The sequence below is a fragment of the Streptomyces sp. NPDC044571 genome, assembly GCF_040647115.1.
Taxonomy (GTDB): domain Bacteria; phylum Actinomycetota; class Actinomycetes; order Streptomycetales; family Streptomycetaceae; genus Streptomyces.
In genome coordinates this window covers 1-54458 of record NZ_JBEZBN010000007.1, presented here as the reverse complement: position 1 = coordinate 54458, position 54458 = coordinate 1, and the positions used below count along the sequence as shown (strand labels likewise).

The following is a 54458-nucleotide window of genomic DNA, read 5'->3' as shown; positions in this document are numbered from 1 at the left end:
CGACGACCCGCTGGGCACCCTGGGCGCGGCGGCCTGACCCAGGCTGGTGCGCGGGGGCGCCCGGCGTCGATGCGGGCCGCGGCGGCCGCGGTGGTACGCGGTGCGAGCGGTGGCCGTGGCGGCTGCCGGCTCGTGGCGGCTGCGGCGGCGGAACCGCTACCCGGGCACGGCGCCGACCGACGCCGCCACCGACAGGCCGGTCGGGACGGCTTCCGGGTCCACGGCGACGATCGCGGTCGTCGCGGGCTCTCGTACGGGCTTGGAACCGATGCGCACCGGACGCTGTGGCGCCGCCGGTGCGGGGGCGGCGCGCAGGGAGAACCACACCACCTTGCCCGGGCCGTCGTCCTGGTGGCGCGCGCCCCAGGCCTCGCTGACCGCCGCGACGAGCGCGAGTCCGCGCCCGCAGGTCTCCAGTGCGTCGGCGGCCGCCTCGCGCAGGACCGGAAGCCGCGGATCGCTGTCGATCACCGAGACCGTCAGGCGCCCGAGGCGGAGTTCGATCTCGACCGTGCAGGTCTTGTCCGGCTGCGCATGACGGTGGACGTTGCTGAGCAACTCCGTCACGCCGAGCGCAGCCCGGTCTATGAGCGGGTCGAGCTGCCAGTGGCGCAATTGCGCGGATACGATCCGGCGGATCTGTCCGATCCGGGACGGCAGGGCCTGCAGTTCGACGACGCAGTGCCTGCGGGAATGACTGATCACGGCTGCGACTCCCCGACATGAGTGTTACGGGTGCTGCACCCTCGGTAATACCCCAGGGTCACCCACGGTGCCCGTGTATGCAACCGAACGCGATCGAAAGCGATCCGCATGGATACCCAAAGTGACCGTTTGTGCAGGTGAGGGAGGTACATTGCGAAAGCAGGGGGCGAAGAAACGCACGAAGGAGCACGGCGCATGAGCACCACAGCTACCACCGGTACCTCCGGTACCGCGGTCACGACGATCGACGTCGACCGCAGCGACGCGGATTACCGCGCCTGGCTGAAAGAGGCCGTCCGCAAGGTCCAGGCCGACGCCAACCGCTCCGCCGACACGCACCTGCTGCGCTTCCCGCTCCCCGAGGCGTGGGGTATCGACCTCTACCTCAAGGACGAGTCCACGCACCCGACGGGCTCCCTCAAGCACCGCCTCGCGCGCTCGCTGTTCCTCTACGCGCTGTGCAACGGGTGGGTCCGCCCCGGCCGCCCGGTCATCGAGGCCTCCTCCGGCTCGACCGCGGTCTCCGAGGCGTACTTCGCCAAGCTCATCGGCGTCCCGTTCATCGCCGTCATGCCGCGCACCACCAGCCCCGAGAAGTGCCGCCTGATCGAATTCCACGGCGGGGAATGCCACTTCGTGGACGACCCGATGAAGATGTACCAGGAGTCGGCGGACCTCGCGGCGCGCACCGGCGGTCACTACATGGACCAGTTCACGTACGCCGAGCGGGCCACGGACTGGCGCGGCAACAACAACATCGCCGAATCGATGTACCAGCAGCTCCGCTTGGAGCGGTACCCCGAGCCCGCCTGGATCGTGGCGACCGCCGGGACCGGCGGCACGTCCGCGACCATAGCGCGCTACGTGCACTACATGCAGCACGACACCCGGGTCTGCGTCCCCGACCCGGAGAACTCCTGCTTCTTCGACGGCTGGACCGGCAACGACCCGGACGCGAGCAGCGATTGCGGCTCGCGTATCGAAGGCATCGGCCGACCGCGGATGGAGCCGAGCTTCGTGCCGGGGGCCATCGACCGGATGATGAAGGTCCCGGACGCGGCGAGCGTCGCCGCGTGCCGCGCGCTGGAACAGGCCATCGGTCGCAAGGCGGGCGGCTCGACCGGCACGGGCGTGTGGAGCGCACTGAAGATCATCTCGGAGATGGTCGCGGAGGGCCGCACCGGCAGCGTGGTCACCCTGCTGTGCGACGGGGGCGAGCGGTACCTCGACAAGTACTACTCGGACAAGTGGCTGGCCGCGCAGGGTCTGGACATCGCCCCGTACGCGAAGACGATCGAGACCCTGCTGACCACGGGCGTCTGGCGCGAACCCGCGGCCTGACCGCAGGCCCGGCTCCCGCCCCCCTGTGGCGCGGTGCCCGGCCGGCGGTGGGGGCCGTCCGGGCCCCGCGTGTCTCATCGCCCGTGTCTCATCGCCCGTCCCTCACTGCTCGCGGCCCGCCGAACGCTGGGCCGGCAGGCGGGCCTCCAGCGCGCGGACGGCCGCGCGGAAGGAGTGCCCGAGGCCCGGTCGGGCGGCGCTCAGGGCGAGGCGGAACGCCGCCGAGCCGTCCGCGGCGAACGTCCAGCGGACGTGGGTGCCGGAGCCCGGGTCGGCGGGGGTGAGCCGCCACTCCTCCAACAGGGCCCGGACGCCGGGCACATTGGTCTCGTCGACGCGGTACGCGTAGCGCTGCTCGGGATCCGCGGCCATGATCGTCTCCTGGAAGCGGACACCACCCAGGAGCCTGATCTCCCGGCCCGCCCCGCCGTGCGTCGGCCGGGCCAGGGTCACCGCCCGGAACCAGCGCGGCCAGCCCTCGACCTCCTCGGCCAGTGCCTGGTAGACGGCCTCCGGTGCGGCGGCCGTCCGGGTGGCGAAGGTCAGGCGTACCGGGGCGTCCTCGGTGAAGTCCAGCCCCACCGGGCGGAGTCGGCGAGCCATGTCGGTCCCTCCTGGGGTTTGCGAGGTGCGGAACGCGCGTACGGAACGCGTGTGTGCCCGTGCGGACGTGCGGGCGTGCGGGCGTGCGGGCGCACCTTATCCGGCGTGTCGTCAGATGTCTGCGGCCCGGCCCCTCTTACGGGGGACACCCCCTAGGCACGCGCCCGCCCGCGCGGGATGCTGGGCCTGCGCTGATCCCGCCACCGCGAGCGGAGGCCGCCGTGCCGGACATTCCCCCAGCCCCACGCCCCCTGGCCCTCGAACTCCGCGTCCACGGAGTCCACGGCTCGTCCCCCGACGAGCTGCTCGGCGATCCGCGCACCGTGAGGGTCACCGGCGACTCCACCGCCGCCGTCTTCCGCCGTGCCGAGGACGCCGATGCCGAGGCCCACCCCGAGAGGTACACCGGCCGGCCCGTGATCGAGGCCTACTGCTGGTCCCGGCTCACCTCCGGCAACGGAGCCCGCGCCCTGTGGCTGCTGCTCCTGCCCTTCATGGTGGTCAACCTCGCCCACTGGGCCCGGCCCGCCCCGCCCGCCGGGAACGCCCCGCAGCGTGCGGTGCGGACGTACGGGGTCCTCGTCCGCATCCTCGCGCTGAGCCTCACCGTGCTGCTCATCGCCGCTGCCTGCGAGGTCGCGCTCGACCTGTTCGCCTGGCAGTGCGCGGGCTCCGCGCAGTGCACCGGCCGTCGCTCCTGGCTCGGCTTCCTGGAACCCGGCGGGTGGTGGGGGCAGCCCGGGCGGCGGCTCGCGCTCGGTGCGCTGGTGCCCGCCGCGCTGACCTGGCTGCTGTGGTTCCTTTCGAACCGCACGTGGAGCGCGTACGAGTCCCAGTCGCCCCCGGCGGAAGCCACGGCCGAAGCCGCCGCCGGCAGCACGGCCGAGGCGGCTGCCGGTTCCCCGGCCGAAGCCGAAGCCGAAGCCGCCGCAGGCACGGGCGCAGCCCCGGCTCCCGCCGCTCCGGCTCCTGCGGCCCCCGGTCCGCCCCCGGCCCCCGCCGCCCCCGGGGTCCCGCCCGCGCTCGGCCGCCCCGGATTCTGGTACGGGCGGCGGTTCGTGGCCCGGCTGCGCGCCGCGCACACCGCCGCCGGGCTGCTGACCGTCGCGGTCGCCGTCGCCGTACCCACCGCCCGGTACGACCGCCGCGCCGGAACCCCTGCCCTCGAAGCCGTCGGCTGGGTGCTGGAACTGCTCCTCGCCGCGGGAGCGCTCGCGGTCGCCTGGGTGGTCTGCCGGCGCGGCCGTACCGAGGCACGCGCCGACCACCGCCTCGACCGCGCCGCCGTCACCGCCCTGCCCGGCGCGGCCCTTGCCCTCCTGGCCGCCGTCGTCCTCCACGCCGGCTGGTCGCGCCCCGGGTGGAGCTCCGCCGGGCGGCTCCCCGGCGACCTCGCCTTCGGCGTGCTCATGCTCGGCCAGGGCTGCTGCGTGCTCGTCCTCGCCGTCGTCGCCGTCCGCCTGTACCGGCTCGCGCCCGACCCCTCGGCCGCCCTCCACGGCCTCGGCGGGCCCGCCGTCGCCGTCCTCGGCTGCGCCCTCGGCGGGGTGATGTCCGGGGGCGTCGCCCAGCGCGTCGCCGACTGGCTCGACGGCGGCGCCACGCCCGGCCTCGCCGGGCCCCCGCTGGCCGGGCCGCCCGTACTGCTCTCCTGGCAGGCCTCCGTCCTGCCGCCGCTCCTGCTCGTGCTGGCGCTGCTCGCCGCCTGGTTCGCGGTGCGCGCGGCCCGCGTCCGGCGGCGGCTCGCCGCCACCGTGGCCGCCGAGTACCCGGGGGAGCAGCCCGACGCCGACCGCAGCCGCCGGATCGCCGGGGTCCGTGCCGCCGCCGCGCTCACCGACGAGGCGCCCTGGCTCGTGGCGGCCGTCGCCGGTACCACCGTGATCCTCGGCGCGGGCGCCCTCGCCGGAGCCTGGCTCAGCGGGCAGGTCCCGGGCGAGGCGACCCGCGGAGCGCACCCCCTGCTGGCCACCGCGGCCCGCGCCGCCCAGGACGCCGGTTCCTGGCTGGTGGGGCTCGGCTTCGTCCTCTTCGTCACCTGGGGCCGGCGCGCCTACCGCGACCCGGCCGCCCGCCGCACCATCGGCGTGCTGTGGGACGTGGGCACCTTCTGGCCCCGCGCCGCCCACCCCTTCGCACCGCCCTGCTACGCCGAGCGGGCCGTGCCCGACCTCACCTGGCGGATGGCCGGCTGGACCGGCCGCACCGGTGGCCGCCTGGTGATCTCCGGCCACTCCCAGGGCAGCGTCCTCGCGGCCGCCGCCGTGTGGCAGCTGCCTCCGCACGTCCGCCGCCGGGTCGGCCTCCTCACGTACGGATCGCCGCTCGGCCGGCTCTACGGGCGCTGGTTCCCGGCCTACTTCGGGCCCGGGCCGCTCACCGCCCTGCACGGGGAGGTCGACTGCTGGCGCAACCTGTGGCGGGCCACCGACCCCATCGGAGGCCCGGTGCTCACCGGCGCCGCCGAGTCCGTGGACCGGGGGCCGCTCGCCGACCCCGTCGCCTACGGGCGCAGCGCCCGCCACCCCCTGCCCGCGCCGATCCTCGGCCACTTCGACTACCAGGCCGACCCTGCCTTCGCCGTCGAACGCGACGCCCTGCTCGCCCGGTTGGGCAAGCCCCCGCGGACCGCCGTACCGGGCCCCCGGATCAGCAAGGAGCCGGCAGTACCGGCAGATCCTCCGGAAACAGCAGAGTGAGCTCGTCCGTCCCCGGATCCGCCAGCTGTGCCACCCGGCCCGCGTGCCGCTCGACCATCGACTCGAAGGTCTGGCGCGCCGTGCGGCCGTTGCCGAAGGCCGGACCCTTGGGCAGCTCCGTGAAATACGTCAGCAGTGCCCCGGCCGTGCCCTCGCCGAGCCGGTACTCGTGCTCCTCCGCCTGCTGCTCCACGATCCGCAGCAGCTCCTGCGGCCCGTAGTCGCCGAAGGTGATGGTCCGAGAGAAGCGGGAGGCGACGCCCGGATTGACCGTCAGGAAGCGCTCCATCTCCGCCGTGTACCCGGCGACGATCACCACCACCGCGTCCCGGTGGTCCTCCATCAGCTTCACCAGGGTGTCGATCGCCTCGCGTCCGAAGTCCCGGCCCGAGTCCTCCGGCGCCAGCGCGTACGCCTCGTCGATGAACAGCACCCCGCCGCGCGCCCGCTCGAAGGCCTCCTGGGTCCGGATCGCCGTCGAGCCGATGTGCTCCCCGACCAGGTCCACCCGGGACACCTCGACCAGATGCCCGCGCTCCAGCACTCCGAGGGAGGCGAGGATCTCCCCGTAGAGCCGGGCCACCGTGGTCTTGCCGGTGCCGGGAGAGCCCGTGAACACCAGGTGCCGGCGCACCGAGGCCGCCTTGAGGCCGGCCTGCTGCCGCCGCCGCCCCACCTCGATCATGTCCGTGAGCGCGCGCACCTCGCGTTTGACGCTCTCCAGGCCCACCAGCGCATCGAGCTGGCCCAGCACTTCGCCGGAGGCCCGCGCCGCCGACTCCCGCCCCGCCTCCTCCGCGGGGCGCGCCGCAGGCACCTGCGCCGCATGTACCGCCTGCGGTACGGCGCCTTGCGCGGCGGTGACCGTACGGACGCCCGCCCGCTCCCCGGCCGCGGCACCGCCCGCTCCCGCGTGGCCGGCCGGCCGGGAACCGGAGGCGTCGCTGGTGCAGTCCTCGGCGACCGGGCCGTCCTCCGCGAACTCGTACCCCCCGCGGGCGCAGCGCTCCGTGTGACAGCGGGTCAGCATGGTGCGGCAGCCGTCGAGGACGTGGAAGCCGAAGCCGGAGCTGTCGGTCACCCGGCAGGAGTGGAAGCTCCCGCGGCCGCCGGCCGACACGTAGAACCCGGCCTCGGCGGGGGAGCTGACGGTGCACCGCTCCAGCGTGGGATCGGCGCCCTTGGTGACGATCACCCCGGTCTGCACGCCGTCGATGGTGCAGTTGGCCAAGGTGCCGCCGCTGCCGTGGTCGCGGAACCACGCACCCGTCGCCGCCTCCCGGATCCGGCAGTCGTCCAGCTGTGCGGTCGCCCCGTCGCTCACCGACACGGCCGTGTTGCGCACCTGCGACAGATCGCTGTCGACCACGTCCGCGCGCGAACCCCGGTCCAGTACGAAGACGGCGTCCGGCACGTCGTGGACCCGGCAGGACTCCAGGGAGACGGACGCCCCGTCACTGATCCACACCGCCGGATAGTCGCCCGTACTGTCGTGGATCTCGCAGGACTCCGCATCGACCCGGGTGCCCGGATCCCACACCGACAGACCGTTGCGGCCGAAGCGCCGGACCGTGGTGCGGCTGAGGGTGAGCACCGAACGCGAGCGGAGATCCACCGCGTTCTCCGGGATGTCGTGGATGTCGCAGCCGGACAGGGACAGCACCGCGTCCGTGTCGAGGGTGACCCCGTCGGCCGAGGTGCGGTGCACCGCACAGTCGGTGAGGCGGGCCGCCGCGCGGGCGGCGATCTGCACACCGGCACCCTGGACCTCGTACACCTCGCAGCCCAGGGCCTCCAGGCCCGAACCCTCGCCGGTGACGGCGATGCCCGCGCCTGAGGTGTGGTGGATACGGCACCGCTCCAGCCGCGGATGGCCGCCGCCGCGCACGACGACGCCGCTCTGCCCGGCAGCCACCACCTCGCACTCCTCGAACACCCCGCCGCCCCCGTCCACCACGGCGATCCCGACGCCGGCCGGGTTCTCGACGGTGCACCGCCGCACCAGGGGCCGGGCCCCGCCGCGCACCTCGATACCGGCCGCCGACCGGGTGCTCACCCGCACCTCGACGAGCTCCGGGGACCCCTCCTCGACGAGCACTGCGGGCGCCGCCCGGTCCTGCCCCTCCACATGGAGGTCCTGGATCACTGCCGACGCGCGCACGGTCAGCGCCACCCCGTCGGGCGGGGCGATCCGCACCGAACCCGCCGCGCCCTCGGGCCCGCGCAGGGTGACGGCATGGTGCAGCACCAGGTTCTCCCGGTAGGTGCCGGGAGCGATGGACAGCACGTCCCCGTCGCCCGCGACGGCGAGCGCGGCGGCCAACGTCGGATATTCGCCGGAGCGGCGCCGCCACCGCGAAGACCCGCTGTGCGTCACCTGGACCGTGCCCTGTGCCATCGTGCTGCCGTGCCCCCGCCCTCGTCCTCGCGCTGTCGAACCGACCGAAACCACCGAACCCGCCGAGCCGCTCACAGCGGTTGAACGGGCCGCTCCGGCCGGTCCACCGTAGCGCGCGCGGAGCGTCCCGGCGGCCAGGTCAGCTGCCCGCGCCCGCCCGGCCCCAGTCCGGTCCCACCGCGGCCCACGCGCGGTCCAGGTACAGGTACCTCCGATGCACCAGCCGCCGTACGACCAGCCGGCGGACCGTCTCCGCCAGCGCCGCCACACCGACGCCCGCGGCCAGCCCCACGACCGCCGCATTGCTGCTGGCGGACGTCGGGTCGAGCGGACGCCCCACCAGCCGGCCCTCGGTATCGGTCCATATCCGGAACCGGTCCCCGGCCTGCGGCGGCTCCTCCGCGGCCGGCACCGTGCCCTCGTGACTGCTGCCGTCCGGAGCCGTCCACGCCGCCACGATCTGCGTGCGCTGCGGGGTCTGCCGCTGCGCCGACGGGTCGGCGCCCGCTTGCGCGATCGGATCCTGGGCGGGCCGGAGCACCACCGCCGGAACCAGATACCGCTCCTGCCGCTGCTCGCGCGCCGCCCGCTGTAGCGTCCCGTCCACCTCCAGGCCCGCGATCCAGCCGACGACCGGGGCCACCACCAGGACGCACACCAGCGCGGTGAGCGCCACCCATGCCTCGAAGAGATCGGTCGGGCGGCGCAGCGGATTGCGCCGCCAACGCCACACACCCATTGCTGTCCACACGGTCCGGCTCCCCCTACTTGTGCCAGCCTCCGCCTGCCTGCCGTCCAAGACTCCCGCAGACCCCGGCTGCGCGCATTCCGGGACGTACGGGATCACGCCATGCGATCCGGTGCCCGGTCCCGGCACCTTCTCGTCGTACGTGTCGTCTGATCCAACGGCCAGGCAGCACCGCCCGGTTCCAGAGTTTCCCCAGAGCCCCTCGAAGGTGTCATTCCGCGGGGCGGCCTCCGCGTCGGCTCACTCCAGGACGCGGACCTCGTCGCCGACCCGCACCGTGCCCACCCGGACCGGCACCAGCTGCCGGCCGAAGGCCAGCGACCTGCCGATCCTCCGGTGCCTGGCCAGCGTCTTGAGGGGCTCCTTGCCCCGCTCGGCCGTCCGCTGGTCCGTCGTCGTCACGATGCACCGCCCGCACTCCCGCACCCCGCGGAAGACGGCGTCGCCGATCGCGATGCGCCGCCAGCCGTCCTCCGCCCACGGCTGCGCCCCGGCGACCACCACATTGGGACGGAACCGGTTCATCGGCAGCGGACCCTCCTCGGGATGGTCCCCCTGCGCTATGAGGGAGTTGAGCGCGTCCAGCGACGCGAGCGTGGTGAGGAGCACGGGATAGGCGTCGGCGAGGCTCACCGTCTCGCCCGGCCGTGCATAATCCGGGTCCACGGGCCGCCGTACGGCGGGGTCGTCCATGTGCACGAGGCGCACCCCGGTCCCGAGGTACGCGCTGAACCAGTCGGCCGCGGCTCCCGCCGCGACCACGGCCTCGATCTTCTTGCCGAACAGCACGACCGGCTCCAGCGGCCCCGGATCGGGAACCTCCACCACCAGATCGGCCATACCGGGCGCCTTCAGCGCCACCCCGCCGCCCCCCAGCGGCCGGGCCTGCGCCAGAGCCAGACGCGGCTGCTGGCGCTGGGTGAGGACCGTGCCCTCGGCATCCACCAGGGCCCACCGCCGGTCACCGGACAGGCCCCAGGGCTCCACGGCCACCTCGTCGGGAGCTGTCCCCGCTACCGACTTGACGGGATGTACGTGGAGTGCCTGGACATACAAGTTCGCCATGGGAGCATCCTGCCAGGCGCTCCCACCGCTGCCCCAGCGGGCGTCAGCGCCCGCTCAGTAGCCCCGCCCCTGGTACGGGCGGCCGTACGGATCCTCGTACGAGGCGGCCGGCGCCGGAGCCGGAACCTGCATCGGACGCGGCGCCGCCGGGCGCATGGCCTCGTAGCCGGTGGCCGTGGCCACCGGACGGGGCTGCTGCGGCTGGGGCTGCGGTACGTAGCCCGCCCGCGCCCCTACCGGCTGCTGCTGTGGGATGAACGGCGCGGGCGCGTTCTGCAGGGGCATCGGCTGCGCCGCCTGCTGCTGGTACGGGTACCCGTACGCGGGCTGCTGCTGCGACGGGGCAGCGGGCAGCGCGGGCAAAGCGGAAGGCAGGGCCGGGAGGTACCCACCGCTCGAATAGCCCGCGCTCGGGGAGTCGTAGGCGGCCGGAACGCGGATCGGGGCGATCTGCGGAGTGCCGCGTTCAGCGACGAGGGAGTCGTAGATGGGGGTGTCCGGGAAGGAGGGCGCGGAGTAGTAACCGCCGCCATAAGTGGAGCGGGGGGAGGTCATGGGACCTAAGTTAAGCCCACGACTTCACCGGGTCCATAGCGAGGTGTGACGAACCCCTCGCTGACCTGCATATTCGCAGGTCAGGGCGACAGCTTTCACTTCAGGTTCACGTGCACGATTCGCCGCTTCCACCCCGGCTTGTCCCACTCGTACTCAACGGTTGGCTGTTGCACCGACTTGGTGTTGACGCACCGTCACAATGCGGTGACCTCGGATGACGTTGGCCGGGACGGCAGTTTGCCGTTTCAGGCGTCGCTCGGACGGGCATAGGTTCGGCCCTTCCACGCCGCCCCCCGGCCCCGGTAGTGCTGCACGGCCGAGTCGACCGTCATCAGCAGGTAGAGCAGCGCCGTGAGCGGAAGCAGCGGCGCGAGCAGCGCCGACTGCCGGTAGTACCGCAGCATCGGCAGGTACGTGCCCGCCATCAGCAGCCAGGCGAGACCGCCGGCCCAGGCGGTGCCCGGGCGGCCGGCGGCCAGCCCTGCGAACAGGGCGACCGGGGGGACCAGATAGACGAGCACCAGCCCGGCCACCGTCCCGGCCAGCAGCAGCGGCTGGTGGCGCAGTTGCGCGTAGGCGCTGCGCGAGACCATCCGCCACAGGTCGGCGAGCGCGGGATAGGGGCGCACGCTGTCCACCCGCTCCGCCAGTCCCAGCCAGATCCGGCCGCCGGAGCGCTGCACGGCGCGGGCCAGGGAGACGTCGTCGATGACGGCCTGCCGGATCGAGTCGGGCACGCCCGCCCGCACGGCGGCCCCGGTCCGCAGCAGGACGCAACCGCCGGCCGCGGCGGCGGTCCGGCCGGTGGGGCGGTTGACCCGGCGGAAGGGGTAGAGCTGGGCGAAGAAGTAGACGAAGGCCGGTACGACGAGCCGTTCCCAGAAGGAGGCGACACGGAGCCGGGCCATCTGCGATACGAGGTCCAGCCCGGCGGAGGTCGCGGCGCCGACCAGCTCGCGCAGGCTGTCGGGCTCGTGGGCGATGTCCGCGTCGGTCAGGAGCAGGTAGTCGGGCTCGGTCGGGTGGCAGGTGCGGGCGACCGCGATGCCGTGGCGCAGCGCCCAGAGCTTGCCGGTCCAGCCCGGGTCGGGATCGCCGGGCGAGACGACGGACAGGGGCAGCCCCGGGTACTCCCGGGCGAGCCGCAGCGCGAGGGCGGCGGTGCCGTCGGTGCTCCCGTCGTCGACCAGGATGACCTCGGCCTCGCCCGGATAGTCCTGGGCCAGGAGCGAGGGCAGGCTGCACGGCAGCACCTCGGCCTCGTCCCTGGCCGGGACCACGATGGCGACGGACGGCCAGCGGGCGGGCGCGCTGCGCGGGGGCAGTCGCACATCGGTCCGCCAGAACATCCCCTGGGCGAGCGTGAGCCAGAGCCATACGGCGAGGGAGAGGCAGGCGGCGCTGAGAAGGCCCATGCGGGCAGTGTGCCGAACCCTGCGGGGCCTGTCGCGGATTTCGGCGGGGTGGCGGGGGAGTGCGCCGCCGTCCTGCGCCCGCCCACCCCCCGGACGGCCCGCCGGGCCCGCCGGGAGCCGCCGTCCGAGGGGCGTCGACTAAAGTGGCCGGGTGAAGATCGCGCTCATGGACTCGGGAATCGGCCTCCTCGCGGCCGCCGCCGCGATGCGGCGGCTGCGGCCGGACGCGGACCTCGTCCTGTCCTCCGACCCCGACGGAATGCCCTGGGGTCCCCGGACCCCCGCCGACCTCACCGAGCGGGCCCTCGGTGTTGCGCGGGCCGCCGCAGGGCAGCGCCCGGAGGCGCTGATCGTGGCCTGCAACACCGCCTCCGTGCACGCCCTGCCCACCCTCCGGGCGGCGCTGGAACCGGTGATCCCCGTCATCGGGACCGTGCCGGCGATCAAGCCCGCCGCTGCCGCCGGGGGGCGCGTGGCGATCTGGGCCACGCCCGCCACCACCGGCAGCCCCTACCAGCGCGGGCTGATCCGCGACTTCGCCGCCGGTGTCCCCGTCACCGAGGTGCCGTGCCCGGGACTCGCCGACGCCGTCGAGGCCGCCGACGAGACGGCCGTCGCCGCGGCGGTCGCGGCCGCCGCCGCGCTGACCCCCGCCGACGTCACCGACGTGGTGCTCGGCTGCACGCACTACGAGCTGGTCGAGGAGCCCATCCGGGCCGCCCTCGCCGAGCGGACCGGGGGAGGGACGTTCACCTTCCACGGCTCCGCCGAACCCGTCGCCCTCCAGGCGCTGCGCCGCATCGGCGCCGCGCCCGAGCCGGACCTGCCCGCGACCGGCACGCTGACCGTCCTGCTCAGCGGCAGGGAAGGGGCGCTCCTGCCCCCCGCGTTCGGGTACGCCGAAGGGCGGCTGCTGGCGGGCGCGGAACTGCCCGCCGAGGACTACCTCCCGTCAGCGAGCCGCTGAGCGAGCTCCCGCAGCCCCTCCGCGTCGAGGACCCGCCCGCCGAACCCCGGCAGCGGCACGTGCAGCGGTGCCGTCCACTCCGCCGGGATCGCCGCCTGGCCGTAGCGGGCGCCGGCCAGGGTGCCGGTGACCGCCGCCACCGTGTCGGTGTCCCCGCCCAGGTCCACGGCGGCCCGTACGGCCTCGGCGAACCCGGTGGTCGTCCGCAGCGCCCAGACCGCCGAGCCCAGGCAGGGCCACACCGCCCCGTTGAACTCGGTGGCCCGGCCGGGGTCCCAGTCGGGGGCGAGGACGCGGGCGTACCGCTCGCGGTGGCCCGGATGCACCGCCCCGAGGACCTCGGGCAGGGCGGTGAGCGGGTCGGCACCCTCCCACGCCACCCGTACGAGCTCGTGCAGGATCGCGGTTCCCTCCCAGGTGGCCGGATCGCCGTGCGTCAGCGCCGCGATCCGCCGGGCGGCGTCCATCGTCGCCTCCCGTCCGGCCGGGGCGAAGTACACCGCCGAGGTCGAGGCCCGCATCAGGGAACCGTTACCCGCCGCCCGCGCGTTGAGCTGGAAGTGCAGGGCCGCGGCCAGGTCCCAGGGCTGGCCGTTCGTCAGGACGTCCTCGGTCTGGAGCCCGATGTCCTTGGGGCCGGCCGCCGCCCAGCGCCGGAAGCGGTCGAAGATGTCCGGCAGGACGTCGAGGAGTTCGAGGCCGTCGTGTTCCAGCAGTGCCTCGCCGACCAGGACCGCCATCTGTGTGTCATCGGTGGGCTCGCCCGGATCCCAGCCCCCGCCCCCGAGCATTTCGCGGCCGCGCGCGCTCAACTCCCCGGCAGGGCCGAACTCGTAGGGTGCACCGAGCGCGTCACCGGCGGCCGATCCCAGGATGGCGCCGACGGCGCGGTCGAGTCGGGTGGTCACCGTTCCTCCTCGGGTGGTTCGGGGCACACGGCGGCCAGGACCTCACGGGTGAAGGCGTCCAGGTCGTCGAGGCCGGCGGCGGCCAGGGTCTCCGGGGCACCGGTCAGCAGGTGCGGGATGGCACCGTGCAGAGCGAGCGTCAGGGCGCGGGCCTGCGCCGGGCCGCCGGCCTGCCCGGCGGCGCGCAACAGGCGCCCGTACGCGGCGAAGTCGGCCGCACCGATGGGGTCGAGGAGCGCCGCGAGCCAGGGCCGCCGGGCCGCCTCGGCCTGCAGTTCCAGGTAGGCGAGGACACGCGGCCGACCCGGCCCGGCCACATCGCGCAGCAGCCCCGCCAGCAGGGCCGCGAGCCCGTCCCGGTCGCCGGGTCCGGGACCTGCTCCGGCGAGGGAGGCGGCCAGCGCCCGGTACTGCTCCAGGCAGCGCTCGGCCACGGCCCGCAGCAGGGCGTCGCGGCTGGGGAAGTAGTTCTTGGCGGTGCCCAGCGGTACCGCGGCCGCCGCGTCGACGGCCCGGTGGGTCAGCCCCCGCCCCCCGGCCTCCGCCAGCACGGAGATCGCCGCATCGCGCAGCCGGTCCCTGCGGTCCTGATTCACCGTGACAGCCTAGCCATGTTCGTGGTACCACAGATGTAGTACCACGGTTGTGGTGGTTGTCTGGGTGCGGACAGTCAGGGGTGCCTCATGAGCAGCGATACCGGCAGTAGGCAGGGGCAGGGGCAGGGGCAGGGGCAGAGGCAGGGGCGCGGCGCCGGCCGGGCCGTCGTCGTCGGAGCCGGGGTCGCCCGCCTCGCCACGGCCATCGGGCTGCGCCGGGCCGGCTGGACGGTCGACATCATGGAGCGGCGCGATGGCCCCGAGCGGTACGGGACGGCGTTCGGCATCCACCCCACCGCGCAGGCCGCACTCGACCGGCTCGGCCTCGGCGACGCGCTCCGGTCCCGCGCGGTCCCGTACCGCGGCGCCCGGATCCGCCGCCCCGACGGCACCGTTCTGGCCGCCCTGCCCCTGGAGCGGATCGAGCGCAAGGCCGGCCGGCCCGAACTGCTCATCTCCCGGCCGTACTTGATCGACGCCCTGCTCGCCGAACTAGACCGGCTCGGCGGCACGCGGATCGGTTACGGGCGGCGGCTCGGCGGTGCGCACGAGCTCGACGCGCTGGACGCCGACCTCGTCGTCGGCGCCGACGGCATCAACAGCGCCGTACGCACCGCCCGCTTCGGCACCGCCGGCGCCCCGCGCCCGGTCGGAACGGTCGCCTGGATCGGCATCACCGGATTCGAGACCGGCGTGTACGGGGAGACCTGGGGCACGGGCCGCTTCTTCGGGATGACCCCGATCGAGCCGGGCCGCACCAACTGGTACGCCACCGTGCCCGAGGCCACCACCGCCGAGGAGGTCCGCGCCGCGTTCCACGATTGGCACGACCCCGTCCCGCGGGTCCTCGCCGCCACCGACCCCGGGACTTGGATCCGGTACGAGATGCGCCACCTCCACCCCGCGCTGCCCGCCTTCGTCGGCGGCGGCCGCACGGCCCTCGTCGGCGACGCCGCCCACGCCATGACCCCGAACCTCGGCCAGGGGGCCTGCACCGCTCTCCTCGACGCCGAGGCGCTGAGCCGCGCGGTCGCCGCCCACGGCCGGTCCGACCTGCCCTCCGCCCTGCGGGCCTACGACCGGGAACGCCGCCGCAGCGCGCAGCGCGTCGCCTTCGGGTCCCGGACCCTGCACCGGTTCATGACCGCCCGACACCCTGCCCTGCGCAACGCGCTGCTCGGCCTGTTGCCGGGCTGAACCGGCTCCCGCTCCCGGCCCCGGCCCCGGCCGCCTGTCCCTGCTCCCCGTGCGCCGCGCCGTACCCCTATCCGACCGCGCTCTCCTTGAGCCGGCGCTCCAGTTCCTCTCCGGAGAAGTCCTCCAAGTGGGTCAGGAAGACCCACAGGTGCCCGAACGGGTCCCGGAGGATGGCCGTCCGGTCGCCGTGGAACTGGTCGGCCGGGGCCTGCACCACCTCCGCGCCCTCGGCCGCGGCCGTCCGGGCCAGAGCGTCCACGTCGGGCACGAACACGTGCAGGGCGGCCGAGGTCCCGCCGAGGGCCGTCGGGGCGGTGAAGGGCCCCTCGGAGACGTCGCCGAGCATCAGCACGGCCGCGCCGATCCGTATCTCGGCGTGCATCACCCCGCCCTGCGGGTGGTTGAGCCGGAACTCCTCCACGGCCCCGAAGGCCCGCCCGTAGAAGGAGAGGGCTGCGGCCGCGTCGGCCACCATGATGTGCGGCACCACCGCGGTGCGGTAGCGCTCCGGAACCGTCTTCACTGCCTCGTCGAAAGTCATGTCCGTGACCGTAGGACCTCAAGTTCGCTTGAGGTCAAGGACGGGTAGGGGCCGAGTGGACGAGAGGTGGTGGCACGCATGCGGTACGTGAGTACGCTGCTGCACATGACGGTTCACCCCCCGGGTCCGTTGTGGACGGGCAGAGCCTCCAACCGCGCGCAATGGCTGCTCGCGGCGGCCGGTGCGGCCTGCCTCGCGCTCGGCATCGAGCTCGCCGTCCACGGCTCCTGGACCGCCGGTATCGCCCCGCTCCTCATGTCCGTGATCGGCTGCCTCGCCGCCGGACTGCTGATCCTCTACGGCACCCTCGCCTTCGTGCACGTCGCCGTCACCGTCGACTCCGAGAACGTGGTGGTCCGCTGCGGCCACGTGGGGCTGCCCCGGCGGACGATCCGGCTCGCGGACGTCGCATCCGCCCGGTTCGTCCCCCGGATCACCCCCCAGCAGTGGGGCGGCTGGGGCTACCGCTGGCGGCCCGAAAAGGGCACCGCGGTCATCGTCCGGCGCGGTGAGGGGCTGGAGCTCCGGCTCGGGGACGGCAAGGCGTTCACGGTCACCGTCGACGACGCCGAGAACGCCGTCCGCGTCATCCAAACCCACCTGCGTGCCCTCGCCCGCTGACCCCGGCCCCGGGTCTCGCATGTGGGGGCGCCCGGACGGGGGACGTACACTCCGCCAGATGAGCAGCAGTGTCATCCGAGAGCCCGACGCCACCGCATCGCACGCTCCGCCGGCCGCCCCGCACGCCCCGACCGACGGCGGCGGCAAGCGTCTGCGCGGGCCCGCCGCCCGGCTCGTGCGCCCCGCGCTGGCCGTCGGCTCCGGTGTGCTGCTCTACGTAGGCTTCCCGCCCCGCACCCTGTGGTGGCTGGCCCCCCTCGCCCTCGCCGTGCTCGGCGGGGTTCTCCACGGCCGCCGGGCCCGCGCCGGCTTCGGCCTCGGCCTGCTGCACGGCCTCGGCTTCCTGCTGCCGCTGCTCGTCTGGACCGGCGAGGGCGTCGGTCCCGTGCCGTGGCTGGCCCTCGCCACCGTCGAAGCCCTCCTCGTCGGGCTGACCACCCTCGGCATCGCCCTCGTCTCCAGGCTGCCCCTGTGGCCGGTGTGGGGCTCCGCCGTCTGGATCGCCGGCGAGGCGCTGCGCGCCCGCGCGCCCTTCGGCGGCTTCCCGTGGGGCAAGCTCGCCTTCGGGCAGGCCGACGGCTTCTTCCTGCCGCTGGCCGCCCTCGGCGGGACACCGCTGCTCTCCTTCGCCGTCGCCCTGTGCGGCTTCGGGCTGTACGAGGCCCTGCGCACCGCCCTGGACCAGCCGCGCCGGGTCGCCGCGGCCCTCGCCGCCCTCACCGTCGCCGCACCGATCGGCGCGGCCCTCGCCGCCCGGCCGCTGGTCTCCGACGCCGCCGAAGACGGCACCGCGGTCGCCGCCGTGGTGCAGGGCAACGTGCCGCGGGCCGGCTTCGACTTCAACGCCCAGCGCCGCGCGGTCCTCGACAACCACGCCAACCGCACGCTCCAGCTCGCCGAGGACGTCCGGGCCGGCCGGGTGCCCAAGCCGGACTTCGTCGTCTGGCCGGAGAACTCCTCCGACATCGACCCGTACAACGAGCCCGACGCCTACGGCGTCATCGACCACGCGGTCAAGACCGTCGGCGTCCCCGTCGCGATCGGCTCCGTGCTGGTCCCCGAAACCGGCCCGCTGCGCAACACCATGATCCTCTGGGACCCGGCCAAGGGCCCCACCACGACGTACGACAAGCGCAAGATCCAGCCCTTCGGCGAGCGCATCCCCATGCGCTCGTTCGTCCGGATCTTCAGCTCCGACGTGGACCGGGTACGCCGCGACTTCGGCCCCGGCAAGGACCCGGGCGTCTTCGACATGGCGGGCAGCGGGGTCGGCATGGTCACCTGCTTCGAGGCCGCCTTCGACGACGCCGTCCGTTCCACCGTCCAGGACGGCGCCCAGGTGATCGCCGTACCGAGCAACAACGCCACCTTCGGCCGGACCGAGATGACCTACCAGCAGCTCGCCATGGACCGGGTCCGCGCCGTCGAGCACAGCCGCACCGTCCTCGTCCCCGTCACCAGCGGGGTCAGCGCGGTCATCCGCCCCGACGGCAGGGTCGTCGCGCAGACCGAGATGTTCACCGCGGACGCGCTGGTCGCCGAGATCCCCCTGCGCTCCACGCAGACCCCCGCGACCCGCTTCGGGGCGCTGCCGGAGTACGGGCTGCTCGCGCTCGGCGCCGCCGGGCTCGGCTGGGTGCTCGTACGCCGGATGCGCGCCCGCCGGGCCGCGTGACGAAAGGCGCACGCCACGCCTCGTAGGGTCGGAGGATGACCACGCCTGAGTTCATCCGCGCGATCCGCGCCACGGCCGGGAACCAGCTGCTCCTGCTGCCCGGCGTCACCGCCATCGTCCTCGACGACCGGGGGCGGGTACTGCTCGGCCGCCGCTCCGACACCGGGCGGTGGTCCGTGGTCGGCGGGATCGCCGAGCCGGGGGAGCAGCCCGCCGACACCGCGGTGCGCGAGGTGTACGAGGAGACGGCGGTGCGCTGCGTCCCGGAGCGGGTGGTGCTGGTGCAGATGCTCGCGCCGATCACCTACCCGAACGGGGACGTCTGCCAGTTCCAGGACATCACCTTCCGCTGCCGGGCGATCGGCGGGGAGGCCCGGGCCAACGACCACGAGTCGCTGGAGGTGGCCTGGTTCGAGGTGGACGCGCTGCCCCCGCTGGAGCCGTTCGCCCTCGACCGGGTCCACCGGGCCCTGCGGGACGAGCCGACGTGGTTCGAGGCCCCGGCCGTGATCCCGGGCGGCGACGCGGCCGAAGCGCCGTGCCCGGTCCCGGGCCAGGGCCGGTAGCAGGCCGGAGCCGGGCGCGGCGGCTCAGCCGGCCTCGGCCGCCTCGCGGTAGAGCTCCACCGCCTGGTCGTCCATCACCGCGCTGTACGAGACCTCGGGGACGCTGCCGCCGTCCTCGTAACCGCCGAGCACGCCCGCCAGGGCGCCGTCCACCAGCCACGGGCTGCCGCTCGTGCCGCTGCTGAGGTCGGGGCAGTCGATCCGGCGCTGGGCGGCGGAGAACAGCGTGGTGGTGTTGGCGCAGCGCAGCGGTGCCTCCAGGCTGCTCGGGTAGCCGAGGACGGTGACCGTCGCGTCGGACGGCTGGGCGGCCGCCACCGGGAATCCGCCGACGGCCTCCTCGACGTAGCCGGACTGCCCGTCGCCGACCGGGGCCACCGTCGCGAAGGCGATGTCGGCGTCCGGGTCCCGGCCGTCCGTCCAGCCCGGGGCCACGTACACGCTGGTGAGCCGCCACAGGCCGTACGGGGCCCTGCCGTCGCGGTAGCCGGGGGCGAACACCGTGTTCTGCGGGTCGCCCACGCAGTGCGCGGCGGTGACGATCACATCGCGGCCGTCGCTGCGGACCACCGCGGCCGTGCAGAAGTGGCCGCCGTCCAGGCCGCCGGCGAAGAGGGCGCCGACCCGGTTCGCCGCTGCGCCGGGCTGGGCCTGCGCGGTGACGCCCAGGGGCGGTACCGCCTCGGCGGCGGGCACGTCCACGCTCACCAGCGTGGCCATGGCGGCCACCGCCAGCAGGATCCGGGACGTGCGCCGGGCGCGGATGCGGTGCGCCGGGCGGGGTCGGGGAGGCATGGGCGGGATCATGCACCGAGCCTGCCCGCCGAAACTGTGTCCGGAGCCAGAAATTCCGTGTGAATCCGCTGTGAATCGTGGACCTGCTGTGAACCCTTCGCGGGGGCGGCCCCACCAGCCCTCCCACCGGCCCTCCCCACCCCCGGCGGCGACCTGGAAAGTGGCCGGGAGGGGCGACGGGCGAGGCGGCTCGGGCGAAAGCCGTCAGTCTATGGACGACACGGAGGGGTTCCCGGCCGGCTGTTGTGCACCGCGGAGCGTGATCGCCGGGCCCCGCCGCCCCTAGCCTCGCCGCAGGAGCACGAACGAGGGGCGGTACCCGGTGAACTGGCTCATCCACGACTACCGCGAGAGCGATCTCGCCGCTGTCGTCCACCTGATCGACACCACGGCCGAACTCGGCCAGGAGTCGGTCTTCTCACTCGCCGAGTGCATCAGCGCCCTCACCGACCGGCAGCCGTGCGTGGTCGCCGTCCACCAGGGCGTCCCCATCGGCGCGGCCCTCGCCTGCGTCACCGGCGAACGGGCCTGGGTGATGCGCATCGCCATCGCCGCGGGCTGGCGCGGCCGGGGACTGGCCAGCGCGCTCCTCGTCGAACTGGAGCGGCGGCTCATCGCCGCCCGCGTCGGCCGGATCGCGTACGTGCTTCCCGAGGAGGACCTGCTTGGCGAGGGCCTGCTCAACGCCGGCTACACCCGCCAGCCCGCCGTCGCCTACTTCGAGAAGACCGAACCGCTGCACGGACCGGCGGCCGGACTCCTCGACGACCTCGGCGGCCGCTTCCTGCCCAACGACCTGTGGGCCAAGGTCGCCGGCATGGAGAAGGAGAAGGACCTCATAGAGCGGCGCGTCGTGCTGCCGCTCGCCGAGCCCGAGCGGGCCGCCTCCCACGGGGTGCGGCCGCCGCGCGCCATCACCCTCTTCGGGCCGCCCGGCACCGGCAAGACCACCTTCGCCCGCGCCATCGCCTCCCGGCTCGGCTGGCCGTTCGTGGAACTGCTGCCGTCCCGCCTCGCCGACGAGGGCAACCTCGCCGCCGCGCTGCGCGACGCGTTCGCCCGGATCGCCGAACTGGAGCGGGTGCTGGTCTTCATCGACGAGGTCGAGGAGATCGCGCCGGTGCGCACCGAGCCCGCCCAGCCCGGCGGGATCCACGGCGTGACCAATGAGCTGCTCAAGCTGATCCCCGGGTTCCGGGAGGGCGACGAACGGCTGCTGGTGTGCGCCACCAACTCCATCCGCTCCCTGGACCCGGCCTTTCTGCGGCCGGGGCGATTCGACTACCTGATCCCGATCGGCACCCCGGACGCCGGCGCGCGTGCCGCGATCTGGTCCCGCTACACGGCGGGGCGCGCGGACGTCGACGTGGCGGCCCTGGTGGCGGCGAGCGAGCTGTTCACCCCGGCCGACATCGAGCACGCGGCGCGGATCGCGGCGCAGGTGTCCTTCGAACGGGACCTGGAGGCGGTGGGCGCGCGGGGCGTCGCGGCGGCCCAGCCGGGAGCCTCCACGGAGGACTACCTGGCGGCGACCGCACAGTGCAGGCCGACGGTGACTCCTGCGATGACGGGCCAGTTCGAGGCGGACATCACCGCCCACGCCCGCTTCTGACCGACCTGCCACGGACAGGTCGCCGCGGTGGCCCGCAGCCCCTCCCCGAAGCGGCTGCGGGCCACTACGCGGGCACGCGCCCCCTAGCGGGCGCAGCGGTACGTGAACTGCGTTGCCGCCGACCGCCCGCCCGGCGAGACCACCTGGAGCTTGGCCGAGGCGTCATGGGTACCCGTGCCGTGGAAGGTCCACAGCAGGTGCAGCCGGGCCTCCTTCCTGCCGCGCGGCACCCGCTCGGTGAGCTCCTCCGACTGCGTGCCGTCGCTGCGGATCCACCGGTACCTGAGCGTCCCGGGACGCCCGTTGGTCCGTACGAGGGCCACCACGTCGGCGGTCGCGTCGCAGGCGGGACCCTTCGGGTCCGTGACGGACACGGCCACGTCCCGGACGCCGAGGGACGGGCCGTAGCGCTGCCAGCCCAGATACGCGAGGACCGCGAGCAGCACGACCGCGGCCAGGCCGTACCGGCGCCAGCCCCCCGATCCGCGGCGCTGCGCGGCCGGCGGGGCGGTCACCGGGAACGGCGCGGGCACGGCTGCGGTGACCCCCGGCCCGAACCGCAGGACCGACCCCTCGACCCGGTCCGGGACGGCGTCCTGCGGCTGCGGGGGACCGCTGAACCAGTGGCTGCCGAGGACGGTGGCGCTGTATTCGTCTTCGCTCATCGGATCATGCACTTCGTGAGCCAGACCTGGTCGGTCTGGGATCCGTTGCCGGCGGCCGGCCTGGTGGTGACGCGCACGCCCCAGTAGCAGCCCTGGCCGGAGAAGGTGTGCCGCCGGACGAGCGCCCCGCTGCCGGGCTGGTACGTGAGGGTGTCCGCGCGGCCGTCCGCCGCGCCGAGCACGCCGGACTGGTTGCTGCTGAACCACTCAACGGTGACGGTCACCGGGGCGGTTCCCTTCGCATCGATCGAGATGCTCGCCACGCCCACCGTGAAGTCCGCCTGCCGGAGGTCCACCTTGATCGACCCGACCACGACCGAGGGCCTTGGAGACGGTGTGGTCGGCGGCGGCGGCGGCGGGGTGGTCGGCGGGGTCGCCGTGGATGTCGGCGTCGGCGAAGAGCCCGGGCTCGACGAAGGCGACGGGGACGCGCTGAGGGACGCGGACGGCGAGGCCGACGGCGACGTCGACGCCGATACGGAAGGCGACGGCGAGACCGAGGAGCTCGGCGCGGGTGCCGGGAAGCCGCCACCCGGTGCCGGGCTCGTGGTGGCGAACGCGCTCACCGCCGAGCCACCGCCCGCCTGTTCACCGGCCGCCTGCGAAGCGAACACCAGCATGGCCCCGAGCACCAGCGCCAGGCCGGCGGCCACCGCGTCGCGCCGGCCCGGCAGCCAACCCGCGGGCGGCGGCTTCAACACCGTCGTCGCCACCGCGGTCGTTCCCGCCGCCGCGCCGCCCGAGGAGGGGAACAGCAGCGGCAGCAGCGCCGCCAGCGCCGCCAGCTTGCGCTGGCCGCGCTCCTCCCAGTCCGGCCCGTACGCGCTGCGCGCCACGCCCTCCAGCTCCGCGACGAAGGCCTCGGCGTTCTCCGGCCGTTGCTCCGGGGCCTTCGCCAGACCCCGCCGGATCAGCGGGCGTACCGGCTCCGGGGCCTCGGTCTCCGGCACCGGCGCCTCGATGTGCTGCACCGCGAGCTCCGCGAAGTTCTCCCCGGCGAAGGGCTTGCGGCCCGTCAGGCACTCGAAGAACGTCGCCGTCGCCGCGTACACGTCGGCCGCGGGCGAGGCCGGCCGGCCCTGCCACTGCTCGGGGGCCATGTACGCGGGCGTGCCGGCCACCCCCGGCGTCGTACCGCGGCGCGCCGCGATCCCGAAGTCCACGAGCCGGGAGGAGCCGTCCGCGGCGACCAGGACGTTCTCCGGCTTGTAGTCGCGGTGCACGACGCCCGCCCGGTGCGCCGCGGCCAGACCCAGCAGGGACCCCTTGAGCACCACCAGCGCGGCCTCGGGACCGGTCTGCCCGGCCTGCTTGAGCAGCGCGCGCAGGGAAATGCCGTCGACCAGCTCCATCACGATGGCGGCGCCGCCGGGACCCGCGGTGTACTCGCAGTATTCGTACAGCCGCACCACGTACGGCGAGTCGAGCCCGCCGAGCAGCCGGGCCTCGGCCCGGAACTCGCCGACGAACGCGGGGTCCTCCCGCAGCCGTTCGCCGAGGTACTTGACGGCGACCGCCGTGCCCGTCGCCTCGTGCACGGCGAGGACCACGCGGCCGCTCGCGCCCGAGCCGAGTTCCCGGACCTCCGTGTAGCCGGGCACCGCCCACGCGTTCCCCATCGCCTGCCCCCGTCCGTGGCGTCGCCGTGTTCCGGGCCTCGCGGCACCGGTGCCGGTCGTCCTGCACGACCGGCCAACCCCAGGGACACGTTTTCCGCCACGGCTGGTTCCCAACCCCGGCCGGTGTCTCAGGCCGCTGCCCGCACCGCGCCGATCATGGCGTGCAGCCGGTCGGCCGCCGACCGGCCGAAGACCGGGTCGTTGATGTGGGTGTCGTACTCGTGCAGTACGGCGGCGCTGCCCCGCAGCCCCTCGCGCAGCGCCGAGAACAGCGCCCGGTCTGCAACGGGGTCATGGTACGGGGCGCCCGGCGCGCCGAGTGCGGATAGTCCCCGCAAAGGGATGCACACCGCGGTGGGGCCGGTCGCCGGGCGGAGTTTGGCGGCGACCCGGCGGCCCAGCTCGGCGCACTCGGCCTCCGTCGTACGGATCACCGTAATGGACGGGTTGTGGACGCGGACCCGGCGGTAGCGGACCCGCTCGGGCAGGGTCTCCAGCGGCCCGAACTTCACCATGTCCAGCGCGCCCAGGCTCACCACCTGCGGAACTCCGGCCCGGCCCGCCGCACTCAGCCGGTCGGGGCCCGCGGTGAGGATGCCGCCGCACAGGTCGTCGGCGAGCTCGCTGAGCGTGAGGTCGAGCACGCCCGCGAAGACCCCCTGGCCGGCGAGGGTCTCCAGGGTGCGGCCGCCGGTGCCGCTGACGTGGAAGACCAGCACCTCGTAGCCCAGTTCGGTCAGCCGCTCGCGGGCGGCGTCCACCCCGGCCGTCGTCACCCCGGCCATGCTCGCCGCGATCAGCGGGCGGGAGCCCGCTCCCAGCCGGACCGGGCGGTGCACATCCGTCGAGGACCGCTGGAAGGCCCTGGCCATCCCGGCGATCGCCTCCACCGCGTTCGCCAGGACGGGCGCGGAGATGCTGTTGATCCCCGCGATGTCCACGACGCTGTACATCATCGTGATGTCCGAGGAGCCGACGTACCCGGCCACGTCGCCGGACGCCATCGACGAGACCATCAGTTTCGGCACGCCCAGCGGCAGGGCGCGCATCGCCCGGGTGGCGATGGAGGTGCCGCCGCTGCCCCCGATCGCGAGCACCCCGTGCAGTCTGCCCTCCGCGTGCAGCCGCAAGAGAACGGCCTCCGCGCCCCGGGCCATGGCGGCGACGGCCGCGCCCCGGTCGGCGGCCGCACGCAGTTCGGACAGCTCCGCTCCCGCCGCCCGGGCCACCGCTTCCCGCGGCACGTCCGCGGGCACCCGGGGTTCGCCCATGATCCCCGTGTCGACGATGATCACTTCGACGCCGGAGTGCAGCAGACTCTCGCGCAGCCAGCCGTACTCGACACCCTTGGTGTCCAGGGTTCCCACCAGCACGACGTTCGTCATATGTGCAATGTCCATGCAGATGGGGTTTGTTGGCAAGTCAAGGTCGGGTCAACCCCCCACCAGCCCCAACAGTCTCTCCACAAAGGCAACTTGAGACTTGATCAGCTTGGTTCCGGCCACCTGTGGGGTGAACCAGGCCACGCGGTCCAGCTCGGGGAACTCCTGCACGTTCCCCGAGTGCGGCGGCCACTCCATGGAGAAGGTGCCGGGCACCATCAGCGCCGGGTCGAGGTCCGCCTCCACCGCCCAGATCGTCACCAGCTTGCCGCTGCTCAGCACCACCTCGCCGAGCGGCAGATAGTCGCCGTCCGGTGGCGGCAGCCCGATCTCCTCGGTGAACTCCCGGCGCGCCGCGTCCCGCGGGGACTCGTCCGGACCGTACTCGCCCTTGGGGATCCCCCAACCGCCGGCGTCCCGTGCACTCCACACGGGCCCGCCCAGGTGCCCGAGCAGGACCTCGATGCCGGGGGCGGGCCCACCCGTACGGCGGAACAGGAGCAGTCCGGCGCTGCGCTTCTGCGTCATGGGTGATCCCTGCCCCGCGGGAACGCCTCCTAGGCAGGCCGCCCCGCCGGGGTGTGGCTACCGGGCACGGGCCGGGCCGGCTAGTGGGCGTGCGGGCCCTGGCGGTGGACCGGGCCGTGCGCGTCCGCGCAGTGCGGGTCGTCGGCCGCCTCGTCGCCCGGGCGGCCGACGGTGAGCAGTGCCTCCTGCTCGTGGTCCACCTGGAGGGTGGTGTGCGTGATCCCGTACTCCTTGGCCAACAGCCGCTCCAGGTCGCGGCGTACGGCGTGGCAGTCCCCGGCCGGCTCGACCAGCACGTGCGCCGACAGCGCCGCCTGCCCGGAGGTGATGGTCCAGATGTGCAGGTCGTGGACCTCGGTGACGGGCGGGTGCCCGACGAGCCGGTCGCCCACCGCGTCCGGGTCCAGGTGGGCCGGGGAGGCCTCCAAGAAGATCCGGCCGGACTCGCGGACCAGCCCGTATCCCGCCTTGACCATCAAGGCGACCACCACGAGCGTGGCGATGGCGTCGGCCTGGACGAAACCGGTGGTGAGCACGATCAGACCGGCCACGGCGGTGCCGATGAAGGCGAACAGGTCGTTGAGGATGTGCTGGTAGGCACCCTCGACGGCGAGGGAGGAGCGGTTGGCCTTGGAGATGCACCAGGCCGCGGCCACGTTGACGACGATGCCCGCGAGCGCGGTCACCAGGACCGGCCCGCCCGCCACCTCCGGCGGCTCGACCAGGCGCCGGACCGCCTCGTAGGCCAGCCAGACCGCCAGCAGGAGCAGGGTGAGCCCGTTGGCCTGCGCGGAGAGTATCTCCGCGCGCTTGAGGCCGTACGTGAAGCCGCCGCGCGCGGGCCGGGCCGCGAGCCGCATCGCGATCAGTGCCAGAACGATCGAAACGGCGTCGGTGAGCATGTGGGCGGCGTCGGAGATCAGGGCCAGGGAGTGGGCCAGGACGCCGATGGTCACCTCGACCGCCATGAAGGCGCCGATCAGGCCGAGCGCGATCGCCAGCCAGCGGCGGTCCGCGTCCGCGGCGACCCCGTGGCCGTGACCGCCGTGGCCGTGCCCGTGGCCCCGGCCGTGGTCCTGGCTGTCGTCGTGATCGTGATCGTGGTCGTACACAGCCATCGCTTCCCCCGCTTGTTCGGTTCCGACGCGTGAAGTGAAGCGCACCGCGACGCAATGGGCAAAGGCTGCAACGGGGACCGTTGTCATTCCCCATAAGGCGCCTCTGACCTGCGGTTATGCCCGTCCGCTCGGATCGTGGGAAAATTTGCCCATGGTCCGGCGCCCCGGTGTGCCGACCGTGCGGCTGCTGCGCCGCCACAAGCCCGCGATCATGCAGACCCAGCGGAAACAGCGGAAACGGCGGAAGTGGACGCGATGACCAGTCCCACGGAGTCCGGCACCGACTTCCACCCCACGCACGTGGTCCCGCAGGAGGGACTGCCCGCGTGGGAGGCGCCCGACGTGTCCCGGCCCACCGCGCCCCTCGATCCCTTCCTGCCCGTCCAGCTGCTGTCCCGGCAAGGCGCGTGGGCGGAGATCCTGTGCTCGAACGGGTGGTCCGCCTGGGTGGACGGCCGCCTGCTGGTCTCCGTACCGCAGCCGCCGCCCGCCGGCGGAGGGCAGCCGACCCGCGCCGAGGACCCGCGCCCGCTGCTCGCCCGCAGCACCGACATCTTGGCCCGCTACCGGCAGGCCGCGGAAGAGCTCGCCTCGGGTCTCGTGGACCCCGGCAGGTTCCGCGACGGCACCCGTGGGCTGCGGGCGGGAGTGGTGATCGACGGGGAGTCCGTATGGCTCTACGACGAGTCCACCGGCCGGTGGATGTACGGGGACGGCGGCCACCTGGTGACCTACGCCGTGGTCACGGGACCCGGCGGCTCCGAGCAGCCCTCGGCGGCGGAACCGGAACCCGGGGCCGCCACCGGCGGCCCGGGCCGGGCCGCCCAGGCGGACGACCGTGAGCCGACCCGGGTCGTCATGCCGCCCGAAGCCAGGGAGGGCTGATGTCTTCGGAATCCCTGGGCGGCCGTCCGACCGACCTCAGCGGGAAGCAGGTCGCCGGATACCTGATGGAGTGCGAGATCGGTCGCGGCGGAATGGCGGTCGTCTACCGCGCGCGGGACCTGCGGCTGGACCGGACCGTGGCGCTGAAGCTGCTGGCGCCGGAGCTCGCCCGCAACGACACCTTCCGGCAGCGTTTCGCCCACGAGTCGCGGGTGGCGGCGGCCATCGACCACCCGCACATCGTGCCGGTCTTCGAGGCGGGAGAGACGGAGGGGTTGCTCTACATCGCGATGCGGTACGTCGCCGGGCAGGACCTGCGGGCCCTGCTGGACCGCACCGGTCCGCTGCCGGTGGAATCGGCGGCCCGGATCGCCGGACAGGTCGCCTCGGCGCTCGACGCGGCGCACGCCCACGACCTGGTGCACCGGGACGTCAAGCCGGGCAACATCCTGGTCGCGGAGGGCACGGACATCGACCACCCCGAGCACGTGTACCTCACGGACTTCGGGCTGACGAAGAAGTCCTTGTCGCTGACGGGTTTCACGAGCGTGGGCCAGTTCGTGGGCACCCTGGACTACGTGGCTCCGGAGCAGATCGCGGGGAAGCCGGTCGACGGCCGCTGCGACGTCTACAGCCTGGGCTGTGTCGTGTACGAAACCCTGGCCGGGGGCCCGCCGTTCCAGCGCGACGACGACATGGCGCTGCTGTGGGCCCACCAGTACGACCCGCCGCCCCCGCTGACCTCGCACCGGCCCGATCTGCCGGAGGCGGTGGACGCCGTACTGGCCAAGGCGCTGGCGAAGTCGCCGGAGGACCGGTGGAGCAGCTGCCTGGAGTTCACCGGCGCGCTGCGGCGGGCGGGTGCCCAGGCCGGGGCGGGCGCCGGGGCCGGGGCGAGCACCGGCCGCCCGCCGAGCCGTACCTCGACGGCGGATCCGGGTCCCGCCCCGCCGCCCCCGCGCTGGGCCCAGCCGGTGTTCCGCCCCCTGGACCGGTAGCCGCGGGGCAGGCACCGCCGGACGGGCGCACACCATGGCCCGCGAGAGTGACCGGGATCGGCATTCGTCCCGGAAGAGGCCAAGACTTACTAGACATGGAGGGAACGCGGACAGCGGAAGCGGAACAGGAGCGCCGGTGACCACGCAGCCACCCGGGACACCGTCGTCGGGGCGCCCCACCGGACCGCCCGCCGGGCCGCTCTCCGGCCGGCCGTCAGGGCCCCCGCCACCGCCTCCCCAAGGGCCGCCTTCTCCCGGTCCGCCTCCTCAGGGCCCTCCACCCACGGGCCCGCCCTCCGAGGGTCCGCCTCCTCAAGGCCCCGGAGGACCCGGCAGCGGGCCGTCGATGCCCTCGGGGCCGCCCGGCCGGCCCGCCAGGCGGTGGTGGCGCTCCGTACCCCGGGTGGCCACCGCCGTGACGGCACTGGCCGCCGCCGTCGTGCTCGCCATGGTGCTCACCCGACCCTCCGGCACGACCGCGGGCGGGGAGGTGTTCCTCCAGCCGGCCGCAGCCCAGGGCCAGGACCCCTTCACCGAGTCCACCGCCAACCAGCCCCCCGGTCCGCCGCCCGCGCCCTCCAGCCTGCCGCCGGCCCCCGCGACCGGCACCATCACGACCCAGGCCGTCCCCGGTTCGTCCCCCACCCTGTACGGCGGCACCGCGGACATCGCCGGCTGCGACAGCGAGAAGCAGGCGCGGTTCCTGTCCGCCCGGCCGGACGCCAACCGGGCGTTCGCCGAGGCGCTGGGCATCCAGGCCACGGCGGTGCCGGAGTATCTGCGGTCCCTGACCTCCGTCACGCTCCGCAAGGACACCCGCGTCACCAACCACGGCTACCGGAACGGCAGCCCCACCTCGTACCAGGCCGTGCTCCAGGCGGGAACGGCCGTGATGGTGGACAACCACGGGGTGCCGCGGGTGCGCTGCGCCTGCGGCAACCCGCTGGGCGAGCCGAAGGCGCTGAAGCCCGGTTACAGGCGGCGGGGCGAATCATGGGCGATGTACCGGCCGCAGAACATCGTGGTGATCCAGCCGACGGTCAAGGCCATTACCAAGATCACGATCTATGACCACACCAGCGGACGCTGGTACGCACGCGAATCCGGCCAGCAGAGACCCGACCAGCCCATCCAGGCACCGGCCCGGCCTCCCGCGGACACGGACACGGGCTCGGAAACCGCTCCGCCGGCGGCATCCCCGCCGTCGTCCCCGCCGCCCCCACCCCCGCCCGCGCCGCCGTCCCCGTCCCCGCCGTCGTCTCCGCCCGAGTCCCCACCGTCCTCTCCGCCGTACGCACCCCCGCCGCCCGCCACCGCCGCGCCCGGCGCCGATCGGTGAGACCCTGGCTGCATGGCCGAACGGGGAGTGAGCCCAGAGGTCCAGTGGCCCGCGCGGCCCGACACGAGCCTCGCGCTCAACCGCATGGGCACCTTCGACTGGGACCTTGAGGGCGGCCAGATGCATCTGGACGCCACCGCCCTTGAGGTCTTCGACCTGCTCCCGGAGGAGTTCAGCGGCACCCCGGAAGGGCTGCGCGACCGCGTCCCGTCTGCCGAGGAGGCCCGGCTCGACACCCGCGTCGCCCAGGCCCTCAAGGACGGCCGCAGCCACTACGGGGCGTACTTCCGGCGCCGGCGCCGGGACGGCACCCCGGCCTGGACCCACATCCAGGGCCACATCCTCCGGGATGCGGACGGGCGCCCGCACCGGATCATCGGAATCGTCCGCGACGCCGCCCACGACCCGGACGAGCCCGGGGCCGCCGGGGAGCAGAGCGAGGGCCGCCGCAGGATGACCGGCGTCGTCGAGCGGACCACCGCCATCCTCGCCCACGCCCGCACCGTCAACGACGTCACCGACGTCCTCAAGGACCCCGAGGCCCTCGGCCACCTCGGCGCGGTCAGCGTGATGCTCGGCGTCGTCGACGGCGGCCGGATCCACCTCGTCGCCGAGGGGCAGCTGGGCTCGTACGTCCCGGAGATCGAGTACACCCGCATCGACGCCCGGCTGCCGATGAGCGAGGCCGTACGCACCCTCCAGCCGGTCTTCATCGCCTCACGCGAGGAGTTCGAGCAGGGATATCCGGAGCTGTGGCCGTACATCGAACCGCTCTCCGTGCACAGCGGGGTCTACCTTCCGCTGATCGCCCAGGGCCGGGCCATCGGCGCCCTCGGGCTGCTCTACCGGCGGGACGGCGACTTCACGGCCGAGGAGCGCAACCTGCTGATGGCCCTCGGCAGCGGCATCGCCCAGAGCCTCCAGCGCGCGATCCTCTTCGAGCAGGAGCACGACCTCGCCGAGGGACTCCAGCGGGCCATGCTGCCGCGCCGGATCCCGGAGATCCCGGGCGCGCGGATCGCCGTACGCTACCGGGCCGCACGCATGGGCCGGGACATCGGAGGCGACTGGTACGACGTCGTCCCGCTCGGCGAGGGTCGGGTCGGGGTGATGATCGGTGATGTCGAGGGGCACGACACGGACGCCGCCGCCGTCATGGGCCAACTGCGGATCGTCCTGCGCGCCTACGTCACCGAGGGGCACACCCCCGGCACCGCCATGGCGCGGGCCTGCGACTTCCTGCGCGACCTGCAGACGGATCGCTTCGCCACCTGCACCTACGCGGAGCTCGACCTGAACACCGGCGCAGTCCAGATGGTCCGGGCCGGCCACCTCGACCCGGTGGTCCGCCGCGGCGACGGCAGCTGTCACCGCCTCCAGGTCGCCGGCGGGCTGCCCCTCGGGCTGCCCCAGCGCGAACACCCGGGCGCCGGCTACCCCGTCACCAGCCTCGAACTGCATCCCGGGGACACCCTGCTGCTCTGCACGGACGGGCTGATCGAGCGGCCTCAGGGCGACTCCGAGACCGGCATGCGGGAGCTGATGGACGCCGTCTGCGACGGGCCGGTCGACGTCGAGGAACTCGCCGACGTCCTGTGCGACCTGATCGGGGACGTGGGCGGGGGCGACGACATGGCCCTGCTCCTGCTCCGCCGCCGCGGCACCCCCGCCCCGCGCGGGGGCGGCCCGCTGCGCCTGCGGCTCGCTCCTGGCGACCCGCGAGGCCCCACGACGGCCCGCCACTTGATCCGGGCGGCGGTGGCCGCCTGGGGCGCGCGGGAACAGGCCGACGAAATCGAGCTGGCGGCGGACGAGTTGATGACCAACGCCCTCGTGCACACCGAGGGCGGCGGCCACGTCAGCATGCGGATGACCGCGGAGGGCCGGCTCCGCATCGAGGTCGAGGATTCCAGCAGTGCCCTGCCGCACCGCCGCGAGGCGGACGACTGGTCGCTCTCGGGGCGAGGCCTGCTGCTGGTGGAGCAGCTGGCGCAGGAGTGGGGCGTGGAGCCCCGCGGCGGCGGGAAGTGCGTGTGGTGCGAGTTCGCCGTCCCCGGCCCGGCGGCCCGGGAGGCGGCCGCGCCGGCCCGGGCCGCCCGGTGAAGGGGCTCAGGGAAGGGCTCAGGCCTGTGCGTACGGGCCCTGCACCGCCTTGGTGTGCTGCAGCGACGTCAGCTTGCGGACGAAGAGGGCGGCGAGGACGGCCGCAGCGACCGTCAGCAGGTCGCAGACCAGGCCCACGGCCCAGGCGTCGCGCAGCGATGCGGCGGTCTCGGCCCGCTTGAACATCTGGTCGAACACGCGGTCGGCGAACAGCGAGGCCACCCACGCCGTCCACCAAGCGGTGACGGGCGCGGTGGAGACGTGGCGGTAGGAGCCGTCCGGTCCGAGCTGGGTGCTGGCCGCCCAGATCTCCTTCGCGATCCGGAACGGGATGAACAGGTTGCCGACGGGGATGAACCAGCCGCCGATGGCCCAGCCCCGGGTCCTGGTGAACGCATCGGGGCGCAGGATCTCGCCGTTCACGCGTACCCGGTGGAACCAGACGAGGAAGACGACCATGGTGGCGAGCAGGCTCAGCGTCTGGAGGACGCCTGCGACGGAGGCCAGGACGTCCGAGAGGTCCAGGGCGCTGTCGGCCACGGAGGCGGGGCGCGCGGCCTTGTCCCCCATGAGGGAGACGAGATGGGCGCTGACGCCGGCGGAGAACAGGTTGACGAGCGCTGCCAGGGCGAGCAGCAGGATCAGTGCGAGGGCCAGTGCCTGCGGCGGCCGCAGCACGTCTGCGGCGGGGCGCAGCTCGTGGGACGACCAGCCAGGGTGCGCCGTCTGCTGAGTCTGCGGCTGAGCCTGCCCCGGCTGCGACTGCGACTGCGACTGCGGTACGGGTGCGGGCTGCTGCGGTGGTGCGGGCTGGTTCGGTGGTGCGGCGAAGGCCATGTGGAGCTACCCCCCGGGAACGGATGACACGGATCTGCGGCCCGCTGACCTGCGGCGGGCCTGGTCGAACCATGTCAGCCCGCCGCCAAGTGGCCAAATGGGGATCGCTACAGCCGTACGAGCGTGACCTCGGTGGCCTTCACGCTGGTCCACACCTTCGTGCCGTCGGCCAGGCCCAGCTCGGCGGCGGCCTCCGGGGTGATCTCCGCGACGAGGTCGGGCGCCTCGGGCGAGCCCACCAGCACCCGCAGCCTGCTGCCGACCGCGGTGATCTCCCGTACCGCACCCGGCCAGACGTTGCGGGGACTGCCCGCCGGGCGGTCGCGGTGCAGGGACACCGCCTCGGGAGCGATGATCGCGAGCGCCTCGGTCCCTTCGGGGAGCGCCTCGGCCACCACGAGCCTCCCCCCGGAGGCCAGCGTCAGCCCGCCGTCCGAAGCGGTACCGGGCCAGGCGTTGCGGCCCAGCATCCGGGCCACCCACGGGGAGCGCGGGTGGCGGCTGACCTCTGCGGGCGGGGCGTCCTGCAAGGCCCGCCCGTCGGAGAGCACGAGCACCCGGTCGGCCAGGGACACGGCCTCGACCGGATCGTGCGTGACGACGAGGCAGACCCCGCCGAAGCCCGCCAGGTGGGTGCGCAGGGTGTGCCGTACGCGGGCCCGGGTGGTCTGGTCGAGGGCGGCGAGCGGCTCGTCGAGCAGCAGCAGCCGCGGCCGGGCGGCGAGCGCCCGGGCGAGCGCCACCCGCTGGGCCTGCCCACCGGACAGCTGGGCGGGCTTGCGTGCGGCGAGGTGGCCGACCCCGAGCCGGTCCAGCCACAGCTGCGCCTCGCGGCGGGCCTCGGCGCGCGGCACCCGGCGGGCCCGCAGCCCGTACGCGGTGTTGGCCAGGGCGGTCAGGTGCGGGAACAGCGCCCCGTCCTGCGGGACCCAGGCGACGTGGCGCCGGTGCGGGGGCAGCTCGGTGACGTCGGTGTCGCCGAGGCGGAGCACGGCGTGGGCGCGGGGGGTCAGGCCGAGCAGGGCGCGCAGCAGGGTGGTCTTGCCCGCGCCGTTTTCGCCGACGACCGCGATGGTGGTGCCGGGCTCCGCGGCCAGGCTGAGCTGGTTGAAGCCGGTGACCTCGGCGTTCAGGGGCCACCGGCCGCCGTCGTGCCGGGCGGCGGGCAGGCCCGCGGCGGCCACGGCCTGCGCCGCCGCGGGAAAGCGGGCGTCCGCGGGGGACTCCGGGTGTTCGGGGGACGCGGCGGGCGCCCCGCCGGGGCCGCGGCGCGCCTCGTCGGCCGTGCGGGTGGCGGGGGCGCCGGTCGCGGTCCAGCGCCCGCGCAGCGCGATCAGCACGCCCATGGCGATCGCGAGCAGCAGCAGCGACACGGAGGTGGCGGCCTCAGGTTCGTCCTGGAGCAGCAGGTACACCTGGAGCGGCAGGGTCTGGGTGGTGCCGGGCAGGTTGCCGGCGAACGTGATGGTCGCGCCGAACTCCCCGAGCGCGCGGGCCCAGGTGAGCGCGGCCCCGGCGACCAGGCCGGGCGCCACCATGGGCAGTGTCACGGTGAAGAACACCCGTACCGGTGGGGCGCCGAGGGAGGCGGCGGTCTCCTCGTAGCTCTGCCTGAGCCCGCCGAGCGCGCCCTCCAGGCTGATGACGAGGAAGGGCATGGCGACGAACGTGGCCGCGACGACGGCACCGGAGGTGTGGAAGGGCAGGGTGATGCCGAAGGAGTCCTCCAGCCAGGGCCCGAGCAGCCCGCGCCTGCCGAAACCGAGCAGGAGCGCCACACCCCCCACGGTCGGCGGCAGCACCATCGGCAGCAGCACCAGCGAGCGGACGAACGCCTTGCCCTTGAACTCGACGCGGGCCAGCAGCCAGGCGAGCGGCACACCGAGCAGCAGCGACAGCCCGAGGGCCCAGAAGGACACCAGCAGCGACAGCCGCAGGGCCTCCACCACGCCGGGACTGGTCAGGTGCGCGCCGAGCCCACCCCATGCGGTGCGGGTGAGGATGCCGATCAGGGGCAGCAGCAGGAACGCGACGGCGAGCAGCGCGGGGAGCGCCAGCGCCATGGGCGTACGGGTGCGCGTGCGGGTACGGAGTCTGCTCATCGGGGTTCCTGGCTGAAGCGTACGAGGAGGAAGCCGACAGGGGCCGCCCGTCCCCCCGGACCGGGCAGCCCCTCTCGTTCCATGGATCGGCGCCGGCTACGGCTTCTGGAAGCCCGCGTCCTGGAGGATCTTCTGGGCCTCCGGGGTGCTCAGCCAGGCCACGAACGCGGCCGCGGCCTCGGCGTCCTTGGACTGCTTGAGCGTGGCCGCCGGGTAGGAGGCCACCGCGTTCTGGTCGTCTGGGATCTCCACGGTCGCGACCTTGTCCGCGGACTTGGCGGAGTCGGTCTTGTAGACGAGGCCAGCGTCGGCCTCGCCGAGCTCGACCTTGCTCAGCACGGCGCGCACGTTCGGCTCCTGGGAGACCGGCTTCACCTCGATCTTCTGGGCGTCGAGGATCTGCTTGCCGTAGCGGCCGACGGGGACCTCCGGCGCGGCGAGGACCACCTTGATCTTGGTGTTGGCGAGGTCCTTGAGGCCGGCGACCTTGAAGGGGTTGCCCTTGCCCGTGGCGATGACCAGGCGGTTCTTGGCGATGACGGAGGCGCCGTTGGTCTCGACCCCGAGGGCGTCCATCGTCTTGGTGTCGGCGGTGACCAGCGCGTCGGCCGGGGCGCCCTGCTTGACCTGGGCGGCGAGCTCCTGCGAACCGGCGAAGGAGAACGTGATCTTCGTGCCGGGGTGCGCCTTCTCGTACGCGGCGCCCGCGGTCTTGAAGACGTCGGTGAGGGAGGAGGCGGCGAGGACGGTGAGGTTCGCGGCCCTGGTCCCGGCGGAGGGGGAAGCCGAGGGTGCGGCGGCGTCCGCCTTCGTGTCGTCGCTGCCGCAGGCGGCCAGGGCCGGTACGAGCAGGGCGGCGGTCAGCGTGGCGGCCGCGGCACGGCGGCGGTTCTGGATCGGGGACATGAGCGCAAGCTCCTCGGTTCGGGTCGGCGGCCGGCCTCGGGGGCCGGATCCGCGCGGCGGTGACCCGCGCCGGTGACGGGCCGAGCGGGTGGGGACGCGTGGTGGGTGCGGGACGGTCAGGTGCGGTCGATGTGCACGCTGGTCGACTTCACGCGGGCGGTGGCCTGCATGCCGACTTCCAGTCCCAGTTCCTCGACGGCCTCACGGGTGAGCAGGGAGACCAGCCGGTGGGGACCCGCCTGGATCTCGACCTGGGCCGCCACGTCGCCGAGCTTGACGGCGGTGACGATGCCGGGGAAGGCGTTGCGCGCCGAGGTGTACGGCTCCTCGTCGTCGGAGTAGGCGCCCTGGCCCACCATCACGGAGAAGGCGGCCAGGTCCCGGCCGTCGATCAGGCGTCGCCCGGCATCGTCGCGATGGGTCGCGACCCGCCCGGCGTCGGCCCAGCGGCGGGCGGTGTCGGGGCTGACGCCCAGCAGGCGCGCCGCCTGTCCGATGGTGTAGGACTGCATGTGCGACAAGGTAGGGCCAGGCGTCGCGCATTTGCAATTCTTTTGGGATGAGATACATGGCAGATGCCAAGGGTCTTGGCGGTTCTGCCAAAAGTCGTTCGGCCGGCGGGGCACCGGATCGCTAGAGTCGGGGCCATGGCTGAGGAAGTGGAATCCGGTACGGCGCGGGTGGACGCCTGGATCTGGTCGGTCCGCCTGACGAAGACCCGGTCGGTCGCGGCGACGGCCTGCCGGGCGGGACACGTGAAGGTCAACGGGGAGCGGGCCAAACCCGCCCAGCAGGTCCGGGCGGGCGACGAGGTACGGCTGTTCCATGCGGGGCGCGAGCGCATCGTGGTGGTCCGCAGGCCCGTGACGAAGCGGGTGGGCGCTCCGGTGGCGGTGGAGTGCTACGTGGACAACAGCCCGCCGCCGCCCACTCCGGTGGAGGCCGCGGTGGTCGGCATCCGCGACCGCGGTACGGGCCGCCCGACCAAGCGCGACCGCCGCGAAATCGAATCGCTGCGCGGCCGCTGACCCTCTCCGAGCCCGCGGCCACGGCTGCCGCGGGTCAGAGCTTGCGGTAGGTGTAGGCCTCTTCGGCCGCCTCGGCCACGGCCGACAGCGGGGCTCCCGTGGAGGCCGTGACCGCTGCCGCCACGGCACCCTCCACGAACGGCGCGTCCACCAGCCGGGCCCCCGGCGGGAGTTCATCCTCCACCAGCAGCGCCTTCACGGTCAGCACCGCGCTCCCCAGGTCCGCCAGCAGCAGCACCCCCGCCCCCTGGTCCACCGCCCGCGCGGCCTCGGCGACCCGCTCCGCGCTCGTACCCAGCCTGCCCTCCGCGGTGCCGCCCGCCGGTGCGATCAACGCGACCGGGCCGCCCGCCGACAGGCCCCGCGCCAGCTCCGCCACCGACTGCGCGACGCCCGCACTGTGCGACACCAGCACGATCCCGACCATCGGCTCGCTCATCCCGCCACCTCCGCGAGCGCGGCCAGCAGCAGCGCGGACGACGTGGCCCCCGGGTCCTGGTGCCCGATGCTCCGCTCCCCGAGGTAGCTGGCCCGCCCCTTGCGGGCGAGCATCGGAACCGTGGCCTGCGCGCCGTTGTCCGCCGCCTCCGCGGCCGCCCGGTACGAGGTGCCCAGCGCCGCCACCCCCGGCACCAGCGCGTCCAGCATCGTCTTGTCGCCCGGCGCCGCGCCGCCCAGCTGGGCCACCGCGCCCACCCCCGCGTACAGGGCCTTGCGCACGTCGTCGTCGGAGACCTCGGCGGCATCGCCGAGCTCCTTGCCCGCCCGCCGCAGCAGCGTCCCGTACAACGGGCCCGACGCCCCCCCGACCGTCGCGATCAGCGTCCGCCCCGCCAGCTGCAGCACCGCTCCCGGGCTCGCCGGAGGCTCCGCCTCCAGTGCCGCCCGTACGGCCGTGAAGCCGCGCATCAGGTTGCTCCCGTGGTCGGCGTCGCCGATGGGGGAGTCGAGCTCGGTCAGCCGGTCCGCCTCGCGCTCCACCACGGCCGCGGCGGCCGCCATCCAGCGCCGGAAGAAGTCTGTGTCCCGCACGTCGGTCTCCTCGCCTCGCCGGCCGGGCCTCGGCAGCAGCCGGCCCCTACGCCGGCCACCTTACGGTCAGCGTGCCTCAGCGGCCCCAGCGCAGCGCGGCGGTCTGCACGGGCGCGTCCCACAGCCGCAGCAGTTCCTCGTCCGCGCGGCACAGGGTCACCGAGCAGCCGGCCATGTCGAGCGAGGTGACGTAGTTCCCGACGAGCGCCCGCGCCACCGGCACCCCCCGCTGTTCCAGTACCCCGGCCACCTCCGCGTGGAAGCCGTACAGCTCCAGCAGCGGGGTCGCCCCCATGCCGTTGACCAGCGCGAGGACCGGGCCGTCGGCGGGTCCCACGCCCGCCATGTCGTCCAGTACGGCGCCGACCGCGAACTCCGCGATCTGCCGCGCCGTCATCATCGGCCGCCGCTCGCGGCCCGGCTCGCCGTGGATGCCGATGCCCAACTCCAGTTCACCTTCGGGGAGGTTGAAGGTGGGGCTGCCCTTCGCGGGGGTCGTGCACGCGCTCAGAGCCACGCCGAAGCTGCGCGAGGACTCGTTCACCTTCCGGGCGAGCGCCGCGACCTCCTCCAACGGCGCACCCGCCTCGGCGGCCGCCCCGGCGATCTTCTCGACGAAGAGGGTGGCACCCGTGCCGCGCCGCCCCGCCGTGTAGAGGCTGTCGGTGACGGCCACGTCGTCGTTGACCAGGACGCTCTCGATCCGTACGCCGTCCTCCTGGGCGAGCTCGGCGGCCATCTCGAAGTTCAGCACGTCGCCGGTGTAGTTCTTGACGACGAACAGCACGCCCGCGCCCCCGTCCACGGCCTTCGCGGCCCGCAGCATCTGATCGGGCACGGGGGAGGTGAACACCTCGCCGGGACATGCCGCCGAGAGCATTCCCGGTCCCACGAACCCGGCGTGCAGCGGCTCGTGCCCCGAGCCGCCGCCGGACACCAGCCCGACGCGTCCGCCGGCCCGCGCGTCCCTGCGTACGACGGTGCGCTGCACGACGTCGACCTCCAGCTCCGGATGCGCGGCGGCCAGCCCGCGCAGCGCGTCGGCGACGACGGTCTCGGCACTGTTGATCAGCATCCGCATCTGCATCTCCGATGGTCACAACTGGTCAGCGAACGTAACCGAGCGTACAGGAAGGTGCTCGTCTCGACCCGGCACCGACGAGCCTGGCCGTCAGTGCTCCGTCAGGAATCCGTCGATCGCCGTCAAGGCCGCGTCAGCGACCCACCGGGCAGCGCGGCCCGCGCCTGGCCTCGGAGGGCACGCCGAGAGGTGTCCCGGAGGATCCCATGTGCCTGTTCCAGTACGACCAAGACGCCGCCGACCCCGACCCCGAAGAAGCCGAGGAAGCCCGGCCCGGGGATCCCGGCGAGGGCCTCACCCGGTCCTCGGCCAGGCCTGGAGCGGTCACCTGACGGCGACCGGCCCGCACGGGCGGCAGCTGCCGCCGGTGTCCGGGCCGGCCGTTCGGCGCGGTGGTCTACCGGTGCCGGGGGAGCGTGGACCGGTCGGGCTCGCCCGGGCGCGCCGCCACTGCTCCCTGCACTGCCGCTTGCCGGGGCCGGGCGGTACGTTGCCGCCCCGCCTCAGTGGGAGCCGTCGGTCATGATGGGGCCGGAGCCCTTGGGGATGTCGATCCGCTTGATGATCTTGAAAATGTTGCTGCTGGTGGGAGGCGTGGTGTCGCCGCCGGCGGCGGTGTTGTTCGGGTTGATCTTGCTGAGTGCCCCTGCCTTGCCGAGGCCCGTGAGGATGTTGGTGGCGGGACGGGGCTTGTCCTCGGTGGTGACGCCGGTGGCGGTGGTCGGTGCGGCGTGGGCGGTGGTGGTGAGGGAGATCGCTCCTGCGGCGAGCAGGGGGGCGATCATGAGGGGGGCGAGGCGTCGGGTCCGGGTGCTGGCCATGGGAAGAGGGTCCTTACGGGATTCGGGGGCATGGTCCGGATCAGGCGTGCGGTTCGTCCGCGCTGCGTGCCGTTGTCCGTGACTCCATTGGGCCTCACGCGGAGGACCGGGGTCACGACCCGGAGATTCGGGACTTGACAGGTAGGACCCTCGCCGTTCAGAGGCCGCGCGCTCCGGTCGACCGACATGCCGAGGCCGCCGAGACCTTCCGGGGCGTCGACGAGCGCGCACGCCAAGCCACCGGACGGGGAAGCGCCCGGCGTGCGGTTGCCGGGAACTACCGGAGCCGGTGCCGGCGGCGGCGGAGCCGGTAGCCGACGATCACGAGGTCGGCGATCAAGACGACCGCGCCGATGATCAGCAGGTAGAACAGACCCTCCGCGAGTGCCCCGATGAAACCGAGCACGACCGCCACGAGGAGCAGAAGCAGGAACAGCGCCATCTCGGCCTCCTGTGGGGTACCGGTCCTCAGCGGCGGGCCAGGCGCCGTTCGCCGCCCGTTCCCGGCTGGTAGGACAGCTCGTAGTGGGCAAAGAGCGCCGGCTCATCCTCGGCCGCCAGCACATCGTCGGTGCCCATGGAGGGGGCGCCCTTGACCGCGTTCTTGGTGTAGGCCACCTTCACGTAGCCGGGCCCCACTGTTGCTCCGGCCAGGGGTACGAACGTCAGGCGGCGGCGGGTCGGCAGGCCGACGGTGAGGGTGGCGAAGGCCGCCTGGTCGGTGGCCGTGTCGACGTACACCGACTCCAAGGTGCCGATCTTGTGCCCGGCGGAGTCGACCACCTCGTGGCCGCGCCACTCCCGGATGTCACTCGCTTCGAACATCGTGCCCTCCGCTTCTTCCGCCCCCATCGTCCCGCCACCTCACCGCATCGGCATCCGGCAAAGCCGTGCGGATCGGGGGGCCGTGCGAGATGAGGGCGTGGCGAGACGCGCTGATGTCCGCCGATCTAATCGATCGGATGTTCGATGCGCGCGGTACGCTGGAGCCATGCGCACGATCCCGGGCCTCCAGGGCTCCCTCTTCGACCAGGGCGACGAGATCGGGCTCGGCCCGCTCCGCGGCCTCCGGCGTGTGCAGCTCGGCGCAGGAGCGTGGGTCGACCACCTCCCGGGCTGGCTCTCCGGCTCCGACCTGCTCTTCGAGCGGCTGGCCGAGGACGTGCCGTGGCGTGCCGAGCGCCGCCAGATGTACGAGCGTGAGGTGGACGTGCCCCGGCTCCTCTGTTTCTACGCCGAGGGCGAGCCACTGCCGCATCCCGTACTCACCGAGGCCCGGGAGGTGCTGACGGCCCATTACGCCCCCGAGCTCGGGGAGCCCTTCGTGACGGCCGGGCTCTGCCTCTACCGCGACGGCCGCGACAGCGTCGCCTGGCACGGGGACCGCATCGGCCGGTCCGCCACCGAGGACACCATGGTCGCGATCGTCTCGGTCGGAGACCCCCGCGACCTCGCCTTCCGCCCCCGCGACGGCGGCGCCACGCTGCTCCGGCTCCCCCTGGGGCACGGTGACCTCGTGGTGATGGGCGGCTCCTGCCAGCGGACGATGGAGCACGCGGTCCCCAAGTCCGCGCGCGCCGTGGGCCCCCGCATCAGCATCCAGTTCCGCCCCCGGGGCGTTCGCTGACATCAAGGGCGGCCGGTCTCAGGACCCGTTCCCCCCGTCGACCGCGTTGTCCCCGTGGGCCGCCCCCGCCGTGTCCAGGAAGATCCAGTCGTCCTCGGGCAGCGCCGCCGACGCGGGCCCCGGGACCGGACGCTTCTCCTCGCGCCACCCGTCGGCGCCCACCGCCTCCGTCGGGCGATTCTCGCAGCCGCGGCCTGCGTTCGGGCCGCGCCCTGCGACCGGGCCCCGCCCTGCATTCGGGCCGCGTCCGCGTCGGCACTCAGGCGGTGCCCGCCTCCTTGGCCCCTCCGGGCCGGACGGCCTCCGCCGCCGCGTGCAGCGAACGCAGGGCCAGCAGCAGGACGCCGATGTCGTCCAGGTACACCGGGTCCGGGATCAGGTCCACCGGCGAGACGGTGTAGACCACGGCCACCCAGAACAGGGCCTTGTCGCGCAGCGGGATCCCCGCGTCGAGCAGCAGCCGCCGCGTCCTGACGACCCGTACGAGGAGTACGGCCGCGGCGAGCGCGAGCCCGAGGGCCGCGACCACGGCGAGGGTGAGCCAGACCTGTGCGTCCATGGCTCCCGTATACCCCGCCGGCCCCGGCTACGCGCCCTGCTCGCGCAGACGGCGGCTGACCTCGCCCAACCCCTCCGCCAGTGCATCGAGCTGCCCGGGCGTGAGCACGTCGATCAGGGCCTCTCGGACGGTGGCCACGTGGCCGGGCGCAGCCGCCTCCAGTCGGGCTCGGCCCGCGTCGGTGAGGACGGCGAAGACCCCGCGTACGTCCGAGGGGCAGCTGCGGCGGCGGACCAGCCCGGCCTTCTCCAGCTGGGTGACCTGGTAGGTCAGCCCGCTCTTGGAGTTGATCAGACCGTTGGCCAGTTCCGTCATCCGCAGCTCGTGGTCCGGGGCGGCCGAGAGCCGCACGAGGATCTCGTACTGCGGGTGCGAGAGCCCGGAATCGTCCTTGAGCTGCTGGTCCAGTCGCCGGTTCACCAAGGCGGAGGCCGCCAGGAAGCCGCTCCAGGCACGCATCTCGCGGTCGTCCAGCCATCTCGTCTCCGACATGCCCCCACCCTACACAGGTTGTTCCAATTTGAATCAATGACTAAGGTCGGAAGCCGGGAGTTCGAATTTGAACTACCCGAGACCGAACCACCCGACGACCGTGCACCACCGGACGACCCGACCGGGAAGGACCCCCCATGACCAGCCCCTCCGTCACCACGGCGAAGCCGCAGGCCGCCGCACCGGCCGTACCGCTCGCCCTCTCCACCCCCGCCCACGACGTCGGCCTCCTCCTGCTGCGCCTCGTCCTCGGCCTCACCATGGCCGCCCACGGCAGCCAGAAGCTCTTCGGCTGGTTCGGCGGCGGGGGCGTCGAGGGCACCGGCCAGTTCTTCACCGCCAGCGGCTACCCGGCCGGAGGCGCCATGGCCGTCCTCGCCGGACTGACCGAGACCCTGGGCGGCCTCGGACTCGCCGTCGGCCTGCTCACCCCGCTCGCCGGCGCCGCCGTCCTCGGCACCATGATCAACGCGATCGCCGTCCACGGAGCCGGCTCGTTCTTCGCCCCGCACGGCATCGAGTACGAACTCCTCCTGACCGCCGGCGCCGCGGCCCTCGCCCTCACCGGCCCCGGCCGCTACGCCGTCGACCGCCTCCTGCCCGTCCTGCGCGCCCACCGCCTGGCCCACGGAGCCCTCGCCGTCACCCTCGGCGTCGTCATCGCGGGCGCGCTGCTCCTCGTGCGCAACTAGCGGCAGCCCGGCCCGGGGCGCGCTGATTGGCCCCGGGCATTCGGGGGAAGATCGCACAAATGACACAACCCATCGAAGACTACGCACTGATCGGCGACCTCATGACGAGCGGGCTCGTCGGCCGCGACGGGTCCATCGACTGGCTGTGCCTGCCGCGCTTCGACTCGGCGGCCTGTTTCGCCGCGCTCCTCGGCGACGAGGAGAACGGCCACTGGCGCATCGCCCCCGCCGGGGCAGCCGAGGGCGAGCGGTGCACCCGCCGGGCCTACGTCGACGACTCGCTGGTCCTGGAGTCGTACTGGGAGACCCCGGACGGCGGCGCGTTCAAGGTCACCGACTTCATGCCGCAACGCCACGCCGCCCCCGACGTGATGCGGATCGTCGAAGGAATCTCCGGCGAGGTCACCGTGCGCAGCACCCTGCGCCTGCGCTTCGACTACGGGAACGTCGTCCCCTGGGTCCGCCGCCGCGACGGCGAGCGGGTCGCGATCGCAGGACCCGACTCCGTCTGGTTCCGCAGTGAGCCGCACGTGCACACCTGGGGCGAAGACAACAGCACCCGCTCCGAGTTCACCGTCACCCCCGGGCAGCGCGTCGCCTTCGTCCTCACCTGGCACCCCTCCCACGAACCGCGCCCCGAGCCCGTCGAACCGTACGAGGCCCTGGAACACTGCCTCGCCGACTGGCACGACTGGGCCGCCCAGTGCACCTACGAGGGCCCCTACCGCGAGGCCGTCACCCGCTCCCTGATCACCCTCAAGGCCCTCACCTACGCACCCACCGGCGGGATCGCCGCCGCGTCCACCACCTCCCTCCCCGAGGAGATCGGCGGCGTCCGCAACTGGGACTACCGCTACTGCTGGCTGCGCGACTCCACCCTCACCCTCGCCTCCCTCCTCGCGACCGGCTTCCTGGAGGAGGCCCGCGCCTGGCGCGAATGGCTGCTCCGCGCCATCGCCGGCGACCCCGCCGACCTGCAGATCATGTACGGCATCGCCGGCGAGCGGCGCATCCCCGAGTTCGAGGTGCCCTGGCTGCGCGGCTATGCCGGGTCCGCGCCCGTGCGCATCGGCAACGCCGCCGTCAACCAACTCCAGCTCGACGTGTACGGGGAAGTCCTCGACGCACTGCACCTCGCCCGGTCCTCCGGGCTGCCCGCGGAAAAGCACTCCTGGCGGATCCAGCTCGCGCTCCTCGATTTCCTTGAGCGCAACTGGCAGCGGCCCGACGAGGGCCTGTGGGAAGTACGCGGTCCACGCCGCCACTTCGTCCACTCCAAGGTCATGGCCTGGGTCGCCGCCGACCGGGCCGTACGCACCCTGGAGAGGGACCCCTCGCTGGAGGGCGACGTGGAGCGGTGGCGGACCATGCGCAAGGAGGTGCACCGCGACGTCTGCGAGAAGGGCTACGACCCCCGGCGCAACACCTTCACCCAGTACTACGGCTCCGAGGAGCTGGACGCGGCCACCCTGCTCATCCCCAGGGTCGGCTTCCTGCCGCCCGACGACCCCCGCGTCCTCGGCACCGTCGACGCGGTCCGCGCCGAACTGGGCAGCAGCGGCCTGGTCCGCCGCTACAGCACCGAGGGGCCGCCGGTCGACGGCCTGCCCGGCGGCGAAGGCGCCTTCCTGGCCTGCTCCTTCTGGCTCGCCGACGCCCTCGTCCTGACCGGCAGGCCCGAGGAGGCCCGGGCCCTGTTCGCGCGCCTGCTGGCCGTACGCAACGACGTGGGGCTGCTCGCGGAGGAGTACGACCCCGTATCGGGCCGGCAACTCGGCAACTTCCCGCAGGCGTTCAGCCACATCGGCCTGGTGAACACGGCCCTCACCCTGGGGCTGTGCGAGCAGATCCAGGCCGAGGCCGAGGCCGGGGCCCGGACGGACTGACGGCGGACACACGGACCGGGGCCGGCGCAGGTGTCCCCGCGCCGGCCCCGGTCCCGCACCCGCCCGTCAGGCAGCGGCGTGCTCGCCGTCCTCTTCCGGAATGCTCACCAGCCAGCGGCTGTCCTGCCGCGGCCGCAGGTACAGCGCCCAGTACAGCGTGGCCACGGCGGTGATCCCGCCCGTCCACAGCAGGTACTGGGTCTCCTGCTGGGTCAGGATGTACCCGAGTACGGCGATCAGCCCCACCGGCACGGCCGGCCACAGCGGCATCCGCCAGGCGGCCGTCTCGCCGTGCGCCCCGCGCCGGCTGAACAGCGCGGCCACCGCCACCAGCAGGTACATGCCGGTCACGGAGACACCGGTGACCCCGTACAGCGTGTCGAGGTTGACGAAGCAGAGCGCCGCACCCGGGACGCCGACCAGCAGGGTCGCCACCCACGGGGAGCCGAAGCGGCCGAGCTTCGACAGCGCGTTGTTGACCGGCTCGGGCCAGGCCTTGTCACGGGCGGAGGCGAACAGCACGCGGGAGTTCTGGATCACCATGACGATGCCGGCGTTGATGATCGCGAGGGCGACGCAGAGGCTGACGAAGGTGCCGACCGCCGAGTTCGACCAGGCGGTGACCATGCCGCCGAGGTCGCCGTCGGCCAGCGCCTGGAGGTCCGGGGCGCCCATGGTGATCGCGATGACCGGGATCAGGATGACGGCGGTGGAGATGGCCAGCGTGGCCAGCACCGTGCGGGCGACGTTGCGCCGCGGGTTCTCCAGCTCCTCCGACAGGTAGACGGCGGTGGAGAAGCCCTGGGTGATGAAGAGGGCGATGGCGAGCCCGGAAACCACCATCATCGCGGTCACGGTGGAGGACGTACCGCCCTCACCGGGGACCACGCCGTGCACCAGGGCGTCGGTGCCCCGCTCACCGTGGGCGAAGCCGAGGACGGCGACCAGCGCGGCGGCGACGACTTCCAGCACCAGGAAGATGCCGGTGATCCAGGCGTTCGCCCGCAGGTCCAGCAGGCCGGCAAGGGTGGCCAGCAGCATCACGGCGCCGCCGGCGACCGGGGCGGGTATCTGCACGATCGGCGCGAGGTAGTCGGCCGTTCCCATGGCGATCACGGGGGGCACGATCATCACCACGAGCAGGGAGAGCACGAAGACCAGCCAGCCTGCCAGCCGGCCCGACAGGGTCGACACCATGGCGTACTCGCCGCCGGCGCTGGGGATCAGGGTGCCCAGCTCCGAATAGCAGAACGCGACGCCGATACAGAGCAGGGAGCCGATGGCGATGGTGAGGGCGGTCCACGTACCGAGGCTGGCGAACAGGTCGGGCACGACGACGAAGAGCGTCGAGGCGGGCGTCACGCACGAGAGGGTGAGCAGCGTGCCGCCGACGACGCCGATGGAACGCTTGAGCTTCTGGGGGACGGGCCCGGTGGCGGGCGCGAGAGCCTGGGGGGCGCTGATCGTTTCAGACATCGGTGCAGGGTTCCGATCGGCAGATGCGGTGAACTGAGGGCGGGAGCGGTATCGCCTCCGAGGCGGTGGTGTGCAAGGTGTTTCGGTAGCTCCCGGGCCGACATGGAATCCCTGCGAGATCCGCAGGTCAAGAGTTGTTTACCTGCGGATTCCGTCGCTGCGGGCGCCTCCGCGTACCGGCGGTAGCGTCAAGACCGCGTAAATGCTGCACGGCAGGTGGTGCGGGAACCGCAGCTGATCGTCGGCAAATTTTCCTCCGCTTTGCCGACATGTGCTCGTCATGACACCGGCGCGACACCTGAGCCGCCGGCCACGCGGTCCGGTGGCTCCGCGGTCCCCGCCCGCGAGGCCAGCAGCAGGGCCACGTCGTCCGGCCGGGCCGCGCCGCTGCCCGCACCGCCGATCAACCGGTCGGCGGTCTCCGCCAGCGGCGACGGCCGGGCCGCGGCGAGCGCCGCCCGCAACCGCTCCACACCGAGGTCGATGTCCGCACCCGGCGTCTCCACCAGCCCGTCCGTGTAAAGGGCGAGCACCGCCCCCGGCTCCAGGCGCAGCTCCGTCACCGGGTACACCGCGTCCGCGGCGATCCCCAGGACCACCCCGCCCGGCAGATCCAGCACCTCCGCCCGCCCGTCGGGGTGGCGCAGCAGCGGCTGCGGATGCCCGGCCCGTACGGCCCGCGCCCGGCCCGACTCCGGGTCGAGCTCCACGTAGCAGCAACTGGCGAACTGCCCGGGATCCAGGTCGATCAGCAGCCGGTTGGTGCCGCCGACCACCTGCTCCGGCGGTTCCCCGCTGAGCGCGAAGGCCCGCACCGCACTGCGCAGCTGGCCCATCGTGGCCGCGGCTGCCACCCCGTGCCCCTGCACGTCCCCGATCACCAGCGCCAGCAGGCCCGAACCCGTGTCGATGACGTCGTACCAGTCGCCGCCCACATCCATGCCCACGGCTCCGGGCAGGTACCGGCCGACCGTCGCCACGTTCTCGTACTCCGGCAGCCGGTGCGGCAGCAGCGCCGACTGCAGCCCGCGCGCCAGCGCCGCCTCGCTGTCGTAGCGCTGCGCCCGCTCCAGGGCCTGCGCGATCAGCCCGGCCAGCGCCGTCAGCACCGTCCGCTCCTCCGGACTGAAACCGCGCGGGGTGTCGAAGCCCAGGATGCACGAGCCCACCGGTCGGCCCGAGGCGATCAGCGGAAGGAAGGCACGGGCCCCGACATGGGCGTCCAGCGGGATTCCCGGGTAGGCGGCGGCCAGGTGCTGCATCGACTCGAAGAACAGGGGACGGCCCGTGGTCAGGGTCTCCACGCCGGGCAGCCGGACATCCAGCCCCACGCCGTCGAAGCGGTCCAGGAAGCCCTGCGGGAAGCCGGTCTCCCACGCCAGGTGCAGATGCCTCTCACTGAGCAGATAGATCGCCAACTGGCGTCCGCCGAAAGCCGGCAGCAGCTCGTCGGTGACCACCGCCGACACTTGGCGGGCCGTGACCGCCTCCGTCAGGGCGATGGCCAGGGCCACCGGCCGGTAGAGCGAGGAGGTCTGCTCGGCGGCCGACAGGGCCGGCCCTGCGCCGAGGCGTGCGCCGGGTCCGGCAGCGGGCCCTGCGGCGGTCCCTGCGCCGGGTCCGGCGTCCGGCCCCGCATCCGGACCGGCGCCCGCTCCCGCCTCCGCCCGCGCCGCCGGTGTCGGCGCGGAGCCCGCGGAGGAGTGGTGGCCGGCCGCACCGATCACCACCGTCACCCCGCCGCGCCCCGGATACAGCCCCACCGACAGCCACTCCCCGCCCGGCGGCGTCCCCCGCCGGGCCGCGAAGTGCACCGGCTCGCCCGCCAGCAGCACGGCCCGGAAGTGATCCTCGTACGCGGGATGCCCCAGCCACGGCAGCGCCTCCCACAGGATCCGCCCGCACAACTGCGGCCGGCCGGGCCCGAGCAGGGCCTTCGCGGCGGTGTTGGCGAAGCCGACCCGGCCCTCCCGGTCCACCGACAGCACCGCCTGCACCATGCGGTCGACGGCGGCCCCCGCGCTCCCGGCGCCCCCGTCCGGGGCCCCCACCGCGGGCACGACCACCGGATCGCCCTCCCACACCACCGGCTCCCCGGCCGCAGCGAGCGCCGCCAGCCGTTCCGCCAGCCGGGCCGCGGCCCCGCGCAGCCGCTTCCGGTCGGCCGCCCCGACGGGGACCCCGGGCGTCGCCGGACGCAGCACGAACAGCACGCCGAACCGCTCCGGCCCGGCGACCACCGGCTCGTACAGGGAGGCGAAGGGGAACGGCAGCCCCGCCATCAACTGCGGGAAGCGCCGCATGGCCGTCTCCACGTCCGGCAGCAGCACCGACTGCCCCGTGCGGTACGCCTCGCCCGCCGGGTAGGGGCGGTTCACGTGCAGCCGCCACCACGGCCGGAACAGCGCCGCCGGAAGCCCGGCCAGCACCGCGATCAGCAGCCGCCCCTCGCTGCGCGAACGCAGGTACACCCCGCCCGCGTACCCGCCGACGGCCTCCACGACCTCTGCCGTGGCACGTACCAGGATCTCGGCCGTGGCACCGGGGACAGGACCGCCGCTGTCCGGTCTCGCCGTCACACAGTCAGCATGCGCTCTCCGCGGCAGCCGCTGCATCCCGGGGCCGGACGGTCCGTCCCGCCCCGACGGGCAGTCCCGGCGGACCCCGTACGCCGTACGCGCTGACCCGAACGCCTCCCTCGTCCGGGGGACGCTCCGGCGCACCGCCTGCCCGCGCTCGCGCCCCGGGGCACCATACGCAGGCGTCCCATCCCGCAGGCGTCCCACCCCGCCCCGGAAGGCAGAGCATGCGCTTTCAGTACGACAGCATCGGCGAGCGCGTCATGGAGTCGAAGACCACCGCGGCCTTCTCGGCCGCCGACACCCACACCCTGCTCGGGGCGCTCGACGCGCTCGGCGGTGTGAAAGGACTCGACACCCTCGACCTGGGCTGCGGGGAGGGCCACCACACCCGGCTGCTGGCCCGGGGCGGAGCCCGCCGGGCCGTCGGTGTGGACAGCTCCCCGGAGATGATCCGCCTGGCTCGCGCCGAAACCCGGGCCGGAGACTGCGACACGGCCCCCATCGAGTACCTCGTCGCCGACGCCGCCGCACTGCCGCAGCTGGGCCCCTTCGACCTGGCCACCGCCGTCTACCTGTTCAACCACGCGCCCGACCGGACCGCACTGCACGCCATGTTCCGCCGGATCCGCGCCAACCTGCGCGACGGCGGCCGCCTGCTGGCCATCGTGCCCAACGCCGGCGCCTACCCGGGCGTGGACTGGTCGCCGTACGGGCTGCGCATCGTCGACCGGGTCCCGGACGGGGACGCACCGCTGCTCAAGGCACAGTTGCTGGCCGAGCCCTCCGTGGACTTCGAGTTCCGCGAATGGGCGCACGCCGACTTCGCCGAAGCCGCAGTGGAGGCCGGCTTCACCACCGTCGGCTGGCAGCCCAGCCGCACCCCGCCGGCCGACGCGACGCGCGACGAGGCGTACTGGACCGCGTACCGCGCCTGGCCCGTCAGCTCCCTGATGACCTGCACCGCCTGATGACGTGCACCGCCGGACCCCTCGTGACGGTGGCCCTCACCGGTCGGCGGCGGTCCTGATCAGCTCGACGATCCGCTTCCGGGCCGCCCGCCCCTCCGGCACCGGCAGCAGCGGATACGCGTGCGGCAACCCCGCCTCCTCGTGGAACTCCACCTCCACCCCGTCCGCGCGAGCCCGGCGCAGCAGCTCCCTGCTGTCCGTGGTCAGCACGTCCCGGGTACCGGTGAACACCGTCAGCGGCGCAAGCCCCGCGAACGAGCCGTGCAGGGGGCTCACCCGCGGATCGTCGGCGGCCAGCGTCCCCGCGTACAGCCGTCCCGCTTCCCGCAGCCCGGGCCGGGCCAGCACCGGGTCGGCCGCCTCGATGGCCGCCTGGTCCGGATGGCTCATGCTCACATCCAGCCAAGGGGAGATCAGCACGATCCGGGACGGCTGCACCCCGCTGCGGTCGCGCAGCCGCTGCGCGGCGGCCAACGCCAGCCCGGCACCCGCGGAGTCCCCCACGAGCACCGTGCCGCCGTCCCCGTCGCGCCCGCTCTCGATCAGCCCGCTGAGCAGATCGGCCGCCACCGGGACCGTACGGTCCGCCGTACCGCGGGGCGCCAGGATGTACGCCGGGACGACCACCCGGGCCTGCGCCTGCACGACCAGCATCCGGATCATGGACCAGTGCAGCCGGACCAGCTCGTTGACGTACCCGCCACCGTGTACGAACAGCACCTGGGCCGCCGGTTCGGCCCCGCGCGGCGAGGCGTCGTACACCGGCCAGGCCCCGACGAACGTCCGGGAGACCTCCGCCACCCGCCCCAGCGAGCGCGGCGGCAGATGGGACGCGGGTCGGCGCGCCGACGCCGCCACCCGGGAGCGCACCGCCTCCGCACTCGCGAACCGTCTTCGCCGTCCCGCCGCGATCAGCGCGACCGACAGCGCCCTGCTGCGCAGACTCGGCACGCCCCCCACCTCCCCATTTCCCGCCCCGGCTGTTGAGCCGGGGCCCTCACGAGGAGGAGCATAGGCGTGAAGCTGGGCTGTCGACCCGCTTAAGAAATCCTCGATGGACTGATCACCAAGATGCTCGGCAGATTGGTGCCTGTCGTCACGCCGCACCAGCACCCACGGTCGCGGCGCCCCCTGCACATGCCTGGAGCCACCCCATGAAGGCACTCGTCAAGCACAAAGCCGAACCCGGGCTGTGGCTCATGGACGTCCCGGAGCCCGAGTACGGCCCCGGCGACGTGCTCATCAAGGTGCTGCGCACCGGGATCTGCGGCACCGACCTGCACATCCGCTCCTGGGACGGCTGGGCGCAGGGCGCCGTCAAGACCCCGCTCGTGCTCGGCCACGAGTTCGTCGGCGAGGTCGCCGCGCTCGGCGCCGACGTCCGCGACATCGAGATCGGCGCGCTCGTCAGCGGCGAGGGCCACCTGGTGTGCGGCAAGTGCCGCAACTGCCTGGCCGGCCGCCGCCACCTGTGCCGCAGCACGGTCGGCCTCGGGGTCGGTCGCGACGGCGCGTTCGCCGAGTACGTCGTCCTGCCTGCGCAGAACGTCTGGGTGCACCGCACCGCCGTCGACCTCGACGTGGCCGCGATCTTCGACCCCTTCGGCAACGCGGTGCACACGGCGCTGTCGTTCCCGCTGGTCGGCGAGGACGTGCTGATCACCGGTGCCGGCCCGATCGGCATCATGGCGGCGGCCGTGGCCCGGCACGCCGGCGCCCGCAACGTCGTCATCACCGACGTCAGCCCCGAGCGGCTGGAGATCGCCCGCAAGGCGGGCGCCACGCTCGCGGTCAACGTCGCCGAATCCTCCATCGCCGCCGCGCAGGCACAGCTGGGCCTGCGCGAGGGCTTCGACATCGGCCTGGAGATGTCGGGCCGCGCCGAGGCCATGCGCGACATGATCGACAACATGACGCACGGCGGCCGGATCGCCATGCTGGGCCTGCCCTCGCAGGAGTTCCCGGTGGACTGGGCCAAGGTCGTCACCTCGATGATCACGATCAAGGGCATCTACGGCCGCGAGATGTTCGAGACCTGGTACGCGATGACGGTGCTGCTGGAGGGCGGACTCGACCTCAGCCCGGTCATCACCGGCCGCTACTCGCACCGCGACTTCGAAGCCGCCTTCGACGAGGCCGCGAAGGCCCGTAGCGGCAAGATCATCCTGGACTGGACGGCGTAGCCGCCCCCTCCCACCGCAAGACCACCTCCCTCCGGCCGGGCCCCGCCCACCCTCCCCCCTCCGCGGGGCCCGGCCCCCCTCCCTCCGCCGCACCGGCCGCACGGCCGCCCCCGGCCGCACCAGGAGAAAGCGAGCACCGCACCATGTTCGAGACCGTCCGCGAGGACCTCCGCGCCACCCTCGACGAGATCCGCGCCGCGGGCTTGCACAAGCCCGAACGCGTCATCGGCACCCCGCAGAGCGCAGCCGTCGCCGTGACCGCGGGCGGCGCCCCCGGTGAGGTCCTCAACTTCTGCGCCAACAACTACCTCGGACTGGCCGACCACCCCGAGGTCGTCGCGGCCGCCAAGGACGCCCTGGACCGCTGGGGCTACGGAATGGCCTCCGTCCGCTTCATCTGCGGCACGCAGGAGGTGCACAAGGAACTCGAAGCCCGGCTGTCCTCGTTCCTCGGCCAGGAGGACACGATCCTCTACTCCTCCTGCTTCGACGCCAACGGCGGCGTGTTCGAGACCCTCCTCGGAGCCGAGGACGCCGTCATCTCCGACGCCCTCAACCACGCCTCCATCATCGACGGCATCCGCCTGTCGAAGGCCCGCCGCTACCGCTACGCCAACCGCGACATGGCCGACTTGGAGCAGCAGCTCAAGGAGGCCACCGGAGCCGGCGCCCGCCGCAAGCTCATCGTCACCGACGGCGTCTTCTCCATGGACGGCTACATCGCCCCGCTGCCCGAGATCTGCGACCTGGCCGAGCGCTACGACGCCATGGTCATGGTCGACGACTCCCACGCCGTCGGCTTCGTCGGCCCCGGCGGCCGCGGCACCCCCGAACTGCACGGGGTCATGGACCGCATCGACATCATCACCGGCACCCTCGGCAAGGCCCTCGGCGGCGCCTCCGGCGGCTATGTCGCCGCGCGCACCGAAATCGTCGAGCTGCTGCGCCAGCGCTCGCGCCCGTACCTCTTCTCCAACTCCCTCGCCCCGGTCATCGCGGCCGCCTCGCTCAAGGTCCTCGACCTGCTGGAGTCGGCCGGTGACCTGCGCGAGCAGCTCGCCGCCAACACCTCGCTCTTCCGCACCAAGATGACCGAGGCGGGCTTCGAGATCCTGCCCGGCGACCACGCGATCGCCCCGGTGATGATCGGCGACGCCGCCGAGGCCGCCAGGATGGCGGAGCTGCTGCTGGAGCGCGGCGTGTACGTGATCGGCTTCTCGTACCCGGTGGTGCCCATGGGCGCCGCGCGCATCCGCGTCCAGCTCTCCGCCGCCCACTCCACGGCGGACGTCGAGCGCGCGGTGGCGGCCTTCATCGACGCCCGCGCGGCGCTCCGCTCCACCGCGGGCTGAGACAATGGCGGGGTGATCGACCCCCGCCGGCTGCGCATCCTGCGGGCCGTGGCGGACCACCGTACGGTGACCGCCGCGGCCGCAGCCCTGTACCTGACCCCCTCCGCCGTATCCCAGCAGCTCGCGGCGCTGGAACAGGAGACCGGGCACGCCCTGCTGACCCGCAGCGGCAGGGGCGTACGGCTCACCGCGGCCGGCGAGATCCTCCTCGGCCACGCCCACGAGGTCCTGGCCCAGCTGGAGCGCGCCGAGGCGGAACTCGCGGCGTACGCGGGAGGCTCGGCGGGCGAGGTCACGGTGGCCGCCTTCGCGACCGGCATCGCGGAGGTCCTGGCTCCCGCGATCGCCCGCCTCTCCCTGGAGAGCCCGGGCATCCGGCTGCGGGTGCGGGACGCGGAGGGCGACCAGAGCCTGCCGCTGCTGCTCGACGGCGAAGCCGACCTCGCGCTGGCGGTGGAGTACCGCGGCGCCCCGGGCGCGGCCGACGGCCGCCTGTCGATCCTGCCGCTGTACGCGGAGCCCTTCGACGCGGTGCTGCCCTCGGGACACCCGCTCGCGGACCTCCCCGAGGTCGCGCTGGCGGACTTCTCCGCCTCGGACTGGGTGGGGCAGTACCCCGGGAACCCGTGCCATGACGTGACGATGCTGGCCTGCGAACTGGCCGGCTTCCAGCCCCGCCTCGTGCACTCGTCCGACGACTTCCGCGCGGTGACGGCACTGGTGGGCGCGGGGGCGGGGGTGGCCCTGGTGCCGCGCTCGGCCCTGCGGGGCATGGACCTCAAGGAGGTCCAGGTCCGCCCGGTCACGGGAGCGCCGGCAACCCGCCGCGTCTTCGCCGCAACCCGCCGCGGCGCGGAGTCCCACCCCCTGATCGCCCCGGTCCTGAAGGCCCTGACCCAGGAGGCAGAGCGGCTACCGCCGCATTGAGGGGGCTGGGGTGGGTGGGTGGGTGGCGGGATCAGCGCATGCGGGGGCGGTAGGCGGGGTGGGGGCTTCGGGGGGCCGGAATCCCCGCACCCGGGATCGAAGGGTGGGCCGGGGCTTCGGGGGCGGGAGCCCGCGGGCGGGAGCGAAAGGCGGGGCGGGGGCTTCGGGGGGCGGGATGCCCGCACCCGGCATCAGGGGAGGTCCGGGGGCGTCCCGTCAGTCCACTGTCCTTCCGTGTCGGTCCGGGCCGTCAAGGGCGCTCC

General features: G+C 73.9%; 54 protein-coding genes (1 of these 54 running past the window's edge). 22 read left to right on the top strand and 32 right to left on the bottom strand.

What is annotated here, in order from left to right; genetic code table 11:
• Nucleotides 1-37, top strand: partial view of an ROK family protein gene (locus AB0B01_RS05715; RefSeq protein ID WP_361713264.1) — the 3' portion only. Its footprint begins 1235 nt before the window's first position; the window shows 37 of its 1272 coding nt (coding positions 1236-1272); the start codon falls outside the window, past its left edge; its stop codon occupies nucleotides 35-37.
• 119 nt (nucleotides 38-156) lie between these two features.
• Here AB0B01_RS05715 and AB0B01_RS05710 read toward each other — a convergent pair whose 3' ends face one another.
• Entirely contained in the window at nucleotides 157-705 is a 549-nt protein-coding gene (locus tag AB0B01_RS05710; RefSeq protein WP_361713262.1) for an ATP-binding protein, read from the bottom strand.
• Nucleotides 706-900: 195 nt separating this feature from the next.
• Here AB0B01_RS05710 and AB0B01_RS05705 point away from each other — a divergent pair, with 195 nt between their 5' ends.
• Nucleotides 901-2046, top strand: a complete 1146-nt coding sequence (locus AB0B01_RS05705) for a PLP-dependent cysteine synthase family protein (protein ID WP_361713260.1) — start codon at nucleotides 901-903, stop codon at nucleotides 2044-2046.
• A 102-nt stretch (nucleotides 2047-2148) separates the two neighbouring features.
• Here the strand turns inward: AB0B01_RS05705 and AB0B01_RS05700 are convergent, their stop codons facing one another.
• The gene (locus AB0B01_RS05700; RefSeq protein ID WP_361713258.1) at nucleotides 2149-2649 is read right to left on the bottom strand and encodes an SRPBCC family protein; all 501 of its coding nucleotides are present in this window, start codon (nucleotides 2647-2649) and stop codon (nucleotides 2149-2151) included.
• A gap of 221 nt (nucleotides 2650-2870) precedes the next feature.
• Here AB0B01_RS05700 and AB0B01_RS05695 point away from each other — a divergent pair, with 221 nt between their 5' ends.
• Complete coding sequence (locus AB0B01_RS05695; RefSeq protein ID WP_361713256.1) at nucleotides 2871-5348, top strand: hypothetical protein; 2478 nt, start codon at nucleotides 2871-2873, stop codon at nucleotides 5346-5348.
• Here AB0B01_RS05695 and AB0B01_RS05690 read toward each other — a convergent pair.
• From AB0B01_RS05690 to AB0B01_RS05670, 5 genes are all read right to left on the bottom strand, one after another.
• Complete coding sequence (locus tag AB0B01_RS05690; protein ID WP_361713254.1) at nucleotides 5299-7746, bottom strand: right-handed parallel beta-helix repeat-containing protein; 2448 nt, start codon at nucleotides 7744-7746, stop codon at nucleotides 5299-5301. The genes AB0B01_RS05695 and AB0B01_RS05690 overlap by 50 nt on opposite strands.
• 139 nt (nucleotides 7747-7885) lie before the next feature.
• A complete protein-coding gene (locus AB0B01_RS05685) occupies nucleotides 7886-8497 on the bottom strand; it encodes a hypothetical protein (protein ID WP_361713252.1) in 612 nt (203 codons plus the stop codon).
• Between the two features lie 237 nt (nucleotides 8498-8734).
• Nucleotides 8735-9559, bottom strand: coding sequence for an MOSC N-terminal beta barrel domain-containing protein (locus tag AB0B01_RS05680; RefSeq protein WP_361713250.1), 825 nt, complete (start codon nucleotides 9557-9559; stop codon nucleotides 8735-8737).
• Nucleotides 9560-9613: 54 nt separating this feature from the next.
• Nucleotides 9614-10114 carry a DUF6643 family protein gene (locus AB0B01_RS05675; protein WP_361713248.1) on the bottom strand — a complete coding sequence of 167 codons (501 nt, stop codon included), beginning with the start codon at nucleotides 10112-10114 and terminating at the stop codon, nucleotides 9614-9616.
• 245 nt (nucleotides 10115-10359) lie between these two features.
• Nucleotides 10360-11529, bottom strand: coding sequence for a glycosyltransferase (locus tag AB0B01_RS05670; RefSeq protein WP_361713246.1), 1170 nt, complete (start codon nucleotides 11527-11529; stop codon nucleotides 10360-10362).
• A gap of 151 nt (nucleotides 11530-11680) precedes the next feature.
• On the opposite strand from AB0B01_RS05670, the gene AB0B01_RS05665 reads away from it, so the two are divergent.
• On the top strand, nucleotides 11681-12496 hold the full coding sequence (locus AB0B01_RS05665; RefSeq protein WP_361713245.1) for an aspartate/glutamate racemase family protein: 816 nt from the start codon (nucleotides 11681-11683) through the stop codon (nucleotides 12494-12496).
• Here the strand turns inward: AB0B01_RS05665 and AB0B01_RS05660 are convergent.
• Together AB0B01_RS05660 and AB0B01_RS05655 are read right to left on the bottom strand one after the other, a co-directional pair.
• Nucleotides 12472-13404, bottom strand: coding sequence for an ADP-ribosylglycohydrolase family protein (locus AB0B01_RS05660; RefSeq protein WP_361713243.1), 933 nt, complete (start codon nucleotides 13402-13404; stop codon nucleotides 12472-12474). The two genes, AB0B01_RS05665 and AB0B01_RS05660, sit on opposite strands and share 25 nt — an antisense overlap.
• Nucleotides 13401-14000 (bottom strand): TetR/AcrR family transcriptional regulator, encoded by a 600-nt coding sequence (locus tag AB0B01_RS05655; RefSeq protein ID WP_361713241.1) that lies wholly within the window; start codon nucleotides 13998-14000, stop codon nucleotides 13401-13403. The genes AB0B01_RS05660 and AB0B01_RS05655 overlap by 4 nt, the downstream gene beginning before the upstream one ends.
• Before the next feature lie 87 nt (nucleotides 14001-14087).
• Here AB0B01_RS05655 and AB0B01_RS05650 point away from each other — a divergent pair, with 87 nt between their 5' ends.
• The gene (locus tag AB0B01_RS05650) at nucleotides 14088-15197 is read left to right on the top strand and encodes an NAD(P)/FAD-dependent oxidoreductase (protein WP_361713239.1); all 1110 of its coding nucleotides are present in this window, start codon (nucleotides 14088-14090) and stop codon (nucleotides 15195-15197) included.
• Between the two features lie 67 nt (nucleotides 15198-15264).
• Here the strand turns inward: AB0B01_RS05650 and AB0B01_RS05645 are convergent, their stop codons facing one another.
• The gene (locus tag AB0B01_RS05645) at nucleotides 15265-15738 is read right to left on the bottom strand and encodes a VOC family protein (protein WP_361713237.1); all 474 of its coding nucleotides are present in this window, start codon (nucleotides 15736-15738) and stop codon (nucleotides 15265-15267) included.
• A 105-nt stretch (nucleotides 15739-15843) separates the two neighbouring features.
• On the opposite strand from AB0B01_RS05645, the gene AB0B01_RS05640 reads away from it, so the two are divergent.
• From AB0B01_RS05640 to AB0B01_RS05630, 3 genes are read left to right on the top strand one after another with little or no spacing between them, the layout of a single operon-like run.
• Nucleotides 15844-16359, top strand: a complete 516-nt coding sequence (locus tag AB0B01_RS05640; RefSeq protein ID WP_361713235.1) for a hypothetical protein — start codon at nucleotides 15844-15846, stop codon at nucleotides 16357-16359.
• Between the two features lie 58 nt (nucleotides 16360-16417).
• Entirely contained in the window at nucleotides 16418-18034 is a 1617-nt protein-coding gene (gene lnt, locus AB0B01_RS05635) for an apolipoprotein N-acyltransferase (protein ID WP_361713233.1), read from the top strand.
• A gap of 35 nt (nucleotides 18035-18069) precedes the next feature.
• A complete protein-coding gene (locus AB0B01_RS05630) occupies nucleotides 18070-18600 on the top strand; it encodes an NUDIX domain-containing protein (protein ID WP_361713231.1) in 531 nt (176 codons plus the stop codon).
• Nucleotides 18601-18624: 24 nt separating this feature from the next.
• Here AB0B01_RS05630 and AB0B01_RS05625 read toward each other — a convergent pair whose 3' ends face one another.
• A complete protein-coding gene (locus tag AB0B01_RS05625) occupies nucleotides 18625-19395 on the bottom strand; it encodes a trypsin-like peptidase domain-containing protein (protein ID WP_361713229.1) in 771 nt (256 codons plus the stop codon).
• Nucleotides 19396-19717: 322 nt separating this feature from the next.
• On the opposite strand from AB0B01_RS05625, the gene AB0B01_RS05620 reads away from it, so the two are divergent.
• A complete protein-coding gene (locus AB0B01_RS05620; protein WP_361713227.1) occupies nucleotides 19718-21007 on the top strand; it encodes a bifunctional GNAT family N-acetyltransferase/ATP-binding protein in 1290 nt (429 codons plus the stop codon).
• Nucleotides 21008-21090: 83 nt separating this feature from the next.
• On the opposite strand, the gene AB0B01_RS05615 is transcribed toward AB0B01_RS05620, so the two are convergent.
• The 5 genes from AB0B01_RS05615 to AB0B01_RS05595 form a co-directional block, all read right to left on the bottom strand.
• Entirely contained in the window at nucleotides 21091-21672 is a 582-nt protein-coding gene (locus AB0B01_RS05615) for a hypothetical protein (RefSeq protein WP_361713225.1), read from the bottom strand.
• On the bottom strand, nucleotides 21669-23291 hold the full coding sequence (locus AB0B01_RS05610) for a serine/threonine-protein kinase (protein WP_361713223.1): 1623 nt from the start codon (nucleotides 23289-23291) through the stop codon (nucleotides 21669-21671). Before AB0B01_RS05610 ends, AB0B01_RS05615 begins: the two co-directional genes overlap by 4 nt.
• A gap of 128 nt (nucleotides 23292-23419) precedes the next feature.
• Complete coding sequence (locus AB0B01_RS05605; RefSeq protein WP_361713221.1) at nucleotides 23420-24676, bottom strand: Tm-1-like ATP-binding domain-containing protein; 1257 nt, start codon at nucleotides 24674-24676, stop codon at nucleotides 23420-23422.
• 48 nt (nucleotides 24677-24724) lie between these two features.
• Nucleotides 24725-25201 (bottom strand): NUDIX domain-containing protein, encoded by a 477-nt coding sequence (locus tag AB0B01_RS05600; protein WP_361713219.1) that lies wholly within the window; start codon nucleotides 25199-25201, stop codon nucleotides 24725-24727.
• 80 nt (nucleotides 25202-25281) lie between these two features.
• Nucleotides 25282-26319, bottom strand: a complete 1038-nt coding sequence (locus tag AB0B01_RS05595; protein WP_361713217.1) for a cation diffusion facilitator family transporter — start codon at nucleotides 26317-26319, stop codon at nucleotides 25282-25284.
• Between the two features lie 255 nt (nucleotides 26320-26574).
• On the opposite strand from AB0B01_RS05595, the gene AB0B01_RS05590 reads away from it, so the two are divergent.
• The 4 genes from AB0B01_RS05590 (at nucleotide 26575) to AB0B01_RS05575 (ending at nucleotide 31644) form a co-directional block, all read left to right on the top strand.
• Nucleotides 26575-27204 (top strand): hypothetical protein, encoded by a 630-nt coding sequence (locus AB0B01_RS05590; RefSeq protein ID WP_361713215.1) that lies wholly within the window; start codon nucleotides 26575-26577, stop codon nucleotides 27202-27204.
• Complete coding sequence (locus AB0B01_RS05585) at nucleotides 27204-28202, top strand: serine/threonine-protein kinase (protein ID WP_361713213.1); 999 nt, start codon at nucleotides 27204-27206, stop codon at nucleotides 28200-28202. The genes AB0B01_RS05590 and AB0B01_RS05585 overlap by 1 nt, the downstream gene beginning before the upstream one ends.
• A 403-nt stretch (nucleotides 28203-28605) precedes the next feature.
• Complete coding sequence (locus tag AB0B01_RS05580) at nucleotides 28606-29541, top strand: DUF6777 domain-containing protein (protein ID WP_361713211.1); 936 nt, start codon at nucleotides 28606-28608, stop codon at nucleotides 29539-29541.
• 12 nt (nucleotides 29542-29553) lie between these two features.
• Nucleotides 29554-31644, top strand: coding sequence for a SpoIIE family protein phosphatase (locus AB0B01_RS05575; protein WP_361713209.1), 2091 nt, complete (start codon nucleotides 29554-29556; stop codon nucleotides 31642-31644).
• A gap of 18 nt (nucleotides 31645-31662) precedes the next feature.
• On the opposite strand, the gene AB0B01_RS05570 is transcribed toward AB0B01_RS05575, so the two are convergent.
• The 4 genes from AB0B01_RS05570 to AB0B01_RS05555 all read right to left on the bottom strand — a co-directional run bounded on the left by AB0B01_RS05570 (nucleotide 31663) and on the right by AB0B01_RS05555 (nucleotide 36001).
• Entirely contained in the window at nucleotides 31663-32481 is an 819-nt protein-coding gene (locus tag AB0B01_RS05570; protein WP_361713207.1) for a DUF4328 domain-containing protein, read from the bottom strand.
• Nucleotides 32482-32588: 107 nt separating this feature from the next.
• Nucleotides 32589-34583 (bottom strand): ABC transporter permease, encoded by a 1995-nt coding sequence (locus AB0B01_RS05565; protein WP_361713205.1) that lies wholly within the window; start codon nucleotides 34581-34583, stop codon nucleotides 32589-32591.
• Between the two features lie 96 nt (nucleotides 34584-34679).
• Nucleotides 34680-35489, bottom strand: a complete 810-nt coding sequence (gene modA, locus AB0B01_RS05560; protein ID WP_361713203.1) for a molybdate ABC transporter substrate-binding protein — start codon at nucleotides 35487-35489, stop codon at nucleotides 34680-34682.
• Nucleotides 35490-35605: 116 nt separating this feature from the next.
• On the bottom strand, nucleotides 35606-36001 hold the full coding sequence (locus AB0B01_RS05555; protein WP_361713201.1) for a helix-turn-helix transcriptional regulator: 396 nt from the start codon (nucleotides 35999-36001) through the stop codon (nucleotides 35606-35608).
• A gap of 135 nt (nucleotides 36002-36136) precedes the next feature.
• Here AB0B01_RS05555 and AB0B01_RS05550 point away from each other — a divergent pair, with 135 nt between their 5' ends.
• Nucleotides 36137-36517 carry an RNA-binding S4 domain-containing protein gene (locus tag AB0B01_RS05550; RefSeq protein WP_361713199.1) on the top strand — a complete coding sequence of 127 codons (381 nt, stop codon included), beginning with the start codon at nucleotides 36137-36139 and terminating at the stop codon, nucleotides 36515-36517.
• 34 nt (nucleotides 36518-36551) lie between these two features.
• On the opposite strand, the gene AB0B01_RS05545 is transcribed toward AB0B01_RS05550, so the two are convergent.
• The 3 genes from AB0B01_RS05545 to dhaK all read right to left on the bottom strand — a co-directional run bounded on the left by AB0B01_RS05545 (nucleotide 36552) and on the right by dhaK (nucleotide 38630).
• On the bottom strand, nucleotides 36552-36956 hold the full coding sequence (locus tag AB0B01_RS05545) for a PTS fructose transporter subunit IIA (RefSeq protein WP_361713197.1): 405 nt from the start codon (nucleotides 36954-36956) through the stop codon (nucleotides 36552-36554).
• Nucleotides 36953-37549 (bottom strand): dihydroxyacetone kinase subunit DhaL, encoded by a 597-nt coding sequence (gene dhaL / locus AB0B01_RS05540; RefSeq protein ID WP_361713195.1) that lies wholly within the window; start codon nucleotides 37547-37549, stop codon nucleotides 36953-36955. The genes AB0B01_RS05545 and dhaL overlap by 4 nt, the downstream gene beginning before the upstream one ends.
• Nucleotides 37550-37625: 76 nt before the next feature.
• Complete coding sequence (gene dhaK / locus AB0B01_RS05535; protein WP_361713194.1) at nucleotides 37626-38630, bottom strand: dihydroxyacetone kinase subunit DhaK; 1005 nt, start codon at nucleotides 38628-38630, stop codon at nucleotides 37626-37628.
• Nucleotides 38631-38836: 206 nt separating this feature from the next.
• On the opposite strand from dhaK, the gene AB0B01_RS05530 reads away from it, so the two are divergent.
• Nucleotides 38837-38962, top strand: a complete 126-nt coding sequence (locus tag AB0B01_RS05530) for a hypothetical protein (RefSeq protein ID WP_361713192.1) — start codon at nucleotides 38837-38839, stop codon at nucleotides 38960-38962.
• Between the two features lie 171 nt (nucleotides 38963-39133).
• Here the strand turns inward: AB0B01_RS05530 and AB0B01_RS05525 are convergent, their stop codons facing one another.
• The 3 genes from AB0B01_RS05525 to AB0B01_RS05515 all read right to left on the bottom strand — a co-directional run bounded on the left by AB0B01_RS05525 (nucleotide 39134) and on the right by AB0B01_RS05515 (nucleotide 40276).
• Nucleotides 39134-39451, bottom strand: coding sequence for a hypothetical protein (locus AB0B01_RS05525; RefSeq protein ID WP_361713190.1), 318 nt, complete (start codon nucleotides 39449-39451; stop codon nucleotides 39134-39136).
• A gap of 277 nt (nucleotides 39452-39728) precedes the next feature.
• Entirely contained in the window at nucleotides 39729-39893 is a 165-nt protein-coding gene (locus AB0B01_RS05520; protein WP_361713188.1) for a hypothetical protein, read from the bottom strand.
• A 26-nt stretch (nucleotides 39894-39919) separates the two neighbouring features.
• Complete coding sequence (locus AB0B01_RS05515; protein WP_361713186.1) at nucleotides 39920-40276, bottom strand: PRC-barrel domain-containing protein; 357 nt, start codon at nucleotides 40274-40276, stop codon at nucleotides 39920-39922.
• 166 nt (nucleotides 40277-40442) lie between these two features.
• Here AB0B01_RS05515 and AB0B01_RS05510 point away from each other — a divergent pair, with 166 nt between their 5' ends.
• A complete protein-coding gene (locus tag AB0B01_RS05510) occupies nucleotides 40443-41078 on the top strand; it encodes an alpha-ketoglutarate-dependent dioxygenase AlkB (RefSeq protein WP_361713184.1) in 636 nt (211 codons plus the stop codon).
• A gap of 18 nt (nucleotides 41079-41096) precedes the next feature.
• Here the strand turns inward: AB0B01_RS05510 and AB0B01_RS05505 are convergent, their stop codons facing one another.
• The 3 genes from AB0B01_RS05505 to AB0B01_RS05495 all read right to left on the bottom strand — a co-directional run bounded on the left by AB0B01_RS05505 (nucleotide 41097) and on the right by AB0B01_RS05495 (nucleotide 42129).
• Complete coding sequence (locus AB0B01_RS05505) at nucleotides 41097-41240, bottom strand: hypothetical protein (protein ID WP_361713182.1); 144 nt, start codon at nucleotides 41238-41240, stop codon at nucleotides 41097-41099.
• Between the two features lie 97 nt (nucleotides 41241-41337).
• Complete coding sequence (locus tag AB0B01_RS05500; protein ID WP_361713180.1) at nucleotides 41338-41637, bottom strand: YkvA family protein; 300 nt, start codon at nucleotides 41635-41637, stop codon at nucleotides 41338-41340.
• A 27-nt stretch (nucleotides 41638-41664) separates the two neighbouring features.
• On the bottom strand, nucleotides 41665-42129 hold the full coding sequence (locus AB0B01_RS05495; RefSeq protein ID WP_361713178.1) for a MarR family transcriptional regulator: 465 nt from the start codon (nucleotides 42127-42129) through the stop codon (nucleotides 41665-41667).
• Nucleotides 42130-42266: 137 nt separating this feature from the next.
• Between AB0B01_RS05495 and AB0B01_RS05490 the strand changes: the two genes are divergently transcribed.
• A complete protein-coding gene (locus tag AB0B01_RS05490; protein WP_361713176.1) occupies nucleotides 42267-42821 on the top strand; it encodes a DoxX family membrane protein in 555 nt (184 codons plus the stop codon).
• 59 nt (nucleotides 42822-42880) lie between these two features.
• The gene (locus tag AB0B01_RS05485; protein ID WP_361713174.1) at nucleotides 42881-44707 is read left to right on the top strand and encodes a glycoside hydrolase family 15 protein; all 1827 of its coding nucleotides are present in this window, start codon (nucleotides 42881-42883) and stop codon (nucleotides 44705-44707) included.
• 66 nt (nucleotides 44708-44773) lie between these two features.
• Here AB0B01_RS05485 and AB0B01_RS05480 read toward each other — a convergent pair whose 3' ends face one another.
• Together AB0B01_RS05480 and AB0B01_RS05475 are read right to left on the bottom strand one after the other, a co-directional pair.
• Nucleotides 44774-46183, bottom strand: coding sequence for an APC family permease (locus AB0B01_RS05480; RefSeq protein ID WP_361713172.1), 1410 nt, complete (start codon nucleotides 46181-46183; stop codon nucleotides 44774-44776).
• 278 nt (nucleotides 46184-46461) lie between these two features.
• The gene (locus AB0B01_RS05475) at nucleotides 46462-48798 is read right to left on the bottom strand and encodes a SpoIIE family protein phosphatase (RefSeq protein WP_361713170.1); all 2337 of its coding nucleotides are present in this window, start codon (nucleotides 48796-48798) and stop codon (nucleotides 46462-46464) included.
• Between the two features lie 191 nt (nucleotides 48799-48989).
• On the opposite strand from AB0B01_RS05475, the gene AB0B01_RS05470 reads away from it, so the two are divergent.
• Nucleotides 48990-49733: a class I SAM-dependent methyltransferase gene (locus AB0B01_RS05470; RefSeq protein ID WP_361713168.1), complete on the top strand. Its 744-nt coding sequence runs from the start codon at nucleotides 48990-48992 to the stop codon at nucleotides 49731-49733.
• Between the two features lie 36 nt (nucleotides 49734-49769).
• Here AB0B01_RS05470 and AB0B01_RS05465 read toward each other — a convergent pair whose 3' ends face one another.
• Nucleotides 49770-50684, bottom strand: coding sequence for an alpha/beta hydrolase (locus AB0B01_RS05465; RefSeq protein ID WP_361713166.1), 915 nt, complete (start codon nucleotides 50682-50684; stop codon nucleotides 49770-49772).
• Nucleotides 50685-50887: 203 nt separating this feature from the next.
• Here AB0B01_RS05465 and tdh point away from each other — a divergent pair, with 203 nt between their 5' ends.
• From tdh to AB0B01_RS05450, 3 genes are all read left to right on the top strand, one after another.
• The gene (tdh, locus tag AB0B01_RS05460) at nucleotides 50888-51916 is read left to right on the top strand and encodes an L-threonine 3-dehydrogenase (protein WP_361713164.1); all 1029 of its coding nucleotides are present in this window, start codon (nucleotides 50888-50890) and stop codon (nucleotides 51914-51916) included.
• A gap of 143 nt (nucleotides 51917-52059) precedes the next feature.
• On the top strand, nucleotides 52060-53268 hold the full coding sequence (locus tag AB0B01_RS05455) for a glycine C-acetyltransferase (protein WP_361713162.1): 1209 nt from the start codon (nucleotides 52060-52062) through the stop codon (nucleotides 53266-53268).
• Nucleotides 53269-53280: 12 nt separating this feature from the next.
• Nucleotides 53281-54195 (top strand): LysR substrate-binding domain-containing protein, encoded by a 915-nt coding sequence (locus AB0B01_RS05450; RefSeq protein WP_361713160.1) that lies wholly within the window; start codon nucleotides 53281-53283, stop codon nucleotides 54193-54195.
• Nucleotides 54196-54458 lie beyond the last annotated feature (263 nt).

Bases quoted from the DNA above. Each gene is read 5' to 3' on its own strand.
- AB0B01_RS05700 (WP_361713258.1), bottom strand. From the start codon at position 2,649: ATGGCTCGCCGACTCCGCCCGGTGGGGCTGGACTTCACCGAGGACGCC.
- AB0B01_RS05600 (WP_361713219.1), bottom strand. From the start codon at position 25,201: ATGACGCAGAAGCGCAGCGCCGGACTGCTCCTGTTCCGCCGTACGGGT.
- AB0B01_RS05570 (WP_361713207.1), bottom strand. From the start codon at position 32,481: ATGGCCTTCGCCGCACCACCGAACCAGCCCGCACCACCGCAGCAGCCC.
- AB0B01_RS05575 (WP_361713209.1), top strand. From the start codon at position 29,554: ATGGCCGAACGGGGAGTGAGCCCAGAGGTCCAGTGGCCCGCGCGGCCC.
- AB0B01_RS05705 (WP_361713260.1), top strand. From the start codon at position 901: ATGAGCACCACAGCTACCACCGGTACCTCCGGTACCGCGGTCACGACG.
- AB0B01_RS05630 (WP_361713231.1), top strand. From the start codon at position 18,070: ATGACCACGCCTGAGTTCATCCGCGCGATCCGCGCCACGGCCGGGAAC.
- AB0B01_RS05585 (WP_361713213.1), top strand. From the start codon at position 27,204: ATGTCTTCGGAATCCCTGGGCGGCCGTCCGACCGACCTCAGCGGGAAG.
- AB0B01_RS05520 (WP_361713188.1), bottom strand. From the start codon at position 39,893: ATGGCGCTGTTCCTGCTTCTGCTCCTCGTGGCGGTCGTGCTCGGTTTC.
- AB0B01_RS05510 (WP_361713184.1), top strand. From the start codon at position 40,443: ATGCGCACGATCCCGGGCCTCCAGGGCTCCCTCTTCGACCAGGGCGAC.
- AB0B01_RS05565 (WP_361713205.1), bottom strand. From the start codon at position 34,583: ATGAGCAGACTCCGTACCCGCACGCGCACCCGTACGCCCATGGCGCTG.
- AB0B01_RS05495 (WP_361713178.1), bottom strand. From the start codon at position 42,129: ATGTCGGAGACGAGATGGCTGGACGACCGCGAGATGCGTGCCTGGAGC.
- AB0B01_RS05470 (WP_361713168.1), top strand. From the start codon at position 48,990: ATGCGCTTTCAGTACGACAGCATCGGCGAGCGCGTCATGGAGTCGAAG.
- AB0B01_RS05690 (WP_361713254.1), bottom strand. From the start codon at position 7,746: ATGGCACAGGGCACGGTCCAGGTGACGCACAGCGGGTCTTCGCGGTGG.
- AB0B01_RS05485 (WP_361713174.1), top strand. From the start codon at position 42,881: ATGACACAACCCATCGAAGACTACGCACTGATCGGCGACCTCATGACG.
- AB0B01_RS05475 (WP_361713170.1), bottom strand. From the start codon at position 48,798: ATGCAGCGGCTGCCGCGGAGAGCGCATGCTGACTGTGTGACGGCGAGA.
- AB0B01_RS05545 (WP_361713197.1), bottom strand. From the start codon at position 36,956: ATGAGCGAGCCGATGGTCGGGATCGTGCTGGTGTCGCACAGTGCGGGC.
- AB0B01_RS05605 (WP_361713221.1), bottom strand. From the start codon at position 24,676: ATGACGAACGTCGTGCTGGTGGGAACCCTGGACACCAAGGGTGTCGAG.
- AB0B01_RS05515 (WP_361713186.1), bottom strand. From the start codon at position 40,276: ATGTTCGAAGCGAGTGACATCCGGGAGTGGCGCGGCCACGAGGTGGTC.
- AB0B01_RS05530 (WP_361713192.1), top strand. From the start codon at position 38,837: ATGTGCCTGTTCCAGTACGACCAAGACGCCGCCGACCCCGACCCCGAA.
- AB0B01_RS05480 (WP_361713172.1), bottom strand. From the start codon at position 46,183: ATGTCTGAAACGATCAGCGCCCCCCAGGCTCTCGCGCCCGCCACCGGG.
- AB0B01_RS05590 (WP_361713215.1), top strand. From the start codon at position 26,575: ATGACCAGTCCCACGGAGTCCGGCACCGACTTCCACCCCACGCACGTG.
- AB0B01_RS05500 (WP_361713180.1), bottom strand. From the start codon at position 41,637: ATGGACGCACAGGTCTGGCTCACCCTCGCCGTGGTCGCGGCCCTCGGG.
- AB0B01_RS05670 (WP_361713246.1), bottom strand. From the start codon at position 11,529: ATGGGCCTTCTCAGCGCCGCCTGCCTCTCCCTCGCCGTATGGCTCTGG.
- lnt (WP_361713233.1), top strand. From the start codon at position 16,418: ATGAGCAGCAGTGTCATCCGAGAGCCCGACGCCACCGCATCGCACGCT.
- AB0B01_RS05625 (WP_361713229.1), bottom strand. From the start codon at position 19,395: ATGCCTCCCCGACCCCGCCCGGCGCACCGCATCCGCGCCCGGCGCACG.
- AB0B01_RS05610 (WP_361713223.1), bottom strand. From the start codon at position 23,291: ATGGGGAACGCGTGGGCGGTGCCCGGCTACACGGAGGTCCGGGAACTC.
- AB0B01_RS05595 (WP_361713217.1), bottom strand. From the start codon at position 26,319: ATGGCTGTGTACGACCACGATCACGATCACGACGACAGCCAGGACCAC.
- modA (WP_361713203.1), bottom strand. From the start codon at position 35,489: ATGTCCCCGATCCAGAACCGCCGCCGTGCCGCGGCCGCCACGCTGACC.
- AB0B01_RS05555 (WP_361713201.1), bottom strand. From the start codon at position 36,001: ATGCAGTCCTACACCATCGGACAGGCGGCGCGCCTGCTGGGCGTCAGC.
- tdh (WP_361713164.1), top strand. From the start codon at position 50,888: ATGAAGGCACTCGTCAAGCACAAAGCCGAACCCGGGCTGTGGCTCATG.
- AB0B01_RS05615 (WP_361713225.1), bottom strand. From the start codon at position 21,672: ATGAGCGAAGACGAATACAGCGCCACCGTCCTCGGCAGCCACTGGTTC.
- AB0B01_RS05680 (WP_361713250.1), bottom strand. From the start codon at position 9,559: ATGGCGAACTTGTATGTCCAGGCACTCCACGTACATCCCGTCAAGTCG.
- AB0B01_RS05525 (WP_361713190.1), bottom strand. From the start codon at position 39,451: ATGGCCAGCACCCGGACCCGACGCCTCGCCCCCCTCATGATCGCCCCC.
- AB0B01_RS05455 (WP_361713162.1), top strand. From the start codon at position 52,060: ATGTTCGAGACCGTCCGCGAGGACCTCCGCGCCACCCTCGACGAGATC.
- dhaK (WP_361713194.1), bottom strand. From the start codon at position 38,630: ATGCGGATGCTGATCAACAGTGCCGAGACCGTCGTCGCCGACGCGCTG.
- AB0B01_RS05645 (WP_361713237.1), bottom strand. From the start codon at position 15,738: ATGACTTTCGACGAGGCAGTGAAGACGGTTCCGGAGCGCTACCGCACC.
- AB0B01_RS05675 (WP_361713248.1), bottom strand. From the start codon at position 10,114: ATGACCTCCCCCCGCTCCACTTATGGCGGCGGTTACTACTCCGCGCCC.
- AB0B01_RS05490 (WP_361713176.1), top strand. From the start codon at position 42,267: ATGACCAGCCCCTCCGTCACCACGGCGAAGCCGCAGGCCGCCGCACCG.
- AB0B01_RS05550 (WP_361713199.1), top strand. From the start codon at position 36,137: ATGGCTGAGGAAGTGGAATCCGGTACGGCGCGGGTGGACGCCTGGATC.
- AB0B01_RS05650 (WP_361713239.1), top strand. From the start codon at position 14,088: ATGAGCAGCGATACCGGCAGTAGGCAGGGGCAGGGGCAGGGGCAGGGG.
- AB0B01_RS05640 (WP_361713235.1), top strand. From the start codon at position 15,844: ATGACGGTTCACCCCCCGGGTCCGTTGTGGACGGGCAGAGCCTCCAAC.